The organism is Caulobacter sp. CCNWLW153, from assembly GCF_036889365.1.
Taxonomy (GTDB): Bacteria; Pseudomonadota; Alphaproteobacteria; order Caulobacterales; family Caulobacteraceae; genus Caulobacter; species Caulobacter radicis.
Genome location: NZ_JBAKFV010000002.1, coordinates 1 through 56,819, shown reverse-complemented (window position 1 = coordinate 56,819; position 56,819 = coordinate 1). Strand labels below are relative to the sequence as shown.

Below are 56,819 nucleotides of genomic sequence, written 5' to 3'. Positions count from 1 at the left end.
GTCTTGACGGTCTTGGCGTCGGCCATCGCCGTCAGCTTCTCGGGCAGGTCCTGGCTGATGCCGCGCAGGATGCATTTGAGGTCGTCGACCGCGCCGCGCTCCTTCAGGGTGACGTGGCCCTTCATGTCCAGCGCCGACAGCGCCTCGATCTCGGCCTTGAAGGCGGCAAAGCCCGGCAGGGCCGCCGCCGGGGCGGCGGGATCCTTGGGCAGGGCCTCGCGATAGCCCTCGACGCGGGTCTTCAGGGCGCCGGCGCGCTTGACGATGTCGGCGAAGAGGGGCTCGCCCGCCACCGAAGGCGGGGCCTGGCCGGGCTGGACCACGGCCGGAGCCTGGTTCACCGGCGCCGCCGAACCGGTCGAAGCCAACCACAGCATGGCGGAAAAAGCGATCGCGTCGCAGGACATCGGCTACTCCGGTCGAAAAACGTCATTGGTCTTCATGACGCCGAGACTGACCTTTGGTAAGCCCGCCCTCGTAAACGCCGTTTTACCACACATAGGAGTTGCCAGTGTCCGATCTCGACGCCGCCTGGACCCGCCTGGAAACCGCCGCCAAGGCCGCCGGGGAGAAGCGCATCGTCGAGTTCTTCGACACCGAGCCCCAGCGTCTCGAAACCCTGACCCTCGACGTCGCCGGCCTGCATCTGGACCTCTCCAAGCAGGCCTGGGACGAGGCCGGCCTGGAAGCCGCGCTCGACCTCGCCCACGCCGCCGGCGTCGAGGCCGCTCGCGCCCGCATGCTGGGCGGCGAGGCGATCAACAGCTCCGAAGGCCGCGCCGTGCTGCACGTCGCCCTGCGCGCCAAAAGCAACGCCGACATCAAGGCCCAGGGCGTTCCGGTGATGGCCGAGGTCGAGGCCGTCCGTGAGCGGATGAAGGCCTTTTCCGAGGCCGTCCGGTCGGGCGCGATCAAGGGCGCCACCGGCAAGCCGTTCAAGGCCATCCTGCACATCGGCATCGGCGGCAGCGACCTTGGCCCGCGCCTGCTGTGGGACGCCCTGCGCCCGGCGGCGCCTGCGATCGACCTGCGCTTCGTGGCCAATGTGGACGGCGCGGAATTCCTGCTGACCACGGCCGATCTCGATCCGGAAGAAACCCTGGTCGTGGTGGTGTCCAAGACCTTCACAACCCAGGAGACCATGTCCAACGCCGCCGCCGCCCGCGCCTGGCTGGTCGCGGCCCTCGGCGAAGAGGGCGCCAACGTCCATCTGGCCGCCGTGTCGACCGCGCTGGACAAGACCTCGGCCTTCGGGGTGGCGGACGAGCGGGTGTTCGGCTTCTGGGACTGGGTCGGCGGCCGCTATTCGCTGTGGTCGGCGGTCAGCCTGTCGGTGGCCGTGGCCGCCGGCTGGGACGTGTTCCAGGGCTTCCTCGACGGCGCCGCCGAGATGGACGCCCACTTCGCCAGCGCGCCGCTCGAGAAGAACGCCCCGGTGCTGGTCGCCCTGGCCCAGATCTTCAACCGCAACGGCCTTGATCGCCGGGCCCGCTCGGTTGTTCCGTACTCGCACCGTCTGCGCCGCCTGGCCTCCTTCCTCCAGCAACTGGAAATGGAGAGCAACGGCAAGTCGGTCGGCCCGGACGGCAAGCCCGCCCAGCGCGGCACGGCCACCGTCGTGTTCGGCGACGAGGGCACCAACGTCCAGCACGCCTATTTCCAGTGTATGCACCAGGGGACCGACATCACCCCGATGGAGCTGATCGGCCTGGCCAAGTCGGATGAAGGTCCGGCCGGCATGCACGAGAAGCTGCTGTCGAACCTGCTGGCCCAGGCCGAAGCCTTCATGGTGGGTCGCACCACCGAAGACGTGGTCGCCGAGCTTCAGGCCAAGGGCGTCTCGGACGCCGAGATCGCGACCCTGGCCCCGCAGCGCACCTTCGCCGGCAACCGGCCGTCGACCCTGGTGCTGCTCGACCGCCTGACGCCGCAGACCTTCGGCGCCCTGATCGCCCTCTACGAGCACAAGACCTTCGTCGAGGGCGTGATCTGGGGGATCAACAGCTTCGACCAATGGGGCGTCGAGCTGGGCAAGGTGATGGCGGGTCGCATCCTGCCGGAACTGGAAGCCGGCGCCGTGGGCAGCCACGATCCGTCGACGACCGCGCTGATCGAGCGGTTGAAGAAGTAAGCTCCACGCCCTTCTCCCTTGCGGGAGAAGGTGTCGGCGAAAGCCGACGGATGAGGGGTCTCTCAAACTTTGGGCGCCGCGAAAGCTGATCGGCTTTCGCGGCGTTCTCGTACGTGCGACCCCTCACCCGACCTCCTTCGGAGGCCACCCTCTCCCACAAGGGGAGAGGGATCTCGATCATCAGAACGTCTTGCGCACCCGCAGGCTGACGAAGGTCCGCGGGTCGATGTCGCGGACTTCCTGGTAGCGCACCGGGCGCGTCACGCGGTCGGCATAGACCGTGCGGGTGACGACGAAGTCGTCCCAGACGTTCAGCTGGGCGCGGATGGCCAGGGTGTTGGTCGGCTTGTATTCGGCGAAGGCCTCGTAGTAGTTCGCGCCGCGCCAGCCGTTGGTCTGGTCCGGATCGTAGGTGCGCTGGCCCAGCAGCGGCAGCCAGTTGATCCCCCACTGCACCTGGCCGCGCATCAGGTCCTGCTGGAAGCCGATGTTGGCCTGGGTCGGGCGGATCTGGGTGATCGGACGGTCCTCGCCCGAGGTCGGGTCGGTGACGTGGGTCTCGTTCCAGTCGTTCTTGAAAGTCAGGCGGCCGCCCTTCACGCCCAGCTTGTCGGTGGGCACGACGATGTTCAGCGACAGCTTGTCCAGCGTGCCGTCGCCGATGTTGCCGGTCGCCGACAGGCCGCCGGGCAGGGGCAGGCGGTCGATGACGCCGATGATCTCGTCGTGGCGCCAGCCGATCGACACCACGCCCTCGCCCCAGAAGCGGCGCTCGTAGGTCAGCTCCGAGATCCAGCGCTGCTCGGGCTCCAGGTCGACATTGCCGCCATAGACCGTGCCGTCGCCGAACTCGGCCGAGGCGGCGAAGTCGCCGAAGTCCAGCTGGCCCAGTTCGCGCTCGAAACGGAAGCGCAGCTGGTGGTCGGCCTTGGGCGTCCAGGTCGCCTGGAAGCGGGGCTTGGCGTAGAAGAAGCTCTTCTCCTGGTCGGCGTCGCCCGACTGGCTGATCGTCGAGGTCTCCAGGCGCACGCCGCCCTCGAGGGTCAGCTTGGGGTTCACCCGCCAGGTGGTCTTCAGGAAGGCCTCGCCGCGCGTCTCCTCGACCTTGACCGAGGCCGAGGGCAGGGGAACCGCCGTCCCGCCGACCGAATAGGCCTGCTTCACGTCGAGCATGTTGTAGGCGACCTCGCCGCCGAACTCGAAGGTCAGGCCGGGCTTGCGCTCGTGGCGGATGGTGGCGCGCAGGATGGATTCCGAGGAGTCGCCTTCGGCCCCGAACAGCTCCTGCGGGCTGACGACGCCGCTGAGCGTGGCGTCGCTGGTGGCCTCGCTGTCGAATTTCTCGAACTCGTGCATCACCCGGGTCTCGAGGTTCCAGCGCGGGGCCAGGGGGCGGGTGTAGGTCAGGCCCAGCTCGCCCGAGCGGCTGTCTTCCTCATAGGCGGTGCGGCGCTTGGAGGTCGGCGAGGTCAGCTCCTGCCAGTCCTGCCAGTCGTTGACGCCGTAACGGGCGGTGGCGTCGATCTTGCCGCCCGCCAGCGGGCCGGCATAGTTGCCACGGATCGAGCGGCCGCCGCCGTAGCCGTCGTTCACGAAGGCTTCGTCGCGCAGGATGTTGCCAGCGCCGTCGCGACGCACCGAGCGACCCGCGCCGTTGGAGTCGCTGCTGCTGGTGCCGTCCGACAGGGTGACGCCCCAGCTCTTGTCGCCGTCGCGGGCGGTGAACTGGTAGGAGCCGCCCCAGACGTCGTGGCCGCCGTCGAAGATCTGGCTGTTCACGGTCAGGATCGACTGGCGGACCGCGCCCTTCTTCAGGATCACGTTGGCGACCACGCCATAGCCCTGCATGTCGATGCCGGGCGCGCCGCCGCGGATCAGCTCGATGCGCTCGACCTGGCTGGCGGGGGTGCGCTGCAGGACGTTGGAGCCGGTCTCGGCCTTGGAGGCGGGGCGGTTGTTGTTGACCAGCACGTTGCCGACCGCGCCCTCGAAGCCGCGCGTGCCCGCGCCGTCGTTGAGCACGAAGCCGGGCAGGCGATTGACCATGTCCAACGCGGTGTTGGGGCGCAGGCTGGTGAAGAAGTCCGGCACGAAGATCAGCACGCCCTTCTGGGTCGCGTCGTCCAGCGGCGCCTCGCTGACCGGGCCGGTCGGAACCGGCGCCTGGGCGGCCTGGGCGCTGTCTGCGGCATGGGCCGCGCCGGCGGCGAGCAGGGCTGCGGCCGCGGTGGCGAACAAGACGGTCTTCGACATGAACTTTCCCCTCAATCCCGGGGAAGGTCTTGCCGCGCGCGACCGGCGTTCTCAAATTAAACGCAGGAAATGTGGATTAAATATCCGAAATCATTACAGGAAGTTCAGGGAGGTATTGCCTTCTCAGCTCCCGTCATTCCCGCCCTTGTGGCGGGAACCCCTCTGTCAGCCGCAAGCGCGGATGGGGCGGCGTGCTCGGCACGCCGCTTGCGCCTCACCTGCGGGCGGAACCAGAGGTTCCCGCCACGAGGGCGGGAATGACGGGAAGAGAAGGGGCTACCGCTTCTTGTAGAACTCCGCCTCGATGATGCTCAGCGCGCCGCCGGTCTTGACCTTCTCGGCGCCGGTGTCGAAGCCGCCCTTGGCGCCGGTGACCTCGACGATCTTGCCGAAGGCGTCGCGGTCGGCCGTGGCGCCGGCCAGGGCGATGCGCAGGCGCGAGCCTTTGGCGGCCTTCAGCGGCAGGGTCACGTAGCCCAGGCTCTTGGGCGCCTCGCCCTCGTAGACGACCTTGCCGTCCATGGTGATCCGCAGCGGGTAGGAGCGGATGCGCCAGCCGATCAGCTTCAGCGAGATCTCGTCCACCTGTTGGGGCTTGGCCAGGCGGTACTCGATCCAGGCGTTCTCCAGCTTGCCGTCGCTGGCCCAGTGGGTGGCCTCGTCGTCGTCGACCGTGGCCGAGACCGCGCCTGCGTTCGAGCCGGCGGTGATGTCCACGGCCTTGATCGTGTCGCGTCGGATCTTGAAGGCCGGCGTCGAGGGCGTGGGACCGCGCGCCAGGCTGACGGGCGGCAGGGGCGGCTCGGCAGGAGCGGCCACGGCGTCCAGGGTCAGGGTCGCGGGCTTGAGGCCCTCGGCCTTGGCGATCACTGTCACCTGGCCGGCCGCCAGGGTCGAGCGCAGGGCCACGCGGTTGATCCCGCCCTCGACCGGCAGGGCCTTGGCCAGGATGTAGTTGTCGTCCTTGCGGTTGCTGCCGGCGTACTGCGTCACCGCGTCGACGCCGGCTGGGCCCTTGGTCACCGGCTCGCCCGAAGCCGAGACCGGGGTGTCGGTCGGCTTGACCGCGCCCTTGGAGTCGCCCTGGGCGATGCCGCCGCGCCATTCGGCCGGGCCTCTCACATCGAAGCTGACCAGATCGAGAGCGGTCGGCACGCGGCGGCCCTGCGCGTCCACCGCCTCGACGTCCACGAGGGCGATGTCGGCCGCGTCGGCCTTCCAGCCGCCGGGGCCGGTGCGCGGGGTCAGCTTGAGAGCGACCGCCGGACCCGTCGTGACCCGCTCGTCGCGCGCTGTTTCCTTGCCCTTGGCGTCGCGGGCGATCGCCGTCAGTGTTCCGGGCGCATAGGCCACGCCCTTGAAGGTGAAGAGGAAGCCGTCCGACTTCTCGCCCTTGCCCAACGACTTGCCGTTCAGGACCAGCTCGACGCTGTCGGCGCTGGAGACGACCAGCACGTCCTTCACCGTGCCGGTCGCGTAGTTCCAATGGCCGACCAGGTGGGCGCGGGGCTTTTCGACGTCGACCCAGCCGTCCCACATCACCTGGTGGGCGAAGAAGCCCTCCTTCGGGATGCGCATGGCGTCCACCTCGCCGCTGCGGCGATAGTTGTTGTCGCCGCGGAAGTGGGTGTTGCTGTCGGAGAAGATGATGTTGACGCCGCCGGCGCTGACCCGCTCGCCGCCGCCCGGGCGCTCGACCCAGTAGTCGTTCCAGCGCTGCACGGTCTCGACGACCATGCTGTCCTGGTTGCGGTTGTAGCTGGGGCTGTCGGCGTGGAACGGGGCTGTGAAGGCGTCCTGGAACTTCCGCGCGGCCTCGTCGCGGGAATACTCCATGGCCCACATCGGCTTTTTGGCGCTCTTGTTGATGTAGAGCATCTCGCCGCCGTACTCGGCGACCTTGCTGTCGAGCATCTCGCGCGAGCCGATGGCGCGGCCGCCGTGCGGGTCCAGCCGGTCGCGCACGGCCTTCAGCTCGGCCATGTGCGCCTCGCTGATGTTCTCGTTGCCGCCCTCGTAGAAGATGATCGACGGGTTGTTGCGGAAGGCGACGATGGCGTCGGCCATGGCCTCGACCCGCTGGTCCCAGCGGCGGCCGGAGACGTCGCTCTCGGCGTCGCCGGCCGGCATGGCCTGCATCAGGCCCACGCGGTCGGAACTTTCAACATCCTGGCGGGCCGGGGCGATGTGCATCCAGCGCACCAGGTTGCCGCCGCTTTCCACCATCAGGCCGTTGGAGAAGTCGCTGATCCACGGCGGGATGTTGGTCCCCAGGGCCGGCCACTCGTTGCTGGTGCGCTGGGCGTAGCCATGCACCTGGATGGCGCGGTCGTTGAGGAAGATGGTACCGTTGCGAAACTCGGTCTTGCGGAAGCCGGTGCGGGTCAGGGCGCTGTCGACGACCTCGCCGTCCTCCACCAGCTCGGTGGTCACCGCATAGAGATAGCCGTAGCCCCAGCTCCAGAAATGCAGGTCGGAAAGCCGCTGGCTGGCGGACACCGTCTTGGTCTCGCCCGGGGCGATGGTCACGGCCGGGGCGGTGAACTGGCCGGCCGGCTTGCCGTCGACGTCCTTCAGCGTGACGCGGTAGGCGAAGGTGCGCGGGCGGGCGCTGTCGTTGCGCACCTGGCTCTCGGCGTGGACCGTGGCCTTGCGGCCCCTGATGTCGAAGCCGTCGGCCCAGACATAGACCCCGGTGGAGCCCAGGCTGGTGTAGAGCGGCAGGGTCTGGTGCAGGTCGCCGGTCAGGTGCAGCCGCACCGCCCGGTGGATGCCGCCATAGTTCACATTGAAGTTGTTGTTGTTCCACTGGAAGCCGCTGCCGGTGGCGCGTTCCTTGTACTTCCAGTCGTTGTCGACCCGCACGGCGATGACGTTCACGAAGGGGGCGGGCTTGAGCAGCTTGGTCGCGTCGACCCCGAAGGCCGTGGCGCCGTTCTCGTGGCCGCCGGCCCGCACGCCGTTGACATAGACCTCGCCGGCCTGGCGCACGCCCTCGAAGTCGAGGATGGCGCGGCCGCCGACCGCCGGGCCCTGGTCCGCCGGCAGCACGAAACGCTTGCGGTACCAGGTGATCCCGGTCGAGTGCTCGTGGATGTCGCGCGAGAAGGCCTCGTCCTCGTTGAAGGCGCGGGGCAGGGTGACCGGCTTCCAGGCGGCGTCGTCGAACGTCGGGGCTTCCGCGCCCGAAAGCTCGCCGGTCGCCATGCGCCAGTCGTCGTTGAACGGCGTCTCGATCGCCAGGGCGGGTGCGGCGGCCAGGACCAGCAGGCTGGCGGCGCCCAGAAGCGTCAACGAACGTCGCATGGACCTCTCCCTCATATTGGTCAGGCCAATTTGTTGTTGGGCGGAGATGTGGCTTGACCGGTGCGTGCTGTCAAGCCGGTGCGCGCGGGGAAGCGGCGGCGCGATCACGACTCCGTGCTGAGGGTGGGCTTGATAAAATCATAGGTTGAGTATCTTGTGTCGCTGTCGGGTCCGGGAAGGTCCCGAGGGCGCGCCGAAGTTTCGGCAACAACCCGCTTTCGTCATCGGAAAATCAGCTTCATCAAAGGGAGGACGCCATGCGCGTGATCACTCGGCGTGAGCAATCCAAGAAGGCCGGCGTGGGTTATGGAGTCGCGGCCCTGGCCGCCACCGAGGGCCTGTCGGACGCCATTTTCGACGGCCGTCCGACGCCGCGGGAAATTCTCGCCCGCAACTGGTTGCCGGAAGGCGCGGTGCACCAGCAGCGCACCCTCTCTACCCAGATCGACAGCGACCGCTATCTCCTCGGGCCGCAGGTGGTCATCACGCGCGACGACATGCGGCGGGTGACCTGGGCGGCGGGGGTGGAGGCCGGCGCGCTGATCCTCAGCCAGTACGCGGGCCCGAACGTCGAGCGCAACACGGGTCAGCGCATCGAGCGGCGCGTCCTGACCCGCGCGCCCGTCTGGCGCTACGCCCTGGCGCTCGACAAGTTCAGCGGCCAGCCCGGCGTGGCCTGGATCGCCGGCGCGCCCGGCCGCCGCACGCTGTGGCTCGATGGCGAGGCGGTGAAGACCAAGGCCGCCGACGTCGACTTCCCGTTCCTGGCCTTCAGCCAGGTTCCGGTCGGCCGCGTGCAGACCAAGGCCCCGCCGTTCGGCGTGCTCGGCTACAAGGACCGTGCGAGCGGCAAGCTCTATCTGCGCCGGATCGAGGGCGGCAAGCTGGGCGAGGAGCAGGTGGTGGCCGAGGAGGCCCTCGGCGGGGTGTCGTTCGCCATCTACGGCGACGAGGTGCTGGCCCGCGTCGACCTTCTTAAGAACGATCAGCCCGTGCCGGCGCTGATCCGCTCCAGCGATGGCGGCCGCCGCTATTCCAAGCCCGAGCCGATCGACCTGTCGGGACTGAAGGGCTTCACGCCGGCGCCCGGCTACGCCAAGCCGATCGTCGACAAGGGCGGCAGCTTCCATGTGCCCCTGGCCCTCAACGATCGCGACGAAGCCCTGGCGGTGAACTACGTGGTCGCTGAGAAGGCCCTGGTCGAGGCGATCCGGGTTAAGGGCCTGACCCGCAAGGTCGCGGTCGAGGTGTTTCCCAGCACGGTCGGCGGCCGCAACAGCTTCGGCAACGGCGTGAGCGACGGCCATGGCCTGATCATGGTGCTGAGCACCGAGGAGGGACAGCTGTTCTCCAGCAACTCGTCGGCGGGCGGCATCTACTTCCCGCCCTCGGCCCTGCTGAACTACGAGATGCCGCTGGTCGCGGGCTTCTCGGCCTCGGAGTGCTACAGCGCCGGGCAGAAGGCCAACATGGTCAGCATGGACTACCTGTTCGTCGAGTCCAACGACCTGGGCGAGCCGATTTCCTCGCGCCTGCACTTCGAGACCTGGGACATGCCCCTGCCGCTGCCCCAGGCCACGGCCACCGCCAGCGGCTCGAAGGTGGAGCTGAAGATCCAGGCCGACTGCGACCTCGAGCCCGGCAAGGTGCGGATCGCCTTCGACGATCCGGCCGTGACCGTCACCGATGTGACGATCAAGGATCTGAGGTCGGCGGTGATCGAGACGGACGCCCGCGACGTGAAGGGCAAGGTGATGTCCTTCGACGTGCTGACCCTGTTCCATCGACACCATGGCGAGGTCGTGATCCACTGAGCCTGGCCGGGGGGCGGCGCACGCGCGCCGCTCCCGCGCCCTGGAGACCCCATGCCGCTCGCGCGGTTCAGCCACCTGGCCCTCAACGTCTCCGATCTGGCGCGATCGGAGGCGTTCTATCTTCGTGTCCTCGAACCGCTGGGCGTCGTCGGGGCGGACGGCGAGGCCGGACGCTACCGTCGCCTTACCAACCAGGCCGACCTGGTGATCGTCCTGGCCCAGGCCGAGGTCCGCTTCCTCGATCGCGGTCACCATCGCAAGGCGCCCGGCCTGCACCACCTGGCCCTGGTCGTGCCCGAGGCCGAGGACTTGGACATGATGCAGCGCCATCTGCACGCCCTGGCCGTGCCGCTGCTCGGCCAGGGCCGCTACGCCTCCGACTATCGCGGCGGCTATCACGGCCTGATGTTCGAGGATCCTGACCGGATCACGATCGAGATCGCCAACCACGACGCGCACGCTTATTTCAGCGAGGGTTGTCCCGTGGGATGACAAGCCCCGGCGGCTGGGCTATAGGCCGCCGCGATGACCCGCACGCCGCACCACCACGGCCACCACCACCATCCGACCTCGCCTCGCGGGATCGGCCGGGTCCGCACGCTCTAAAGCCGAGCGACCCAGCCAGAGCCCCGCCTAGCGGATGGGGCTTAAGTGCAAGCGCCATCCGTCGAAGCCTAGAGATCTCTAAGGACCGACGATGACCGACGCTTCCGACGACACCAAGAACCCCAAGACCGAAGACTTCCGCCCCGAGGCCCGCGCCCCGCGCGGCTTTGCCGACAAGCGCGCCCGCGACCTGCGCGCCGAGAAGTCGATCCTCGAGGCCGTCTCGGCCGTCTACGAACGCTACGGCTTCGAGGCGCTCGACACCGGGGCCTTCGAATATGCCGACGCCCTGGGCAAGTTCCTGCCCGACAGCGACCGTCCCAACGAAGGCGTCTTCGCCCTGCAGGACGACGACGATCAGTGGATGGCCCTGCGCTATGACCTGACCGCGCCGCTGGCCCGCTTCGCCGCCCAGAACTGGGAAACCCTGCCCAAGCCGTTCCGCCGCTACGCCTTCGGTCCGGTGTGGCGCAACGAGAAGCCCGGCCCCGGCCGCTTCCGCCAGTTCATCCAATGCGACGCCGACACCGTCGGCTCGGCCCGTCCCGAGGCCGACGCCGAGATCATCGCCATGGCCGTCGAGGGCCTGGAGGCCGCCGGCCTGCCGCGCGGCGCGTCGGTGCTGAAGATCAACAACCGCAAGCTCCTCAACGGCCTGCTCACCGGTGCCGGCGCGACCAGCGAGGGCCAGAAGCTGGCCGTGCTGCGCGCGGTCGACAAGCTGGATCGCCTGGGCGTCGACGGCGTGCGCCTGCTGCTGGGCGAGGGGCGCCTGGACGACAGCGGCGACTTCACCAAGGGCGCGGGCCTGGCCGGCAAGGCCATCGATTCCGTGCTCGACTTCGTCCAGGCCGGTGTCGGCGGTCGTTCGGCCACGCTGAACAACATCGCCAAGGTCGTCGCCGGTTCGGCCGAGGGCGACGAGGGCCTGGAAGAGCTGGCCAAGATCGACGCGGCCCTGACCAGCCTGGGCGTTGCCGACGACCAGGCGATCATCGACCCGTCGATCGTGCGCGGCCTGGAATACTACACCGGCGCCGTCTTCGAGGCCGAGCTGCTGCTCAGCACCACCGACGAGAAGGGTAACAAGGTCACCTTCGGCTCGATCGGCGGCGGTGGTCGCTATGACGACCTGGTGGCTCGATTCACTGGCCAGCCTGTGCCGGCCACGGGCTTCTCGTTCGGCGTCTCGCGCCTGGCGGCGGCCCTGCGGGCGGCCGGTCGCGAGCCGGCATCCGCGGCGCGCGGTCCGGTCGTGATCATCAATTTCGACCAGGCGCACATGGGCGAATATTTCGCCGTCGCCGGCCAGCTGCGCGCGGCGGGCATTCCGGCCGAGGTCTATCTCGGCACCTCGGGCATGCGCCCGCAGATGAAGTACGCCGACCGCCGCCTGTCGCCGGCCGCCATCATGCTGGGCGGCGACGAGATCGCCGCCGGCACGGTGACGATCAAGGACCTGGACCTGGGCCGCGAGCTGGCCTCGGGCGTCGCCGATAACGCCGCCTGGAAGGCCGAGCGTCCCGGCCAGCAGACCATCCCGCGCGGCGATCTGGTCGCCGCCGTCAAGAAGATCATCGGGGGCTGATCCGTTGAGGCTAGAGCGTTCCATCCCGGCGGAGGCGCTCGACGCCATCCGCGCCCCGTTCCTCTCGGCCGGCGCCACGCCGGTCGACGCCCCGGTGTTGCAGCCGCTGGGCCTGCTGCTGGACCTGGCCGGCGAGGCCATGCGCTCGCGGCTGTTCGTCGTCTCCGGCGACGGCGGCGACGAGGCCTGCCTGCGTCCGGATTTCACCGTCGCCGTCGCCCGCCAGCATCTGGCCTCGGGCGTCGGCGCCGGCCGCTATCTCTATGAAGGCAAGGCCTTCCGCGTCGCCCCGCGCGGCAGCGACCGGGCCGAGGAATTCCTGCAGATCGGCGTCGAGGCCTTCGAGGCCGCCGATCCGGTGGCCGCCGACGCCGAGATCGCGGCTCTCGCCTGGGCCGGCGCCGCGGCCGGCGGTCGCGACGACCTGACCCTGCTGCTGGGCGATGTCGGCCTGTTCGCCGCCTTCGTCGACAGCCTGGACCTGACCCCGCCGCTGGGCGCGCGGCTGAAGCGCACCTTCTCGCGCCCGCGCCAGCTGAAGGCGGAACTCAAGGGTGAGGCCGACCCCATCGTTTCCAGCGAGCGCAGCCGCATCGCCGCCCTGCTGGCCGGCCTGCCGGAGGCCGATGCCGCCGCCGTGCTGCAGGAGCTGTGGTCACTGGCCGGCATCGAGCCGGTCGGCGGCCGCCGTCCCGCCGAGATCGCCCATCGCCTGGTCGAGAAGGCCGAGGTGGTGAAGGCCGGCCGTCTTTCTGAAGCCCAGGCCGACAAGGTCCGCGCCTTCCTGGCGGTCAGCGATGCGCCGGACGCCGTGCTCGACGCCATCGCGGCCCTGGCCGGCCCGAACCGCGGTCCGCTGGACGCCGCCATCGAAGGCTGGCGCAAGCGCCTGGCCGGCATGGTCGCGCGCGGCGTGCCCGCCGAGCGCATCCAGCTGAACGCCGCCTTCGGGCGGGCCTTCGGCTATTACGACGGCTACCTGTTCGAGGTGCGCAGCGCCGCTCTCGGCGAGGAACGCCCGGTCGCCGCCGGCGGCCGCTACGACGGCCTGCCCGCGCGGCTCGGGGCCGAGACGAAAACCGGGGCTGTCGGCTGCATGGTGCGCCCGGCCCGCGCCTATGCCGGAGGCGGCGAATGACTGCGGACACCCCGATGATCTTCGCCATCCCCTCCAAGGGGCGCCTGAAGGAACAGGTCGAGGCCTGGCTGGCCGAATGCGGCTTCCGCGTCGAGATGACCGGCGGCGCGCGCGGTTATTCGGCCGAGCTGTCGGGCCTGCCCGGCGTGTCGGTGCGGCTGCTGTCGGCGGGCGACATCGCCGCCGGTCTCGACAGCGGCGACCTGCACCTGGGGGTCACCGGCGAGGACCTGCTGCGCGAGCGCGGCGACGACATGGACAGCCGGGTGATGCTGCTGCGCGCCCTGGGTTTTGGCCGCGCCGACCTGGTGGTGACCGCGCCCAAGAGCTGGCTCGATGTCGACACCATGGCCGACATCGACGAGGTCGGGCACCTGCATCTGGCCAAGACCGGTCGCCGCCTGCGGGTGGCCACCAAGTACGTTACCCAGACCCGCGCCTTCTTCGCCCGTCACGGCGTCGCCGACTACCGCATCGTCGAGAGCAGCGGCGCGACCGAGGGCGCGCCCGCCGCGGGCGCGGCCGAACTGGTGGTCGACATCACCACCACCGGCGCCACCCTGGCCGCCAACGGCCTGAAGGTGCTGTCCGACGGCGTCATCCTCAAGAGCCAGGCCCAGCTGACCGCCTCCCTGGTCACGCCGTGGACGGAAGGGCAGCTCGACAGCCTGGCTCGCCTGCTGTCGGTGGTCGAGGCCAAGGGCCGCGCCCGCACCCTGGCCACCCTGGTCTGGCCCGCTGAACAGGACGTCGCCGGCCAGGCGGCCGTCGCTCCGTTCGTCGAGGCCGGCGGCTCGCGCCGGGCCAACGGCGCCCTGCTGGCGACTGGCGACCTGTTCGCCGCCGCCGCCGCCCTCGCCCAGGCCGGCGTCGAGCCGGTAACCGTGTCGCGTCCCGACTACGTGTTCGAATCCCGCTCGGCGGTGCTGGAGGCGCTCAAGGGGCGGTTGAACGGCTGATATTTGACAAGTATGTCAAAAATTACCGAACCGAACGGTGATTAGTTTGACTAAAGCGTCCAAACTACGGGTCTGATGTCAAAAAAACGTCGAACCCCTTGTGGAATCTAGATCGTTGCCGTTGACACGATCTCGGTTTTGCCGTTTTCTGACTGGGCAAGAGAGAAACGGGTCCACAGAGAACCCCCTCTCTTCGGCGTTTCGGGGAGGAAACGCCCGCCTAGATCGAATGATCGAGAAATAGCCAGACCCGCTGCGTTTATCCCCCGCAGCGGGTCTTGGTGTATCTGGGCCTTGGTTTCAATTTTCGACAGAAACGTCAAAAATGACGAACACGCGTTTAAGCGTGGCCGTTAATAGTCTCCGCGCCTGCACATCAGTTCGTCATCCCGGGCGAAGGGCCGCGTAGCGGGCCGCAGGCCCGGGACCCGGGGGACTGGCCGCAACGCCGAGGTTTACCGCCCAAGCGGTCGCGAACGCGGTGCGGCGGCCCCTGGGGCCCGGCTCTCCGCGCTACGCGCTCCGGCCGGGATGACGCGGAGGGGAGGCCGCTACGCCGTCAGATCCAGCGACCAGACCTGGTCGACCAGGTCCTGGCCGAACCGCTGGCAGGGCGTCTCCTCGATCACCTGGAAGCCCGCCCGCTGATAGAGTTTCCGCGCGGCGCTCAGGACCGTGACGGTCCACAGGTCCAGCCGCTGGTAGCCCAGGGCCCGGGCCCGGGCGACGCAGGCCTCGACCAGCATCTGGCCCACGCCCATGCCGCGCGCGTCGGGCTCCACATAGAGCAGGCGCAGCTTGGCGACGCCGGGCGCATCGCCCTGGACGAGGAAGATCGAGCCGACCATCCGGCCGTCGGCCTGGGCGATCCAGGCGTCGTCCCTGGCCGGATCGAAGTTGCGATGGAAGCCCGCCACGATCTCGGCCACCAGGGCTTCGTGGTCGGCGCCCCAGCCGTATTCCCGGGCATAGATCACGCCCTGGCGCGCGGTGACCATCCCGAGGTCGCCCGGCTCCAGGCCGCGCAGCGTCGCGGCGGGTGGGGCGTCGTTCTCGAAGACCGCGTTGATGTCGCGCGCCGCCGCCAGCAGCCGGGCCTGGCGCAGCGGATGCAGGCTCTCGATCAGGGTTCCGACGCTGGCTTTCGTGTTCGCCTCCAGGGTGGCGAACGCCGCTCGGCCCTCGTCGGTCAGCGACAGCAGCTGGTGGCGGCCATGGGCCGGGTTCTCGCGCGCGGTGACCAGGCCGCGCTCGGTGAAGCGCTTGAGGGTGCGACTGACCTGGGCCGGATCCAGGCCCAGGGCGCGAACGATCTCGGCGGCCACGGGGTCGGTCCGCGTCGCCACCTCGTACAGCACGCGGGCTTCGCTGAGCGTGAAGGGGCTGCCGTCATAGCTGGAATCCAGCAGGCCCAGCCGCCGCGTATAGGTTCGATTGAACGCCCGCAGGTCGGCGACGTCCTGGTCGTGCTGAAAGGTCATGGCGACTCCGATGTTGATGGAGTCAATATTTCGTCATGTTGACTGAGTCAATAATCAGGGCGGACTAGAGGCCCAGGCCCGCCACCGACCTTTCTTCCAGCTTCGCGGTCGCCGCCGGGCTGATGGCCACGGCCTTGCGGGCGTCGAGGTCGAAGGTGATGGCGCTGACGGTCGAGGTCGCCCACGCCTGGCCGGTGTCGGGGTTCAGCAGCCAGTGGGCGCAGCGCATGACGCGGCCCTCGCCGCCGATCAGGCCCGAGCGCACCTCCAGCCGGTCGCCCAGGCGCGGCCAGGCCAGGTAGACGATCCGGTATTCCAGCACGGCCCCGCCCACCCGACCAGGCGGCGTCTCGGCCGCTTCGGCCACGATGTCGCGCAGGGGCGCGATGAAGGCGCCGATGCCGTCGGAGACCCGGCCGATGAACTGCTCGGCGCGCATCCGTCCGAAGACGTCGCTCTCGCCCGCGCCCAGCGCGCCCAGGCTGATCCGGGCAAGGCCCAGCGCGTCGGCACGGGCCAGCGAGGCCTGCGGGACGGCCGGCGACAGGTCGACGCTGCGGGCCTGGGCCCGTTCGGGGATCTCGACCATCAGGGCCTTGGCGCGTTCACGGACGATGGTCGGCCACGGGAAGGCCTCGCCCTCGCGTGGGGTGACATGGGCCACCGTGGTCTGGAAGGTCGCCGCCAGTTCGCCGGTGGCCGAATGGACCAGCAGCTGCAGCAGCCTGGCCTCGCTTTCGCCGATCTCGATCACCCCGCCCAGCATGTGCAGCGGCGCGCCGGCGTGGGCTTCCTTGAGGAACCGGATGTGGTGCTCGCGGACCACCAGGGTGGCGTTGGCGTGCGGGGCGAAGGCGTGCGGCAGGCCCATCTCGGCCGCGAGGCCCACGAGGCCTTCCATCGCCCGGACGACGTAGAAGCGCACGTTCATGTGCCCCATCTCGTCGCAGTCCCAGGTGTTGACCCCGCCGCGCCAGATCTCGACGCCGGAAAGGTCTGGGGCGGTGGTCATGCGGGCTTCCTCGTTGCGAGGGTCAGCCTAGACGGCTTCTCCGCGCCGCCGCAATCGCGCAGGCGCTCGCGGCTATTCCTTGCAGTCGGCGCACTTGCCGTGCGCCTCGATGGTCACGCCGGTCAGGGCGTAGCCGGCCGCCTGACCCGCGGCGATGATGTCGGCGGTGGCTTCGGGCTCGAACTCGCGGGTGGCGCCGCAGCAGTCGCAGATCAGGAAGGCGGCGGCGTGGCCGTCGGCCTCGCGCCGGCAGGCGACATAGGCGTTGAGGCTCTCGATGCGGTGGGCGAAGCCCTGCTTCTCGAGAAACTCCAGCGCGCGATAGACGGTCGGCGGCTTGGCCGGCGGGCCGTCGACCGCGAAGGTCGAGATCAGGTCGTAGGCCTTCACCGGCTGGCCGGCCTGCAGCAGCAGTTCCAGCACCCGGCGGCGCGGGGCGGTCAGGCGCTGGTCAGCCGCCGCGCAGCGGGTCTCGGCCGCCGCCAGTTCGGCGGCGAGCGCGTCCCCGGCGACGCCGTGGTGGTGGTGGTCGTGATCGCACGCGGTGTGGGCCATGGGCCACAGGTAGAGGGCCGAAGGGTCCCGCGCAAGCTACAGCAGCGGCCGGGCCACCAGGGCGCTCTCGGCTTCGCAGCGCAGCTTGTCCGGCGCCGGGGCGGTGCGGCGCACGGCGGTCATCTCGGCGCGCACCGCCGCCAGGTCGGCCTTGAAGGCGCGCGACGACTTCAGCGCCTTGTGCAGGTTGCGGGCGTTGCGCCGCCCGGCCTCGACCGAGCTCATGTTGTGCACCCCGCAGACCACCCGGCTCTCGCCGAAGCCCTGCGCCCTGGCCAGCAGCGCCGGGGCGCGGTCGGGGGCGGCCTCGGCCAGCAGCAGGCCGACGGTCCAGCCCCAGGTCGAGTGGCCGGAGGGATAGTCGGGCGAGACGGCCAGGCCCACCGTCTTGGGCAGGCAGATCGGCGCGTCCTCGAAGAGGTAGGGCCGGGGACGCAGGTGCTTCCACTTGGGGCCGGCCACGGCGGCGCGCACGTCGCCGCGCATCTTCTCCATCATCGCCGCCAGCTTCGGGTTGGTCTGCGGCGTGATGCTGGCCCCCAGGGCGCAGGCGTAGCCGTCGAGGATGCGGCTCTTGTCGGCGTCGGCCTGGGCCAGCGACCAGCGGGGACCGTCCTTCAGCGGACGGGTGGCCCGGAAGATCTCGCGGTCGCGTCGTTCGGCCGGCGTCCCCTCCTTCGGCGGCGGGGGCAGGTGGTCGCGGGCGTCGAAGGCGCGCGGATGCAGGTAGCGGTCGTCATCGTCGCCGGGCAGGGCGGCGCAGCTGGCCAGGGCGAGCGCGGCGGCGACGACGGTGGGCAGGCGCATAGAAAAAGGGTCCCGGAAATCTCTTCCCGGGACCCTGCAATCTCGGCCTTCGCCGATCAAGCCTACTTGCCGAACAGCTTGTTCCAGCGCGGCTTTTCGCGGCCCTTCCAGGCTTCGCGGTGGTAGGCGTCGCTGGCGATCAGCGGCACCACGGTGGTGGCTTCGGCGAAGACCATCTGTTCGTAGGTGGTCGAGACCTTGCCCCACGAGGCGGCTTCCTTGAGGGTCGACGACGAGCAGGCGCCGTCGCGCACGTCGGCCACCGTGATCTGGATGGCGTACTTGTGCATGTCGGCTTCGACGCCGAGGATCTCGGCGCAGACGACGGTGTCCTGGGCGAAGTTCTTCGGCACGCCGCCGCCGACCATGAACAGGCCGGTGGTGCCGGCGGCGATCTTGACGTCCGTCAGTTCACGGAAGTCGGCCACGGCGTCGATCATCAGGTAGGGCGCCTTCTCGGCGATCTTTTCCTTCTGGTGCTTGACCAGGCCGAAACCAGCCGAGCTGTCGACGAAGGCCGGGCAGAAGATCGGCACGCCTTCTTCGTAGGCGGTCTGGATCAGGCTGCCTTCCTTCTTGGCGTTGCCTTCCGACAGCCACTTGCCCATCTCCCAGATGAACTCGCGCGAGGAATAGCCGCGCGGCTCCAGGCGATTGCAGATCTCGAGGATCGTGTGGTCGCAGGCCTGCAGTTCTTCTTCGTCGATGTAGGTGTCGTAGATGCGGTCGATGTAGTTGTCGCGCAGGACGTTGTCGTCGACCGGGCCGGCGGCTTGGTAGTGCTTGAAGCCGAGGGCTTCGAAGAAGTCCATGTCGACGATGCTGGCGCCGGTGGCGACCACGGCGTCGATCATGCCGTTCTTCACCATGTCGCGGTAGACGTGCATGCAGCCGCCAGCCGAGGTCGAACCGGCCAGGATCAGCCAGGTCGAGCAGCCCTTGTCGGCCAGGGCCATGTTGAAGATGTCGGCGGCGCGGGCGGTGTCGCGCGAGCTGAACGACATCTTGCGCATCGAGTCGATGATCGGACGGGCGTCGTAGCTCGTGATGTCGACGTGCTCGACCACGTTCTGGAGCAGCTCGGCCTTCTGGTTGTTCGGAACGGGAGCGTTCATCGCTTCGGTTTCCCTGACTTTGGACGCCCGTCGTTGGAACGAAGCCTTCGCCGGGACGGAGCGACCGACGGAGGCTGCAAATGCGAACCGCACCCGACGTTGTCTAACATCGGGCGCGGCGCGCGGTTTAACTCAGAAACGGTCTACTGACGAAACACGTCCGTTTAGCGACGGCGCTTGCGCTTGCCGGCCGCGCCCTTCGGACGCGAGAAGCGCACGACCTTGCGTTCCTCGGCCTCGGTGCGGACCACCGGGATCGAGCGCTTGGCCAGGCCGTACATCGAGGCCATCGGCGCGTCCGAAACCTCGACGGTGTCGGTCTCGCCAAAGCCGTTGAAGCGGGTCGACATGGCCACGCCGTAGGCGCCCAGCATGCCGATCTCGATGTAGTCGCCCTCGTCGACGCTTTCCGGCAGCCAGAAGGGCCCCGGCATGTGGTCGACGCTGTCGCAGGTCGGGCCGTAGAAGCGGAAGGGCTTGAGGCCCTCTTCCACCACTTCGCCGTTCTTGCGGTACAGCTTCACCGGGAAGGGCCACTTCATGTGCGCGGCGTCGAACAGCGAGCCGTACGACCCGTCGTTCAGATAGAGCGCGTCGCCCTTCTTCAGCTCGACCTTGACCAGCAGAGACGAGGCCTCGGCGCACAGGGCGCGGCCCGGCTCGCACCACAGCTCGGTGGTCTCGTGGACCATCATCTCGGCGAAGCCGCGGTCGATGGCCGCCAGGTATTCCGACAGATCCGGCGGGACCATGCCCGGATAGATCGACGGGAAGCCGCCGCCGACGTCGACGACGTCGGCCAGCACGCCGGCGCGCACCAGCGCCCGCGAGGCCTGGGCCATCGCCGCCTGGTAGGCGGTCGGGCGCATGCACTGGCTGCCGACGTGGAAGCTGACGCCCATCAGGTCCTGCGTCGAGCGGCGGGCCGCCAGCAGCAGGGACGGGGCGTTGTGCAGGTCGACGCCGAACTTGCCCGACAGCGAATAGGCCGCGCCTTCGGCCTGCACGCCCATGCGGACGATCAGGTTCAGGTCCTTGGCCTGGCCGGTGCTGTCGATGATCTTGGCCAGCTCCTCGTGCGTGTCGAACGAGAAGGTGCGCACCCCGTGGTCGAAATAGGCGGCCGAGATGGCGCGCCGGCTCTTGACCGGGTGCATGAAGGCCATGCGCGAACCGGGAGCGTGCTCGGCCACGAGCTCGATCTCGGCCACGGACGCGACGTCGAACGACCGCACGCCGGCGCTGGCCAGCTCGCGGATCACCCACGGTGAAGGATTGGCCTTCACCGCGTAGAAAACGTCGCCTTTGAATTCAGACTGGAACCAGCGCGCCGCTACCGACACCGCGTCCGGTCGCACGAGTGCGACGGGACGTTCCGGTGACCGCTCACGGACCAGGTCCAGGGGCGTGTGGTACGTGGACAATTCACGTAACCCCCTGTTGGAAGTTAAACCCAGGCCGGCGTTAGCAGCGTTTTAGAGGACTTCGGGTCCGCCGGAGCCGTGCGAAATAGGGGCATAGGCCGGGGATGTAAAGTCCCTTTTGATCGTGGCGGGCGAGGCGAATTGATCCACCGGCCGTCACAAATCCGTTGCGCGCGCGCCGCAAAGCAGGGAACGGATTTGCCCGCGCCGGAAACCACGTTAAGGATTCGTCCCGACCATGACGTCGGACCCTGTTCTCTCGATCCGCGCCGTATCCAAGACCTTCGGGTCTCGGAAGGCCCTGAACGCCGTTTCGCTCGAGGTGGCGCGGGGCGAGATGATCGCGCTTATCGGTCCTTCGGGCTCGGGCAAGTCGACCCTGCTGCGCTCGATCGACGGCCTGCAGACCATCGACGCGGGCGAGGGGGCGATCAGCGCCTTCGGCGGTCCCGTCCAGGCCAGGGGCCGGGTGTCGGACCAGGTTCGCAAGGCTCGCATCCGCATCGGCTTCATCGCCCAGCAGTTCAATCTGGTCGGCCGGCTGTCGCTGTTCAGCAACGTGGCGCTGGGGTCGCTGGGCCGCATCCCGCTGGTGCGCGGCCTGCTGGGCGCCTGGCCGAAAGAGACCCGCGAGGCGGCCATGGCCGCCCTGCACCGCGTGGGCATCTCCGACTATGCCGGCCAGCGCGCCAACACGCTTTCGGGCGGCCAGCAGCAGCGCGGCGCCATCGCGCGCGCCCTGGTCCAGAAGGCCAAGATCATCCTCGCCGACGAACCGGTCGCCTCGCTCGACCCCGTTTCGGCCCGCAAGGTCATGGAGATCCTCCGCGACCTGAACGCCAGCGACGGCCTGACCGTCATCGTCACCCTGCACCAGGTGGACTACGCCCTGCGCTACTGCGACCGGGTCGTGGCCCTGAAGGCGGGGCAGAAGGTCTATGACGGTCCGGCCGACGCGCTGGACCGCGAAAAGCTCATCGAAATCTACGGCCCGGAATTCGAGGACGTGTTCTGGGAAGGAGCCCCGCAATGATCCGCCGCAGCCTGATCGCCGGCCTCGCGCTTTCGGCCCTTGCCCTGGCCGCCTGCTCGGGCCCGTCCGAAGCCCCCGCGTCGAAGGACACGGTGACCTTCTCGATCCTGTCGACCGAGTCCGCCCAGAACATGGAGGGCTACTGGAAGCCCATCCTGCAGGACATGGAAAAGCAGACCGGCCTCAAGGTGAAGCCGTTCTTCTCGTCCAACTACTCGTCGCTGATCGTGGCCATGGGCGCTAAGCAGACCGACCTGGGCTGGTTCTCCAACCAGTCGGGCCTGGAGGCCGTGCGCCGCTCGAACGGTGAGGTCTTCGCCCGCACCTTCGACCCCTCGGGCGTCGACGGCTACAAGTCGGTGGTCATCGTCCCCAAGGACAGCAAGCTGACCCTCGAAAGCTTGCTGAAGTGCGACAAGTCGCTGAACTTCGGCATCGGCGACAAGAAGTCGACCTCCGGCACCCTGGCCCCGATGACCTATCTGTTCATCCCGGCCGGCAAGAAGCCCGAGACCTGCTTCAAGCAGGTGCTGACCGGCAACCACCAGACCAACCTGTTCGCCGTGGCCAACGGCAAGCTGGACGCGGCCACCAACAACTCGACCAGCCTTCGTCTCAACGCCGAGCGCAAGGACGGCCAGTCCGACAGGGTCAAGGTGATCTGGGAGTCGCCGACCCTGCCGGAAGACCCGATCATCTGGCGCAAGGACCTCGACCCGGTCGTGAAGGAAAAGCTGCGCCAGTTCTTCCTGACCTACGCCCAGGGCGACAGCCCCGAGGCCGCCAGGCAGCGCGAGAACCTGCGGCGCCTGTCGATCGGCGGCTTCAAGCCGGCCGATGACAGTCATCTGCTGACCGTGCGCGAGATGGAGGCCCTGGAGAACTTCGGCCTGGCCAAGGAAGGCGGCGACGCCGCCAAGATCGTCGACGCCCAGAAGAAGCTGGACGGCGTCCGCGCCGAACGCCTGGCCGCCGAGGCCAAGGCCGGCCTGCCCGCCAACTGACGATGAGCGAGACCCCGATCCCGGCCCCGCCGAAGCGCTCGGCTTCGGCCATCGGCTTCGACCTGCTGCTGTGGGGCGGCGTCGCCGTCCTGCTGCTGATCAGCTTCAAGCCTGCCGAGATCGACAAGTTCCCCGAACTGTTCGGCGGTTCGGAGCGGATGCGCGACTTCGCGCGCGGCTTCTTCTCGGCCTTCACCGACCTCGACGCCTTCCTGGCGATGGACTGGTCGCTGTTCATCGCCAAGATGTGGGAGACGATCCAGATGGCGCTGTGGGGCACGGCGCTGGCCGTGCTCGTCGCCGTGCCGCTGGGCATACTGGGCGCGCGCAACATCACGCCGTGGTGGATCCAGCAGCCGGTGCGCCGCCTGCTCGACCTGATCCGCTCGATCCCCGATCTCGTGGTCGCCCTGATCTTCATCACCGCCGTGGGCCTTGGCCCCTTCGCCGGCGTGATGGCCATCATGTTCAACACCGGCGGCGTGCTGGCGAAACTGTTCGCCGAGGCCGTGGAGTCGATCGACAAGGGCCCCGTCGAGGGCGTGCGCGCCACCGGCGCGGTCAAGCTGCAGGAGATCATCTGGGGCGTGATCCCGCAGGTGGCCCCGCTGTGGACCAGCTATGCCCTCTATCGTTTCGAAAGCAGCGCCCGCGCCGCCACGGTGCTGGGGCTGATCGGCGCCGGCGGCATCGGCCAGATCCTCATCGACTCGATCAACGCCTTCCAGTTCGACCAGACCGGCTGCATCGTGCTGGTCATCGTGGTGGCGGTGTCGATGATCGACCTGCTGTCCCAGGCGATCCGCTCGCGGCTGCTTTAGGCGGTTCCGGGCGCCCGACCGGGGCGGCCCGTTGAAAATTCCCGGCGACGGTTTTGTGTCATGCGGGCGGTGCGGGCGCCCGGCGGCGGTTCTGCCGTCCAGGTGCGGCCGAGGTCCCGTGCCGCGGGAAAGCATTCGAGAGCATATCGGTCGCGATCGATCTGTATATCGCCGCTCGTTCCAAAATTTCTAAGTTTGGCGAGCCGCCTTGTGGCGGGCCCTGAAATCTCACAGCCAGACCAATAGTTTCAGGCGTGACTTTCGATGCCAAAAACGAACGTTGTTATCTGTGATTTATGCATGAGCGCGCTGCTGAGTGTCAGCTGTGGCGCAAATTTATCACGTCTTGAAACATACATATTGGTGTCGCCGAAGCGTCATCGCTGGCGTTTTATCCCCCGCCCCACCGAAAAGGGGTACACATTCATGCGTAAGTATTTCGAAGGCGCGGCCGCCGCCGCCCTCCTGCTCGCCTCGGCGCAAGTTGCGTACGCCGCCGATGTCGCGCCCGCCACGCCCGCCGATGACGCCACCGCTCTGGACAACGTCGTCGTCACCGCCACCAAGCGCGAAACCAATCTGCAATCGACGCCGATCGCCATCTCGGTGCTGAGCGCGACGGCTATGGCCGACCGCCACGCCGAAAGCCTGATCAGCCTGCAGGACGGCGCCATCCCGTCGCTGCGCGTCGCCACCTTCGAAGCCCGCCAGTCGGCGCTGACCATCGGCATCCGCGGCATCGTGCCGTTCGACGCCAACCAGACCGCCCGCGACCAGGGCGTCGGCGTCTATATCGACGGCGTCTATCTGGGCCGCCAGCAGGGCCTGAACGCCGCCCTGCTCGACCTGGAGCGCATCGAGGTCCTGCGCGGCCCGCAAGGCACGCTGTTTGGCCGTAACACCGAAGGCGGCGCGCTCAGCATCGTCACCAAGGCCCCGACGGGCGAGTTCGGCGGCCGCGTCGTCGCCGGCGTCGGCAACTACGGTTCCTACACCGCCGAACTGCACCAGGACTTCCAGGAGTTCGCCAACCTGTCGGTGAAGGTCGACGCCCTGGTCCAGCACCAGGATCCGACCACCAAGAACCCGCTGGAAGGCCAGGCCGGCTGGAACCAGTACGACCGCAAGGGCGGCCGCATCAGCGGTCTGTACCAGCCGAACGACAAGTTCAGCGCCCTGGTCGCCTTCGACTACGCCAAGGACGAGAACACCCCGTTCTTCAGCCAGCTGGTCAGCTACAACCCCTACGGCAAGCGCGTGCGCACCCAGGCCGAACTGCTGGCCGCCGCCAGCGCCCCGGCCGGCACGATCAACCCGCTCTCGCCGCTGGTTAAGGTCCACACCGACCGCCAGTCGGTCTCCGACATCGGCACCATCCAGCAGCCCAGCGTCGACGAGACCGGCGGCCTGATGGCGAACCTGAAGTACCGCTTCGCGCCGAACCTCGAGCTGCGCTCGATCACCGCCGCCCGCGCCGTCGCCACCAACCAGTGGGACAACTCGGGCATCGAGTCGCGCAACGTCTTCGCGCCGAACGCCAACTTCGGCCGCTACAGCCTGTCGGACCTCTACCAGCGCCAGTTCAGCCAGGAGTTCCAGCTGGTCGGCGACTTCGGTGACAACTTCACCTATGTCGGCGGTCTCTACTACTTCAAGGAACACGTGAAGGAATCGGCCGCCACGCCGTTCACCAACCAGTGGAACGCCGACGGCACCGCCTACACCATCCGTTCGGCCTACGGCACCTCGAAGAACGCGGCCGGCACGGCCGGCTGGCAGCGCGGCACCCGCTTCATCACCCGCGCCTCGGAAGCCGACGCCGAGAGCTACGCCGTCTACGGCCAGGGCACCTACACCCCGCCGTCGATGGACGCCCTGCACCTGACGCTCGGCGGCCGCTACACCAAGGACACCCGCGAGGGCACGCTCTACGTCGTCAACGGCAAGGCCACGAACTTCAAGTTCGACTACGACAAGGGTCGCTTCGACCCGATGATCAACGTCGCCTACGACGCCGCCGAGAACATCAACCTCTACGCCAAGTTCTCGACCGGCTACCGCGCCGGCGGCGCCAACGCCCGCTCGTCGAACTTCCAGGCCTTCGATCCGGAAACGGTGAAGTCCTATGAAGTCGGGGCCAAGATGGACCTGCTGGACAACCGCCTGCGCGTGAACCTGGCCGCCTACGCCATGGACCGCAAGGACACCCAGATCGACTTCGACAACGTCGACACCACCCCCGGCAGCCCGACCCAGGGCGCGCACACCGAGGAGACCCGCAACGCGCCGGGCACCTCCAAGATCCGCGGTTTCGAGGCCGACATCACGGCCAAGCTGACCGACGACATCCTGGTCGGCTTCTCGTACGCCTACACCGACGTGAAGGTGCCGGACGCGCCGTTCCCGTTCACCGGCAACTCGGTGGTTCCGCAGGGCACGCCGTTCCCGGTCAACGTGGTCTACACGCCGCCGAACGCCGCCTCGGCCTATATCGACTACAAGAAGCCGGTCGGTTCGATGACCTTCCGCGCCCACCTGGACGCCAACTACGCCGACGCCCAGTACTCGTTCCAGACCGAATTCGCCGACACCTCGGCGACCGGTTCGCGGACCGAATACGTGGCGGCGAAGACCGACAGCAGCTTCATCGTCAACGGCAACCTGACCCTGGCCGACATCAGCATGGCTGACGGCGCCGCCTCGGCCAGCCTGTCGCTGTGGTCGCGCAACCTGCTCAACGAAGAGCACATCTACCGTATCTCGGCCGCCAACCGCGGCACGATCGGCGACTACGCCAACTTCAACCCGCCCCGCACCTACGGGCTGGAACTGCGCGTGAAGTACTAGGCCCGGATCTTCCGGTTCCGGGTCGTCCGGAACCGGATCAAGGGGTCGAAACGGCGAAGGGCGGTCCAGCGATGGGCCGCCCTTCTGCTTTTGGCGGCGCCGGGGGCCCTGGACCCGGGGCGGGCTGTTTGTCTGTGAGCGGAATTTTCCAGGCGCTGTCCGAAGTCCGTCCGTGGCCGTCAGAACACTGTTCAGCGAACCGGAAAACAGTTGTCGCCGACTTGTCGTAAATCGGTATCCGAACCGTCACGCGCTCCCGTTAATCCCCAGAACGTCGTTATCCCGCCCGTCATGGGCCACGGAGAACAGGCGCAAACCTAAAGGGGGGTGTCTCGTGATGAGTATCAGTGCCTCTTTGCTTTCCCGTTCGGCGCTGGGCTTGACGCTCGCCCTGGGCCTCGCCGCCGCCGCCCAAGCCCAGGACCTGGGCGTGAGATGGAGCGGCTCTCCGCAATTCTCCAATGACGACGTGGCCTTCAAGGTCCGTGGTCGGATCCTGCTGGACGCCGTGTTCCAGGACGTCGAGCGCGATGGTCCGGGTGGCGATTTCGACACCCGCAACGTGCGCGGCCGCCAGGTCTTCCTCGGCGTCGAGGGCAAGCTGAACAACTACTTCGCCTACAAGGCCGAGGGCGGCGCCGTGAACGGCGGCGCGTGGGCCTGGGACGACGTCGTCATCGAGTACAAGCCGAACGAGCCGGTCTCGCTGCTGTTCGGCAACATCAAGGCCGCCGGCCTCGAGAACCTGACCTCGACCCGCTTCATCACCTTCATGGACCGCGGTCCGTACGGCGACTTCGGCGTCGATTCCTACCTGCTGGGCGTGGTGGCCAAGTACCAGGGCCTGAACTACAGCCTGACCGGCGCGGTGCAGGGCGCGCCGATCAACACCGCCGACCTGGCCAACGCCAACGCCGATTCCAAGGAGCGCCTGACCCTGACCACCCGCGCCCACTGGGCGCCGGTCAACGGCGACCTCGACAAGCTGCACCTGGCGCTGTCCTACCGCTATCGCAACCGCGGCGACGAAGGGGCCTTCGTCTACAGCGGCCGCACCAACACCGCCTACAGCAACGCCACCTTCTACACCTCGGGCGGCATCGGCAACCGCGACAACACCCTGGCCTTCGAGGGCGCCTATGTGCACGGGCCGTTCTCGGTGCAGGGCGAGTACGCCTCGATCGACGTCACCCGCCTGGGCGGCGCGGCGGTCGGCGGCGACCCGAAGATCAAGGTCGGCTACGCCTACGTGACCTTCTGGCCGACCGGCGAGATGCGCAACTACGACGCCATGGCCGGCGAGTTCAAGCGGCCCAAGATCCTCAACCCGGTGACCGCCGGCGGCTGGGGCGGCGTCGAACTGGCGCTGCGCTACGACATCGCCGACACCACCGAGGCCTACGAGACCCTGAAGACCAAGCCGGCGACCTCGCAGGCCGGCGAATACAAGGGCGTCACCCTGGGGGTGAACTACTACCCGACCTCGTACGTGCGCTTCCAGGCCAACTACACCGACGGCGACGTCGACAACTTCGGCGCCAACCAGGACTACAGCATCAAGCAGTTCCAGCTGCGCGCTCAGCTGGACTTCTAAGGCCGCGTTTCGCCGGGCGGGCGGAACGCGTCCGTCCGGCTCCTTCCTTTCCCCTTCAGGAAATCAAAGATGAAGAAGCTCCTGTCCTGCGCGGCCGCCGCCGTCGCCCTGTCGGGCCTGGCCGCCGTCCCCGCCCACGCCGCCCGCGACTATGTCTGGGCCGCCGGTTCGTCGACCGTGTTCCCGTTCGCCACCCGCACCGCCGAGAACTTCGCCAAGAAGTCCGGCAAGAAGGCCCCCAAGGTCGAGAGCCTGGGCACCGGCGGCGGCATCAAGCTGTTCTGCGGCGGCGCGGGCGAGGGTTTCCCCGACATCGCCAACGCCTCGCGCCCGATGAAGAAGAGCGAGTTCGACGCCTGCGCCGCCAAGGGCGTCAAGGACATCATCCAGATCAAGATCGGCTTCGACGGCATCGTGGTCGCCACCGACAAGGACGGCGCCGACTACAACTTCAAGACCGAGCAGCTGTTCCTGGGCCTGGCCGCCAATGTCTACAAGGGCGGCCAGTGGGTGAAGAACACCACCAACAGCTGGGACGACGTCGGCGGCGGCCTGCCGGGCAACAAGATCCTGGTCTACGGTCCGCCCCCGACCTCGGGCACCCGCGACGCCTTCGTCGAGCTGGCCATCGAGGCCGGCGCCCGCAAGTTCCCGTCGATCGACGCGATCCGCTCGGACAACGAGAAGCTGTTCAAGGCCAAGGTCGACCCGCTGCGCAACGACGGCTGGATCGACGCCGGCGAGAACGACAACGCCCTGGTCGGCACCCTGACCAAGACCCCCGGCGCGCTGGGCGTCTTCGGCTGGTCCTACCTCGAAGAGAACATGGACAAGATCAAGGGCGCCTCGATCAACGGCGTGCGTCCCTCGGCCCAGACCATCGCCGACGGCTCCTATCCACTGTCGCGCTCGCTGTTCATCTACGTCAAGAAGTCCAATATCGGCGTGACGCCGGGCCTGGAGGACTTCCTGAAGGAGTTCACCTCCGACGCGGCCACCGGTCGCGGCGGCTACCTGCAGGGTCGCGGCCTGATCCCGCTGCCCCCGGGCCAGCATCAGGCGCAGAAGGACGTGGTGGCCAAGAAGACCGCCATGGCCCGTCCGGCTTCGTAAAAAAGGGCTCTTTTGTGCGGCGGTTCGCGCCGCGCGACCGAAGATTGCGTCGCGGTCCTATGGGCCGCGGCGTTTTCTTTTGTATAGTGTCCCCCGGTCCGCCCGCGCCGCGTAATGAAAGTCTGGGCCGTGGCAGCCGTCCGGCGCCGCGTCACTTGCCCCTAGGGACAATGATACTCCTCGCGCTCGCCGTCGTTCTGTTCCTCGTTCTGCTGAACGGGGTCTTCGCCATGTCCGAACTCGCGGTGGTCTCCGCGCGGCGGGCCAGACTACAGAGCCAGGCCGACCGGGGAGACCGCGGGGCCAAGATCGCCCTCTCCCTGGCCGAGCACCCGACCCGCTTCCTGTCGGCCGTGCAGGTGGGCATCACCCTGATCGGCATCCTGGCCGGCGCCTACGGCCAGGCCACCATCGCCGGCGCGCTGGACAAGTGGCTCGAGCCGCAGCCGGTGATCGGCCCGCATTCGGAAATCATCGCCACCACCATCGTCGTCGTCGGCCTGACCTACGTCTCGGTGATCCTCGGCGAGCTGGTGCCCAAGCGCCTGGCCTTGATCTTCCCCGACACCATCGCCCGCGCCATGGCCCCGTTCCTGGCCCTGGTGGCCACGGTGCTGCGTCCGTTCGTGACCCTGCTGACCGTGTCGACCGCCGCCATCCTTAAGCTGATGGGCGTGCGCGACGAACGCAACAGCGGTATCACCTCCGAAGAGGTCGAGACCGTCCTGGCCGAAGGCGCCGACGCCGGCCTGATCGAGCCGGAAGAGCGCTCGATGATCCAGGAGGTGCTGCGCCTGGGCGATCGTCCCGTGCGCGTGGCCATGACCCCGCGTCGCGACCTCTACTGGATCTCGCTTTCGGACGAGCCCGAGGCCGTCCTGGCCGAGGTGCGCGAGTGCCCCTATTCGCGCATCGTCGTGGCCATGGAAGGCGACCTCGACGGCGAGATCGGCGTGGTGCTGAAGAAGGACCTGCTGGACGCCTGCCTGGGCGGCGAGCCGCTGGACCTGCGCGCCCACATCCAGCAGCCGATCGCCATTCCCGAGACCATGTCGCTGCTGCGCGCCATGGCCGTCTTCAAGCAGACCTCGCTGCACGTGGCCCTGGTGGTCGACGAGTTCGGCTCGGTGCAGGGCGTGATCACCCCGATCGACCTGCTGGAAATGATCGCCGGCGACTTCCCGGAAGACCACGACGAGGGCGAGCGCCGGATCCTGCGCCGCGAAGACGGCAGCTGGCTGGTCGACGCCCGCCTCGACATCCAGGAGCTCAACGACGCCCTGGGCGAGAACTTCGAGGCCGAGGGCGGCTACCACACCGTCGCCGGCCTGATCCTCGACCGCCTGGGCCGCATCCCGGCCGAGGGCGAGATCCTGCACCTGGGCGCCTTCGACGTCGAGATCGTCGACATGGACGGCTCGCGCATCGACAAGGTCATCCTCAAGGCCGGCAAGGGCCGCGAGGGCGACGAGGGCTGACGGCGGGGCGCGAGGCATGAGCCATCCGGGCCCCTGGGGCGGCGAGCCGCCGCCCGAGCCGGTCGAGGCGCGCCCCGAGCGCGCCTCGTGGCGGCGCTGGCTGGTCTGGTTCGTCGTGGTCTCGGCGGGCCTGGCCGTCCTGGGCCTGCTGTTTCGCGCCTCGCCCTGGGCGATGCGGCAGACCAACGACTGGTTCTATCTCGCCTGGGGCGGCCTGCTGGCCGCGGCCCTGTCCACCGGCCTGCTGCGGGCGACCCGCCGCCAGGCGCTGCACGGCCTGGGCTATGCGGCGATCTGGGCGGGGATCGTCCTGGCCCTGGCTGTCGGCTATCTCTATCGCGCCGAACTGGCCGAGGCGCCCCAGCGCCTGCGCATGGCCCTGAACATCGGCGAGCCGGTGGCCACAGGCGAGCGCGAACTGCGCGTGGCCCAGGACGCCAGCGGCGCCTTCGTCATCGTCGGTCAGGTCAACGGCCAGCGGGTGCTGTTCCTGGTCGACACCGGCGCCACCAACACCGTGCTCAGCCCCGCCGACGCCCAGCGGATCGGCGTCGACATGGCCTCGCTGCGCTTCGACCAGACCAGCGAGACCGCCAACGGCCTGGGCTACGGCGCCCAGTGGACCGCCGAGCGCCTGGAGATCGGCCCGATCCGCCGCGACCGCTTCCCGATGGACGTCAACCAGGCCCCGATGAGCGCCTCGCTGCTGGGCATGACCTTCCTGAACACCCTGGACTCCTACGAGGTCCGCGGCGGGCAGCTGATCCTGCGGTGGCGGGAATAGGTCGCGCCACTAGCCGCGGTAGAGCGTGACGTCCATCACCTGGCCGAGGATGTAGGCGCGGCCCTGGAACGCGATCCCGCCAGGCGCCGGCAGGTGGCCCATCAGGATCTTCACCTTGGTCGCGGGCTTGGAGGCGTAGATGTCGAAGGAGCCGCGCGTGGCGTTGTCGCCTGGCTTGACCTGAAGGGCGACGATCCGGCCGGTCAGGTCTTCGACTTGGTCGATCCATAGCGCCAGTTGCTCGACGGTGAAGCCCCTATCGCCCAAATAGTCGCGGCTCATGCCTTGAACTCCTTGCCGGTGATCGCCTTCAGGGGGGCGGTGAGGGCGTTGACGACTTCTGTCCCGGTCGCTTGTTCGACGTACTTGTCGATGATGTTCTGCTTCAGTTCGCGAGGTTGCGCGTCGTTGGCGGCGCCCAAGGCCGCGCGCAGTTGCTGCAACTGTGGCGAGGCGTCGTCCAGGCCCAGGACGTAGGCCTTGAACTGCACCCGGACGGCTTGAAGCTCCGGCGACAACAGAGCCACCCGCGTGGCGGGCACGGTCTTGGCTTCGGCGTCGGCGGCGGTCTTGGCCTCGGCGGCCGTGGCCGCGATCTGGTCGGCCGCGGCGAACAGCGAGGCCGAGTCGTTCAGCTCCGAGACGGCGGTCAGGGCGTCGCCAAGCGGGAAGTCCGCCGCGGTTTCCTGCAGCAGCCGTCGCCGCAGCGCGGTCAGCTTGCGCGTGCGGGCCGCATCCATGGTCGAAATCACGCCCGATATGGTGCGGTCCTGGAAGACGTCCTTGTTGAGAGCACCACTGGCGCCTACGACGGTCGCCGAGCCCACGGCGAGCGCCCGCGCGCCCTCGGCGCCAGATACGGCGGCCGCGCCGTTGAGCACCAGCACCGTCAGGGCGGAACCGAAGGCCGAGCCTTTCATCTCCCGCGACAGGCTGGCCTTGAACGCGTTGTACTGCGCGTCGGATGCGCCGATCCAGATGTAGGCCACCTCGTTGCGGTAGGCGGCCTTCTTGTCTGAGAGCAGCTTCTCATAGGCCGGCAGGACCTTGACCCGGGCGTATTCGCCCTTGATCGCGGCCAGGGCGTCGGTCTTGGCCTCCAGTGGTTCGGGCTGGCCCCGGAACGAGGCGCATCCCCCGGCGCCGAGGCTCAGGAGAACGACGCCGCCGATGGCGAGGCCGCGCAGGCTTGGCAAAAGTCGCATCATTACCCCCCGGTCGATACGGTCACGCTTGTAGCGTAACGGCGCTATCAACTTCAAGGGGTGGTGCGGTGAGACTCGCGCTTTCGGCGTGCTAGGCCGCCGTCTTCCTGCGGATCCGCGCCAGGCGGCGCAGGCGGCGCCAGAAGCGGGTCTTTTCCGGTTCGGGGTAGGGCTGCAGGTTCTTGAAGAACTCCTCGGCGCAGGCGCGCCACGAGAAGCCCTCGGCGAACTTGCGCACCGTGGCGTGATCGATGTCGAGGCACGCCAGGCAGGCCTCGCGCAGGCCGTCGGTCTGGCCGGGGGCCAGCACGCCGGCGCCTGAGCCGGGGATGATGTCGATGGGGCCGGGGGCCGAGAACGCCGCCACCGGCACGCCGGCGGCCATGGCTTCCAGGATCACCAGGCCGAAGGTGTCGGTCAGCGACGGGAAGCAGAAGACGTCGGCGCAGGCGAAGTGGCGGGCCAGCTCGTCGCCGAACTTGGCGCCCAGGAACTTCACCTCGGGATATTTCTCGGCCAGTTCCTCGCGCTGGGGACCATCGCCGATGACGACCTTGGTGCCCGGCAGGTCGAGGCTGGCGAAGGCCTCGATGTTCTTCTCGACGGCCACGCGGCCGACATTGAGGAAGATCGGGCGGGCCAGGCCCTCGAACAGGTCGGGCTCGTCCGGCTGGCGCGGCTTGAAGACGTCGGTGTCGACGCCGCGCGACCAGGGCGAGATGTTGCGGAAGCCGTGGCGCACCAGCTCGTCGCGCATGGTGGGCGTGGCCACCATCAGGCGGCCCGACGGCTTGTGGAACCAGCGCATGTAGGTGTAGCCGGCCGCCAGCGGCAGCGGCAGGCGGGCCGAGACGTACTCGGGGAAGCGCGTGTGATAGCTGGTCGTGAACGGCAGCTTCCACTCCAGGCAGATGCGGCGCGCGGCCAGGCCGATCGGACCCTCGGTAGCGATGTGGATCGCCTCGGGCTCGAACGACTTGAAGCGCTCCTGCACCGGCTCGTAGGCGCCGATCGCGAGCTTGATCTCGGGATAGGTGGGCAGCGGGAAGGTCGGGAACTGGTCAGGGCTGACCACGTCCACCTCATGGCCCATGGCGCGAAGCTCGGCCATCACCTTGGTGAGGGTCCGAACCACGCCGTTGACCTGCGGTTCCCATGCGTCGGTGGCGAGAAGTATCCGCATCAGGCGGCGGCAGGCTCCGGCAACGGGGGCTCGACGGCGAGCGCCCGGGCCCGGTCGATCACCGACCAGGACCTCATCTTGGACCATTCGAGGATTTCGAGCTGGCCGTCCATATGCTCCACCAGAGCGGTGCAGCTTTCAACCCAGTCACCGTCGTTGACGTAAAGAATACCGTCGATCTCCCGCATCTCGGCCTTGTGGATATGGCCGCAGATGACGCCGTCGACGCCGCGCCGACGGGCTTCGTCGGCGACGGCGGCTTCGAAGTTCTCGATGAACTGCAACGCGTTCTTCACCTTGACCTTCAGATAGGCCGAGAGACTCCAGTAGCCGAACCCCATCCTCCGCCGCGCGCGGTTGAGCAAGGTGTTCAGCATGAGGATGGTTCTATAGGACCAATCCCCGAGGAAGGCGAGCCACTTGGCGTGCTGCACGACGCCGTCGAACTCGTCGCCGTGGACCACCAGGTAGCGCTTGCCGTCGGCAGCCTCGTGGATCACGTCGCGGGCCACGACCACGCCGCCGAAGTGGGTGCCGCAGAAGTCGCGCACGCGGTCGTCGTGGTTGCCGGGGACGTAGATCACCTCGACCCCCTTGCGGGCCAGGCGCAGGATCTTCTGCACCACGTCGTTGTGGCTCTGGGGCCAGTACCAGCCGCTGCGCAGCTTCCAGCCGTCGACGATGTCGCCGACGAGGTAAAGCTTGTCGCATTCCACGTGGCGGATGAAATCCAGCAGCAGCTCGGCCTGACAGCCGCGCGTGCCCAGATGGATGTCGCTGATGAAGATGCTGCGATAGCGGCGGATCTCGGTGTCGGCGGCCATGACGGCTCCCCAGCGCTGCGCGGCTCCCGCCCCCGCGGCGGCCGCTCCCCAAGCGAGAACTTGAGGCAGGCGGATAAGCTGATTGCATGTCGCTTTGATGAAACCGTCCGGGTTCGGCGTCGGGCGCGGCGCCCTGTCGCGGGCGGGGAGGGCGGTGTTTCGAAAGGCGCCGTTACGGAAGCCCTTCTTTCGATCAGAGGGCGCCGTTGTGGCAGGCGCTCAGCCGACGACTTGAAACCGCCGCGATCCCTTGCATTGATAGGGAAAACGACTGTTGCAGCGCAGCATCGTCCGCACTAGATGACCCCGATGGACGCCGCCCGCCTCGCCAAGGACACACCGAAGTCGCTGAAGACGCGCGCGCGCATCCTCGACTGCGCCATGCGCCTGTTCGCCGAGATCGGCTACCACGCCGCCACCAACCCGGTGATCGCCGACGCCGCGGGCCTGACGCGCGGGGCGATGCTCTATCATTTCCCGACCCGCGAGGCCCTGGTCGAGGCCGGGGTGGCGCATGTCCAGGCCGCCCGCTCGGCCCTGTTCCGCGCCGCCGCCGACAGCATTCCGGCCGGGGCCGACGTCACCGAGCACGCCATCGACAGCTACTGGGACCTCTTGCAGAGCGAGCCGTTCCTGGCCTTCGCCGAGCTGGAGGCCGCCGGCCGCACCGACCCGGCCATCCAGGCCCTGCTGGCGCCCGCCCAGGCCGAGTTCGACCGCGCCCAGGCCGGCGACCATTTCCTGAAGATCCTGCACGCCGGCGCCGGTCCGCGCTTCCAGGCCAGCCGCGACCTGGCGCGCTTCATGCTCGAAGGCCTGGCCCGTACGACCCTGACCTACGACGGCGAAGGCCGCCGCGAGCGCCTGCTGATGCTGATCAAGCGCGCCACCCACATGCTCAACCGCAAGGGCGACATCCAGGACCTCTGGCCGGACTGAGGGGCGGGAGGCCCCCGATGACCCTCTCCCATAGCGAGAGAGAGGGGCCCAATGCGAAGCATTGGGAGGGTGAGGGGTTACGCCGTCGACCGTCCCTAACCCCTCATCCGATCTGCTTCGCAGGCCACCTTCTCCCTTCAGGGAGAAGGATCAGGAGCGCGGCGGCGAACCAAAAAGGGCGCCGGCTTTCGCCGACGCCCTTTCCGCCGCCTCCCCCCGAAGGCGGGGCGCTTCTTAAGTCCTGATCAGAACTTGTAGCGCAGGCCCAGCAGGATCTCGCGACCCGTGTGGTGGTAGACCACCGGCATGTTCTGGGCGCCGGTGAACTGGTCCTGGTACTCGTCGGTCAGGTTCACGCCTTCCAGCGTGATCTTGAACTGGTCGTTCAAGGTGTACTGCACCGAGGCGTCGACGTTGAAGGTTTCGTTGGTGCCGTCATAGAGCACCGGCGCGGCCGCGGTGTTCTCCTGGCCCAGCACGCGGGTCAGGTACTTGTCGCGGTACGAGGCCGAGACGCGGGCGCTCCACTTGGCGTCCTCGTAGTAGAGGGTGGCGTTGTAGCCGTTGCGCGACAGGCCGGTGAGGTCGGTCGAGGCCACGACGGCGCCGGTCGAGTTCACGTAGCTGACGTCCGACTTCACGTAGGTGTAGTTCAGCAGCACGCCGGTGTTGGCCAGGAAGCCCGGCAGGAATTTGAACGGCTGCTGGTAATTGACCTCGAAGCCCTTGACCTTGCCGCCGTCGGTGTTGACCGGCGTCGAGAAGTTCCATTGCGCCGAGGGGCTGCAGCCGACCGTCGTGCCGCAGGCGGCGACGGCGACGCTGTCGGGGATGCCGAACGGGTTGCCGGTGAAGGTGGTCGAAGTGGTGACCGTCTGCACCAGGCTGTCGATGTTCTTCTGGAACAGGGCCAGCGACAGCAGGGCCTGGCTCTGGAAGTACCATTCGAACGCCAGGTCGAAGGTCTTGGCGCGGAACGGGTCCAGGTTCGGGTTGCCGGCGGTGACGCTGCGGGCGGTGCCCGAGACGCTGACCGTCGAGCCCGGGGTCAGGCTGCCCAGGTCCGGACGCGACATCACCTTGGCCGCGCCGAAGCGGATTAGGAAGTTGTCGGCCGGCTCCAGCACCAGGTTCAGCGAGGGCAGGGTGTCGTCGTACTCGCGGCCCGACGAGATGGCGACGGGCGCGCCGCCGACATAGGTATAGCCGGTGGCGTACTGCTTGGTCTTCACGTAGCGGACGCCGAAGTTGCCGCGCAGGCCCCAGTCGCCCACCTCGGTGCGGAAGTCGGCCTGGGCGTAGCCGCCGCGGTTTTCTTCGGCGACGCTGCGGTTGTTGCCCAGCGACGGTTCCGAGCCCAGGCGGAAGGCGCCGCCATAGGCGGTCTGGTCGTAGAGGCTGAGCGCCGAGATCGCCTTGGCGATGCTCGGGATGACGGTCTGCGTGCCGCCCAGCGTGGCCAGGGTGCTGAAATTGGCCAGCGACATGGCCGCGATGGCCGCCGGGATCACCGTTTCCTGGTTGGTCGTGGTGCCCACCGTGCGGCGCATCTCGGTGGTTTCGAAGTCGTACTGCTTGAAGTTCAGGCCGGCGTTGATCGTCCAGGTGTCGTTCAGCTTGTAGACGCCCCAGGCCTGGGCGGCGTCATAGGTGTTGAGCGCTGTCTGCGGGCGCAGGCGGATCTGGGTCAGGCGCCACTTGGTCGGGTCGGTCAGCGCGGCGTTGCCGTAGTTGAACTTCGGATTGCGGCTGTCGGTGTAGTCGTAGCCGTAGCCGTCGACGTTGAAGTAGTCGAAGCGCAGCGTCGTCTGGACCGGGTTGGTGTGGTCCGACTCCGAGTGGCCGACGAAGCCGTGGATCGTGAAGTTGTCGTTGATCTGGTGGTCGCCGGTCAGCGAGAACTGGGTGAACTTGGTGCGCAGCTTGTCGAAGCGGTTCTCGACGGCCAGGTCGACGTCGTCGAACACGCCCTTGACCATCACGCCGTCCTGGATGGTCGAGGAGACCACGTTGGTGTCGGCGATGCCGCAGCTGGTGGCGACGTTGGCGGCGGTGCAGGCGCCGCCGGTGCTGAAGGACGGAGCCTCCAGGTACGACTCCTCGCGGGTGCCCTTCAGGTCGGCATAGAGGGCGTCGAACGAGATCGTCGTGCCCTCGAACGGCTGGAACTGCACGGCCAGGGTCGCGCCCAGGCGCTCCTGGTCGTTCTGGAAGCGGTCGACGCGCGGGAAGCGCGGGTGGAAGGCGGCGTTGTTGGCCACGGCCGAGGCCGAGGTGTTGGCCGTCGTCGGCAGGCCCGCGCCGTTCGGCACGGCGTCGAAGCCCGGCGAGAAGGCGTTGCCGGTGGCCCAGCGCACGGTGCTGTGGCCTTCCTCGACGGTCTTGCGCTTGGTGTAGGCGATCGAGAACAGCGCCCCGAGCTTACCGTCGGCCCAGGTGTTGGAGATCATGAAGGCGCCGCGCGGCGTCGTCTTTTCCGACAGGTCGTTGAAGCCGGCCTGGGCCGAGGCCGACATCGCAAAGCCGTTGTAGTCGAACGGACGGGCCGTGCGCAGGTCGACCGTGGCGCCCAGCGAGCCTTCTTCCGTCGTCGCTTCGGCGGTCTTGCGCACCGTGATCGAGTTGAACAGGTCCGAGGCGAAGATGTTGAAGTCGAACGAGCGGCCGCGGTTGGTGCCGCCCGAGGAGTCGGCGCTGCCGGCGGTGGTCAGGGCTTCCATGCCGTTGATGCGCACGCGGGTGAACTGGGGGCCAAGGCCGCGCACCGAGATCTGGCGGCCCTCGCCGCCGTCGCGGGCCAGGGCGACGCCCGGGATGCGCTGGATGGATTCCGACAGGTTGAGGTCGGGGAACTTGCCGATGTCCTCGGCCAGGATCGAGTCGACCGCCGCGGCTTCCTCGCGCTTGACGTTGAGGGCCTTGGCCAGGCTGTTGCGGAAGCCGGTGACGACGACGGCCTCGACGGCGGTGTCCTCGGTGGTGGCTTGGGCTTCCTGGGCCATGGCCGAGCCGGCGGCCGCCAGGGCCACGGCGACGGCGCCGGCCGAGACGCTGATCTTAAGAGCGCGCAGGCGCGCGTCATGTCCGTAAGACATTTGTCCTCCTCCCGTTCGTTTCGTTGCGGCGCGGCCTTGGAGAGACCCCGCCGTGGCTTTCGAAACAGTCCCGCGTCCTTCCCACGCGACCGTTCTCGGCCGTCATTCTGGAAACCGGTGTCACTCCTTGTTGGAGTTCTCTGACACCGGTAGCAACGAACGCGTAACAAACACCGGAGGACGCATCAAGTGATGGGACCGGTAACAGTTGTAACGACCGACGCGAACGTGGCGCCGGCGCTACGTTCGCGCGGTTTTCAGCGCTGGACGACCTTGTGCAGGCCCTCGAGCATGCCCCGGCGATGCTCCGCCGGCAGACTGGCGCCGACGTTGCGCAGCAGGCGCAGGGCCGACAGGTGGACGTCGACGGCGTCCCAGCGCCAGGCTCCGGCTTCCGCGCAGGCGTCGACCAGGGCGCACAGCGACACCGCCGCCTCGTCGACCCCGGCGTCGGCCGCGAAGCCGGACACGTCCACGACCTTCAGGGTCATGGTGTAGAGGGTCTCGAAATCCTCGCTCGCGCGGTCGGGCGCGCCGGGGCCGAAGCGGGCCTCGATGGCTTCCAGCGCCGCGTCCAGGGCGGCCAGCGAGCTTTCGCGCAGGGTCTCGATATTGGCTTCGGCGGCGGCGAGCGCGTCCTTGGCCAGGATGCCGCCGCGATCCTTGATCATCGAGGCCAGGCGGTTGGGGGGGCGGAACTTGCGAACGGTCATATCTGCACCTTCGCGACCTTCATCAGATTGTTGATTTCCTCTTGGGACATGTTGGGCTCCTGGGCATTCCCAACCTCCCCCTGAAGGTCGTCTTTGCGTCGGCCGTCCGTCCCCGGCGGCGGCCCCTCGTGTTTGAACCTCCGGTCGGGTCCGATGTACGTATCGCACTCGATGAAGGCTCGCTCCTCGCGCGCCACCCAGAAGATCCGCTCCAGCAAAATCTTGGGCGTGATCGGCTTGGCGACGGTGAAGTTTGATCCCGCGTCCCGGTTCTTGAACACCTGCGAGATGCGGGTGTGGCCGGTGACCAGGATCACCGGGACGTAGCGGTTCTGCTCGGGCGCCTCGCGCCGCAGCCACTGGATGAACTCGTAGCCGTCGACCTCGGGCATCTGCACGTCGCTGATGATCAGGTCGAAGGTGTGGATCTTCACCAGGGCCTGGGCGTCCTTGACCGACTCCGCGCGGTGCAGGCTGCGCACGCCGAAGCCGGAGACGACGCCCGACAGGATGTCGAGGGACGCGCCGTTGTCGTCGAGCACCAGCACGGTGGCGCGCTCGAGGTTTATCCGCGTCGATGGATTGAGCGGCTCGGGCATCGGAGCCTCAGAAGAAATCGAGTTCGCCGGCCTCGGCGCCCCAGCCGGAATGCTCCTGGTCAGAACGCAGACGCACGACGAGGTCGGCCAGGCCCAGGCCTTCGAGCAGCGGGTCGACCGACAGGCTCCATTCGCCCGAGGCATGCTGGCTGATACGGGCCAGCACGTCCGACAGGCCGTGCAGGCGCTGGCTCAGTTCGTCCAGGGCCTGGAGCCGGGTGATGTTCTCGAGCGCCGCGCCGCCGGTGGCCAGCTCGCCCGCCACGTGCTCGCACTCGCGGCAGATCGTCGCCGCGGCCGCCAGTTCGGCCGCCAGCCGGCGCGACAGTTCGCCCACCGGAAGCTGGTGGTCCGGCGAGACGACGATATCGGCGGCGGCGGTCGACGGGGCGGTCATGAGGACTAGAACAGCTCCAGGTCGCCGGCGTTGGACGCGGGCTGGGGAATGGGGGCGGGGCGACGCACTTCCTGCGGCGCGTTGTCGACGGCCACGAGGCGCTGGCGCACCCGGCCGGTGACCGGCCAGAACTCGACCCGACGGGCCGAGACGCCGCCGACGCTGGACGAGACGATCGGGATGCCTTCGTCGCGCAGGAAGCGCTCGGCGAAGGCCGCGTTGCTGGCGCCGACGTCCGACAGGCTGTCGAACAGCTTGCCGCCGCCGAAGATCTTGGCTTCCAGCCGCTCGCGGCGGGCGCCCTTCTTCAGCAGGCCGTTGATCAGGAGTTCCATGGCGTAGGCGCCGTAGCGCACCGCGTCGCCTCCGCTGCCGCCCCGGCCGTCGCCGGCGTCGGGCAGCAGGAAGTGGTTCATCCCGCCGACCCCGGCCTGGGGATCGCGGATGCAGGCGGCGATGCACGAGCCCAGCACCGTGGTCATCACCACGTTGGGATCGGTCGAGACATGGCTCTCGCCCTGGGTCACGTGGACCTTGGTCGCGCGCAGCTCGTCGTCGTGAGAATAGTCCCTGCCGATCATGTCAGCTGTCCGAACACTTGCTCGATCTTGTCGCGCAGGCCCTGCACGGTGAACGGCTTGACGCAGTAGTTGTTGACCCCGAACTGCACGGCGCGCTGCACCAGCTCGCGGTCGGCGCGGCCGGTCAGCATGACGAAGGCGGTCTGGCGGATCGGCGGGTGCGAGCGCACGGCGCGCAGCAGGGCCAGGCCGTCCATCTTCGGCATGTTGAAGTCCGAGATCACCAGGTTGGCCGGCTTGGCCAGCAGGTTCTTCAGGGCTTCCTCGCCGTCGGGCGCCTCGCGGATGTCCTTGAAGCCGATCTGCTGCAGGGCGTTACGGATCAGCGCCCGCATGGTCAGCTGGTCGTCGACGACGAGAACGGAAATGGAGCTTGCTTGGGGCATGGGACTATCGCCTCGCGGAGGCCAGATCGAGGATGGATTGGCCGATGGAGGACAGGGAAACCTGCTTCTCCACGGCCCCGATTTCTTGGGCGGCGCGCGGCATGCCGTAGACGACGCAGCTGGCTTCGTCCTGGCCCACCGTGCGGGCGCCGGCCTGGCGCATCTGCAGCAGCCCTTGCGCGCCGTCGCGGCCCATGCCGGTCAGGATCGCGCCGACGGCCTTGTCGCCGACGGCCTGGGCCACCGAGCGGAACAGCACGTCGACCGAGGGGCGGTGGCCGCTGACCGGGTCGCCGGCGACCAGGCGGCAGCGCAGGCCGGCCGAGCGGACGACTTCCAGGTGCGTGGCGCCGCCGGGGGCGACATAGACCTTGCCGACTTCCAGCAGGGCGCCGTCGGTGGCTTCCTGCACCTTGGCCCCGCTGGCGCGGTCGAGGCGCGCGGCGAAGCTGGCGGTGAAGGTCGCCGGCATGTGCTGGGTGATGACGGTCGGCGGGCAGGTCTCGGGGAACTGCGACAGGATCGTCAGCAGGGCTTCCACCCCGCCGGTCGACGAGCCGATGGCCACCACGTCGCCCGAGGGCAGGTAGGCGCCGCGGCGGGCCGGAGCGGCGGGCGCGTCGGCCTTGGTGCGGACCGAGGCGCGAGCGGCGGTCTTCACCTTCTCGGCGACTTCGGCCAGGGCCTCGGCGGTGCCGGTGGCGGTGGTGGGCTTGCCCACGCAGTCGACCGCGCCCAGTTCCAGCGCGCGCAGGGTCATCTCGGCCCCGGCCTGGGTCAGGCTGGAGACCATGACCACCGGCATCGGCCGCAGGCGCATGATCTTCTCGAGGAACTCGATGCCGTTCATGTTCGGCATCTCGATGTCGAGGGTCACGACGTCGGGGTTCAGGGCCTTGATCATGCCGCGAGCCTCGAACGGGTCGCCGGCGGCGCCGACCACCTCGATCTCGGGGTCACGGTTGAGGGCGGCCGTGATCAGGCCGCGCATGGTCGCCGAGTCGTCGACGACGAGGGTGCGGATCTTGGCCATGCTCAGACCCCCGCCTTGCGATAGGCGGTCAGGCCGCAGCTCTCGAAGCCGCGCACGTTGGCGCCGACGCGTTCGGAGTGGCCGACATAGAGCTTGCCGCCCGGCGCCAGCAGCGGCGCGAAACGGCTCCAGACCCGCTCCTGGGTCGGTTCATCGAAATAGATCACGACATTCCGGCAGAAAATGGCGTCGAACGGACCCTTCATCGGCCACGACGGGCCGTTGAGGTTCAGCTCGCGGAAGGCGACGAGGCTGCGCGCGGCCTCGCAGACCCGCCAGGCGCGGCGGTCGCTCGGATCACGCTCGAAGAACTGGCCGCGCATCGATTGCGACACGCCTTCCAGCAGGTGCTCGTCATAGACGGCGGCCCGGCCGGTGGCCAGAACGTTGGTGTCGATGTCGGTGCCCAGGATGCGGATGTCCAGTTCGGCCGCGTTGGGCCAGACCGACAGCACCGTGAAGGCCATCGAATAGGGTTCCTGGCCCGACGAGCTGGCGGCGGACCACAGACGCAGGCGGCGGCCGGCGCGCACCTGGTCGGCGATCGGCTCCAGGATGTTGGCGCGCAGGTCGTCGAAGTGGTGCGGCTCGCGGAAGAAGCGGGTGACGTTGGTCGTCAGGGCCCGCAGCATCTCCTGGCTCTCGTCGTGGCCCTGCTCGCTGGTCACGAAGGCGCAGTATTCCTTGAACGAGCGCAGGCCCAGGGCGCGCAGGCGCTTGGCCAGGCGCGAATAGACCAGCGTGGCCTTGGTGTCCGGCAGGCTGATGCCGGCCATGCCGTACAGGATCTCGGCGATACGCTTGAAGTCCTGGGTGGTGAAGGCGAATTCGCCGTCGACCAGAGCCTCGCGCCGATCGGTGGAGGAGGGAGCGAAGGTCATCAGGCGGCCAGGGCCTCGCGCTCGGGCAGCAGGCGATCGAGCGAGATCTCGCTGATCATCCGGCCGTCGATGGAAATGATGCCGCGGATGAAGCTGCGAACGGCGTCGCAGGCCAGGTCCGGGGTCGGCTGAACGAGGTCGTCGGTGATCGACAGGATGTCCGACACCGCGTCGACCAGCATGCCGATCATGCGGTCGCCCGCCTTGACCACGATGAACACGCTGCGGACGGTCGGCTCGATCACCGGCATGCCCAGACGGCAGGCCAGGTCCATGATCGGCAGCACCGCGCCGCGCAGGTTGATGACGCCGCGCATGTAGCCGGGCGACTGCGGAAGCGTCGTGGCCGGGCTCCAGCCGCGGATCTCGCGGACGGCCATGATGTCCACGCAGTATTCCTGCTCGCCCACGCGGAAGGAGATCAGTTCGCGGCGTTCGCCCGTGACGGTGATTTCTTCGGTCATCGGCTTATTCCGCGGCGATCAGGGTGGGTTCGGCGGGGCGGGGCGGTTCGCGGCGACGCAGGCTGATCACCGCGTCGACGTCGAGGATGAGGGCCACGCGGCCGTCGCCCAGGATCGTCGCGGCGGCGACGCCGTCGACCTGCTGGTAGTTCTGCTCCAGCGACTTGATGACCACCTGGCGCTGGCCGTGGATGGCGTCGGCCACCAGGGCGGCGCGCGAGCCGTCCTCGCCCTCGACCAGCAGCACCACGCCTTCGGTCGGCGGCGGCGAGCTGTCGCGGTAACCGAGCGTCAGGCCGACGTCGATCAGCGGCACGAAGCTGTCGCGGACGGCCAGCACCGAGCCGACCGGGCCCAGCGGGCGAACTTCTTCGGGCTTGGGACGCAGGCTCTCGACGATGGCCGCCAGCGGCACCACCAGGGTCTCGCCGGCGACGTCGACCACCATGCCGTCGAGGACGGCCAGGGTCAGCGGCAGGCTGAGGGTGAAGGTCGAGCCCTGGCCGGGACGCGAGGTGATCGAGATGCGGCCGCCGAGCGCCTGCACCGAGCGCTTGACCACGTCCATGCCGACGCCGCGGCCCGAGACGTCCGAGATCTTGTCGGCGGTCGAGAAGCCCGGCAGGAAGATCAGGTTGTCGATCTCCTCGTCGGTCAGCTGCAGTTCCGGCGAGATCAGGCCCTTCTTGATCGCGATCGAGTGGACGCGCTCGCGGTTGATGCCCTTGCCGTCGTCGGAGACCTCGATGACGATCCGGCCGCTGCGGTGCAGGGCGGCCAGGCGCACGACGCCTTCCGGGTTCTTGCCGGCCGCCTTGCGCTCCTCGGGGCTTTCCAGCCCGTGGTCGATGGCGTTGCGCAGCATGTGGGTGATCGGGTCGGACAGACGCTCGATGACCGTCTTGTCGACCTCGGTGTTCTCGCCATCCATCACCAGGCGGGCCTGCTTGCCCGTCATGCTGGCGACTTCGCGGACCAGGCGCGGCATGCGCTGGAACACCGACTTCACCGGCTGGGCGCGGATGGCCATGACGCTGTCCTGGATCTCGCGCGTCAGCTGTTCCAGCTCGTCGAGGCCCATGGCCAGGTTGGAGGAGGGGGCGATGCCGTACTCGCCGACGCGTTGCGCCAGCATGGCCTGGTTGATGACGAGCTCGCCGACCAGGTCGATCAGGCGGTCGATGCGCTCGGGATCGACGCGGATCACCGACTGGCCCGGACCCGGGACGTCGATCTGCTGGGTCTTGGCCGCGGCCGGAGCAGCGGCCGGAGCGGCGGCGACGGGAGCGGCCGGGGCGATCGGCGCGGCGACCGGAGCCGGAGCGGCCTCGACGACCGGCGCGACGGCGACGGGCTCGGGGGCGGCCTCGACCACGACCGGGGCCGGGATCTCGGCGACGACCACGGGCGCGGCCGCAGCGGCGGCGGGCGCATCGCCGGCCAGCAGCGCGGCCAGGGCGGCGTCGGGGTTCAGTCCCTCGCCGCGGGTGATTTCCAGGTCGCAGTCGCCGTCGACGAACTCGAAGACCTCGCGGATGGCGGTCTCGTCTTCCTCGGTCTCCAGGCGCACCGTCCAGGTGGCGTAGGCGGCTTCGGCGTCCAGCAGGTCCAGCGGCGGTATGGCGCTGGCGTCCAGGGTGGCCTCGATCGGGCCCAGGCGCGCCAGTTCACGCAGCAGCAGGGCGGTCTCGTTGGCCTTGCGGTAGAGGTCCGACTTCGGACGGATCGACACCGTCCAGACGTTGCCGACGGCGGCGGCGACGTCGGCCGCCTGCTCGTCGATGGTGATCGTCATCGGCTGGAAGTCGAAGCCGAGGTCGTCGTCGTCCAGGGCGTCGTCGGCCCCGATCAACGCTTCGGCCGGCGCGGCGGCGACGGGCGCGGCTTCGAAGACCGGCGTCTCGACCACGGGCGCCGGAGCCGCGTTCGGGTCGGTGCAGGCCTTCAGCTCGGCGGCCATGGCGGCCGAGACGGCCTCGTCCACGACGCCCAGCCCGCGGGCCGAGCTGACGTGGTCGGCCAGGACGTCCGAGGCGCGCAGCAGGGTCGCGACCAGGTCCGGGGTCGAGGGCACTTCGTTGGAACGAACAGCGTCGAGCAGGGTCTCGAACACGTGGGCGAAGCGCACCAGCGGCTCGAGGCCGAAGGCGCCGGCGCCGCCCTTGATCGAGTGGACGGCGCGGAACACGGCGTTGACGGTGTCGCCGTCGTCGTTGCCGTCCTGCATGGCCAGGAGCCCGCCTTCGAGGTCGGCGAGCAGTTCCTCGCACTCCTGGAAGAAGGTGACCTTGATGGCCTCTAACTCGTCCATTCCAACGTTCCTAAAACGAGAGAGTCTTCAGTGCCCCCGGGCAGGGGGAAACGACGTCAGGCCGCGACGCGGCGGATGGCGTCGACCAGCTTTTCCGGGTTGAACGGCTTGACGATCCAGCCCGTGGCGCCGGCGCGGCGCGCGCGGTCCTTCTTGGCCGGGTCGCTTTCCGTAGTCAGCACCAGGATCGGGATGGCGCGATAGTCGTCGTCGACCCGCACCGCCTCGATGAAGCCGAAGCCGTCCAGCTTGGGCATGTTGATGTCGGTGATGATCACGTCGGGGCGATGGGCCGAAAGAACTTCCAGCCCGTGCTCGCCGTCGACCGCTTCGACGACGTTGAACCCGGCGCCGGCGAGGGCCATGCGCAGCATGTCCCGCATCGTTCGGGAATCATCGACCGTGAGGACCGTCCGCGTCACGATTGAACTCCATGGATATCCGCTGAAAGAAGCGCCCCTTCGGCGCCGAACAGACGGGTGGTTTCGACAAAGGCCTCCGAAGGGGCCCGGATAGAGAAGGACTTGCCGTCCGCCGCCCAGGCGGTCTTGGCCGCCAGGAGCACTTGCAGGCACAGGCCGCCGAGGCGACGGACGTTGCCGGCGTCGACCTCGACCGCATCGCCGCGGCGTTCCAGGAACGCCGCCTTGAGGGGACCCGACGCCTTCAGATCAAGCGTCTCGGGCAGCGAAAGCACAGTCATCAAAACTCCTCCCAGCCGTCGCTGACCGGGGCGGCCGCTGCGGCGGCTCCGCCGCGGCCAGGCCGGGCGAAGGCGCCGAGCCGGGCGCGTTGCTCGGCGACGGGGTTGCGGGCCGGCGAGTCGACGGCGAGGTCGGCTTCGCGCGGGCGTTCAAAGCGTTGGGCCGAACCCTCGCCCACACGGAAGCGACCGATCAGGCGCACCAGCTCCGCGGTCTCGCCCTTCAGCGAGTGCGTCGCGGCGGTCGACTGCTCGACCATGGCGGCGTTCTGTTGGGTCACCTGATCCATCTGGTTGACGGCGGTGTTGACTTCGTTGAGGCCGGTCGCCTGCTCGGCCGCCGAGGCGGCGATCTCGGTGACCAGGGCGTCGATCTCGCCGACCTTCGCCACGATCCGCTGCAGGGCCTCGCCGGTCTGGCCGACCAAGCTCACCCCCGCAGAGACCTGCTGGGTCGACGACGAGATCAGGGTCTTGATCTCCTTGGCGGCCTCGGCCGAGCGCTGGGCGAGCGCGCGGACTTCCTGGGCGACGACCGCGAAACCACGTCCCGCTTCGCCCGCCCGGGCGGCCTCCACCCCGGCGTTGAGCGCCAGGAGGTTGGTCTGGAAGGCGATCTCGTCGATCACGCCGATGATCTGGCTGATCTGCTTGGAGGAATTTTCGATTTCGCCCATCGCGGACACTGCCTGATGGACGACCTGGCCGGAATGCGTCGCTTCGCCACGGGTGGTGGAGACGACGTCCGAGGCCTGGCGGGCGCCCGAGGCCGTGCGGCGCACGGTGGCGGTCAGCTCGTCGAGGGCGGCGGCGGTCTCTTCCAGGCTGGCGGCCTGCTGCTCGGTGCGGCGCGACAGATCGTCGGAGGCGTGGGCGATCTCGTCGGCGCCGGTGCGCAGGCCGTCGGTCGAGGCCGTGATGACCTTCACCGTGTCCTGCAACTGGGCGATAGCGCCGTTGAAGTCGTCCTTCAGCTTGGCGTACTCGCCCGGGAAGGTGGCGGTGACGCGGAAGGTCAGGTCGCCCTGGGCCAGGCGCTCGAGGCCCTCGGCCAGCGAGCTGACCACCAGGGCGCTTTCGCGGGCGGCGGCGGCGGCGGCCTGTTCCTTGGCGCGACGCTCGTCGGCGGTCAGGGCGGCCGACTTCTCCTGCTCGGCGCGCAGCTGCTCCAGGTGCAGCTGGTTGTCGCGGAAGACCTTCAGCGAACGCACGATGGCGCCCAGCTCGTCCCCACGAGTCAGGCGTTCCAGATCGATGCCGTTGTCGCCCTTGGAGAGCTTCTCGGTGGCGCCGGCGATGTCGGCGATCGACTTGCGGGTCGTCATCACGGTCATGAAGGCCAGGACGCCGACGGCGGCCAGGGTGATGAGCGAGAGGACGATGGTGATGCTGATCGAGGCGGCGGCCTCGGCCTGGCGCTTGGCGGCCTGCGTCTTGGCGCGGTTGGCGGCGTCGTCGACCACCTTCTGCAGCTGCGCGGCCATCTTGACGTACTGGTCTTCGAAGCTGCCGGCGAAGCTCATCGCCATGCCCGCGTCGACGTCGACCATGCCGCTGACGGTGTCGACGGCGCTGCGGCACTCGGCCAGCGCCTTTACCAGGGCTTCGATCTTCGGACGCTCCGAGACCGGAAGACGGCCGGAGAGGGCCTTCATTTCCTTGCCCAAGGTGTCGAATTCGGCGAGCAGCTCGGTGATGCGCGGACCGGCCGGAGCGGCCATCGGGTCGGCCTTGGAGGCCAGGATCTGGTAGAGCTTGCCGTGAGCGTCGGTGATGCGGCGCGACAGCGACTGGATCTCGCTGTTGGTGCGCATGTCGGTCTCGACGACCTGTTGCAGCGCCGCCGACTGGCTCTTCTGCACGACGATGGACCCCACGGCCATGGCCGCCAGCATCAGTAGTGCGAAGGCCGGCGCGAAGCCGATTTTTATGATCAACGGCAGATCGACGAGTCGAAAGCGCTTCATGACAAATCCCCTCCAAGAGACGGCCGTGCCCACGGACCGTCCGCAATGTGGGGCGATCATCACGATAGATTCCTAATTCTTCCTGACTTTGGTTAAGGATGATGGCCGCACCCTGTCGCACCCCCATGCCGCATGCGTATCGATGTGCGCATACGCACGCGTATTTGAGTCTAGAGAGGGGCGATTGTGGCGGCATGGCGCCATTCACAAGTCATTATGGTTATCGATAAGTAAATATCGATTATTCTTCGGTGACTCAGACTATCTTAACTTGCGGCTGCGAAAAGGTGCAGGCGTCCGGTTGGCGCAACGTCCAACGGACGAAGAAAAAATACTAGGAGCAGCGGGATGAAATATCCGATCGCTATTGCCGCGGGAATCGCCGGCAGCTTTTTCGTCGCTCAGGCCGCTTCGGCCGCCGGCGGTTTCGAAGACCAAATGGGCCGCTGCCTCCAGCAGTTCGCCAACACCAAGGACGCCGCCCAGGTGATGCTTGAGTGCACCGCCGACGCCGGCAAGCTCTCGGCCTGCAAGGTCGTGGACAACAGCGCGGCCGGCAAGGGCTTCGACAAGGCGGCCATGTGCATCGCCGAGAAGCTGCCGATGGGCTCCAAGACCGGCACCGTGAAGGTTCCGTTCCGCTTCCCGGGCGGCGCGTAAGTCTTACGCGCCTTCCCAGAGGGGGTTTCAAGCGCCTCCGCTGGTCCAGGCCGGCGCATCCCGCAGGGGACGCGCCACGGCCGGACCGGCGGGGGCGTTTTGCTGTCTGGATACCGGCGTATCCAAGTAACGTCCGGTCCTCTCCAAGAATACGCGCTCCAAGAAAAAGACCCGCCTCGCGGCGGGTCAGTTGAGGAGACGCGCGAAGAAACTGGCCGGAGCGCGCTACGCTAAGCCGCGCCCCGACCTCACGAAATTCAGTACTCTTCCCAGTCCTGGTCGATGGCGACGGCGGTCGAGCCGCGGTGCGCGCCGGGACGGGAGGCCACGCGGGGCGCGGCCGGGCGAGGCGCCGGACGGGCGGCCTGGGCCGGCGCCGCCTGGCGGGAGGTCTTGAAGCCGCCGACGAGGCGGGTCAGTTCGCTGGACTGGCCCTTCAGCGAATGGGTCGCGGCGGTGGTCTGCTCGACCATGGCGGCGTTCTGCTGGGTGACCTGATCCATCTGGTTGACGGCGATGTTGACCTGGGCGAGGCCGCTCGACTGTTCCTGGGCCGAGGACGAGATCTCGCCGACCAGGGCGTCGATCTCGGCGACCTTGACGACGATGCCGCGCAGGGCCTCGCCGGTCTGGCCGACCAGGGCCACGCCGGCCTCGACCTGCTTGGACGAGGCGCCGATCAGGGCCTTGATCTCCTTGGCCGCTTCCGCCGAACGCTGGGCCAGGGCCCGCACCTCGGAGGCCACGACCGCGAAGCCCTTGCCCGCATCGCCCGCCCGGGCCGCCTCGACGCCGGCGTTGAGGGCCAGGAGGTTGGTCTGGAAGGCGATCTCGTCGATCACCCCGATGATGTTGCTGATCTCGCGAGAGCTGGTCTCGATCTCGCCCATGGCGGCGACGGCGTCGGTGACGACCACGCCCGAGCGCTCGGCGTCGGTCTTGGCGCCGGCCACCACGTCGGAGGCCTGGCGGGCGCCGGCGGCGGCGCGCTTGACCGTGGCGGTGATCTCGTCGAGGGCGGCGGCGGTTTCTTCCAGGCTGGCGGCCTGCTGTTCGGTGCGGCGCGACAGGTCGTCGGCGGCGACGCCGATCTCGTCGGTCCCCGAGCGGATGCCGTCGGTGGCGGCGGACACGGCGGCCATCGCTTCCTCCAGCGTCGCCACGGCGGCGTTGAAGTCGCCCTTCAGCTTGTGGAAGTCGGGAGTGACCTCGATGTCGAGGCGCGAGGCGAGGTCGCCTTCGGCCAGGCGCGCCAGGGCCTCGCCCAGGGCCTGGACCACGGCGGTCTGGCTGCGTTCATTGGCCAGGCGCACCTCTTCCAGGCGCTTGCGCTCGGCCTCGATGGTTTCGAGATAGATCGAGATGGCGAAGTCCATGTCGAGCATGACCGCCTTCATCAGGGCAGACACCGCGTCGCCGGCCTTCTCGGCTCCGTCGGCCTTGGCCATGAAGCCCTTGGGCCAGACCTCGCGGATGGCCGCGCGCATCAGGTGCTCGCTGACCAGGGCATAGCCGCCGATGTACCAGCGCGGCTCCAGGCCGATGCGGGCGTGGGTCTCGCCGATGGTGCGCACGGCCTTGACGTAGGTGTCGCTGAAGTCGGCCTCGGCGATCACCGACCAGTGCGACTTCTGGCGATTGCCGGCCGCGTCCATGTGGCGCTCGTCGCCGAAGAACTTGCGGGTTTCGGGCGTGGCCTTGACGCGATCGTAGAAGCCCTTCAGCGCCGGGCCGATTTCCTTCTCGATGAGCGGACGCAGAGCCCGCAAGGCCGCACGGGCTCGATTGTCGAGGCCCATGAATGCAACGCGGTCACTCAGTGCATAGTCCTGGCTCATCTGGCCGCTTCCCCGATTGAGATATCGAGGTTCACTCTCGCGGCTGATGGTTAATCCGCCAACAACTTTTCCCGTTTTGAGCGCGTCAGGTCGTCGCACTCTACCGAGTTGTGCTTGCGGCTATCCGCCGCGACGAAGTGTTTCTCGAGCAATGACCAGTTGTTGGATCTGGCTGGTGCCCTCGTAAATCCGGAAAATACGGACATCTCGATACAGCCGCTCGATGCCGTAGTCGGCGACATAGCCGGCCCCGCCGAAGATCTGCACGGCCCGGTCGGCGACGCGGCCGACCATTTCCGAGGCGAACAGCTTGGCGGCCGCCGCCTCCAGGGTCACGCTCTCGCCGGCGTCGCGCTTGCGGGCGGTCTCCAGCACCAGGGCGCGGGCGGCCAGGGCCTCGGTCTTGCTGTCGGCGAGCATCGCCTGGATCAGCTGGAAGCTGGCGATCGGCTGGCCGAACTGCTTGCGCTCGGACGCATAGGCCACGCAGTCGGCGATCAGCCGCTCGGCCACGCCCACGCAGACGGCGGCGATGTGCAGGCGGCCGCGGTCGAGCACCTGCATGGCCACCTTGAAGCCCTCGCCCTCGGCGCCCAGGCGGTTCTCGGCCGGCACGCGCACGCCGTCGAAGGTGACGTCGTGGATGTGGGCGCCCTGCTGGCCCATCTTCTTCTCGGCCTTGCCCACGTGCAGGCCCGGCAGGCCGGCGGGCACGAGGAAGGCCGAGACGCCCGAGCCGCCCTTCGCATCCGGGTCGGTGCGGGCCATCACCGTGAACAGCGAGGCCTTGCCGGCGTTGGTGATGAAGCGCTTGGAGCCGGTCAGGACGTAGTCATCGCCGTCGCGCACGGCCCGCGTCTGCACCGAGGCGCTGTCGGAGCCGGCCTCCGGCTCGGTCAGGGCGAAGCTCGTGACGATCTCGCCCGAGGCGATGCCGGGCAGCCACTTGGCCTTCTGGGCTTCCGTGCCGAACATCACCAGGCCCTGGCTGCCGATGCCGACATTGGTGCCGAACACCGAGCGGAAGGCCGGCGAGGCGCGGCCCAGCTCGATGGCCGTCAGCGCCTCGTCCTCCATCGAAAGGCCAAGGCCGCCGTGCTCCTCGGGGATCGACAGGCCAAAGAGACCCAGCTCGCGCATCTCGGCGATCACGGCCTCGGGCACGGCGTCGTTCTCGGCCACCTGGGCCTCGATCGGCCGCAGGCGTTCGGCCACGAAGCGGGCGACCATGTCGAGCAACTGGTCGCGGGTCTCGCGGTCGAGGGCCATGGCGGTTCCTTCCTGTTTTCCGTCGCGTCAAACGATCGTTTTATTCGCCGACTTTAGCCGGCGCGCGGCGGAATGGAAGAGCCGTCAGAAGCGGGCGCGGTAGGTGGCCGAGAGGTTGAGCTCCGGATCGGCCGAGGTGTCGTGGCCGGGTTGCAGCGCCACCCCGCCGCGCACCGTCAGGCGCCGCTCGCCGCCCAGGGCCTTTTCCAGGCCCAGCCGCAGGTCGATCTCGCGGCCGTCCGGCGAGGCGCTGAACCGCCGCGTCGAATAGGTCAGCGGGTCCTTGTAGGACAGCGGGGCGTCGGCCAGGGTGGTGGTGAAGCGGCCGGCCTCGATGCGCAGGGGCTGGGCGATCTCGAAGGTCAGCTGGGCGCAGGACCAGCCGATCAGGCCGCAGTCGGCGGCGGCCGCCAGGCGCCAGGCGCCGCTGACCGCGCCGTCGAGGGCCAGGAGGCCGCCCTGGGCGTCCATCCGGCCCATCGAGGCCTCGGCCCGCAGGCTGACCCCCGGGCGCGGCGAGATGTCGAAGGCCGCGGCCGTGAAGCGGGTGGTCGAGGGCAGGGCGAAGGTCGAGTCCGGGGCCAGGAACGAGCCCAGCGGGCCCAGCGGCTCATCCAGCGTGCCGGCGGTCAGGCTGAGCACCCCGCCGCCGACGGCGGTCTGGCCGGTGGCCGATACATAGCGCGAGGCCTTGATCTGCGTGGTGCGCAGCGGCAGGCGACGCTCGGCTTCGCCCTGCTCGGCGCTGAAGGCGAAGCGGCCCAGGCGAACGGCGGCCTGCACGGTCTGGTCGGGGCGGGCGACCATGCGGAAGGCGTCGCGGCCCTCGGGGCCGGACGGGGCGGGCGCGCCGCCCTCGCCCTTCCAGGTCGAGAAGCTGAAGCGCCCGAACGCCGCCTGCATCCGCGCCGAGCGCATCGGCTGGGGCGCCAGCAGGAGGTCGGGCGTGCTGGCGCTGGGCATGTCCTCGAAGAGCGGCGCCTCGGCGCTGAAGGCCAGCTGGGCGCCGGCCAGGGCGGGACCGCCCAGCACGACCGAACTGGAGGCCGCGGCCGGCGGCAGGTCGCCGACGCCCCGGCGCGAGGCCGACGGCACGCTTCCAGCCAGGTCGACGACGAAGCGGCGGTGGTAGTCGTCGGTCAGCACGGTGGTCAGGGCGGTGGTGCGCGACAGGGCGTTGCCGAACGAGCCGGCCAGGTTGGCGCCCGGGGCCGAGCCGTCGTCGAGGATCACGGCGGCGCCGTCGCCGGTCGCCAGGCTGCTCGTCCCGAGCGGCTGGAAGGCGCGGGTCAGGTCCAGCGAGCCGCGGCCGTAGGTGGAATCCGTGCCGGTGGTCCCGAGGTCGGCGGCGGTGCGCAGCAGGATCGACACCGCGTCGCGGCCGGAGATGTTGGGGAAGGCCTGCAGCAGCAGGGCCAGGGCGCCCGAGACGTGCGGGGCGGCGAACGAGGTGCCGCTGATCCGCCAGCAGCTCGCGCCGTCGCAGTCGGTAATGACCTCCTCGCCGGGGGCCACGATGTAGCCCTCGGCGGCGACGCCGGCGCGGTTGGAGAAGCTGGACATCGTCCCGGCGCGGGACACCGAGCCGACCGCCAGCACCGAGCCGGCGTAGCGGGGGTCGACGGCGTAGCGCGCCGGCCAGCCGGGATCGGCCAGGCCCTCGTTGCCGGAGGCCGCGGCGATGACCACGCCGGCCGCCGTGGCGCGGGCCAGCGCCGCCTCGAAGTTCGGGCCCAGCGGGTTCTCGCCGCCCAGCGACAGGTTGATCACCTTGGCCCCGTTGGCGACGGCGTAGTCGATCGCGCGCGCCAGGTTGGTCGAGCCGAAGATGCAGTCTTCGCAGTTGGGATTGGTCGAGGCGGTGTCGGCGCGGATCGACAGGATGGTCGAGCCGTAGGCCACGCCGATCGTGCCCGCGCCGTTGAAGTTGGAGGCGATGATCCCGGCCGAGCGGGTGCCGTGGCGGCTGGTGTCGAACGGGGTGTCGCGCCCGGCGACGATGTCGGTGGAGGCCGCCGACAGGCGCCCCGCCAGGTCCGGCTGGGACGGGTCGACGCCGGTGTCGACGACCGCGACCGTCACGCCGGACCCGGTATAGCCGGCGTCATAGGCGACATTGGCGTGGATGGCCGCCAGGCCCCAGCTGCGCTGGTACTCCGTGCTCGAGACGCTCGGCGGCGGAGGAGGCGGCGGCGGAGGAGGTGGAGGAGGTGGAGGAGGTGGAGGAGGTGGTGGGGGCGGCGGGGGCGGCGGGGGCGTGGTAACGCCCGTCGAGGGGCCGCCGCCTCCGCCGCCGCCGCCGCACGCGGTGGCCAGCAGGGCCGCGCCCAGGACGAGCGCGGTGGGCCAGATGCGCAGGACGCGGTCGAGATTGGTCATCGAAACCCCTCCGGCCCGCCCCGCGCCCACGCTACTTCGTGGGGGCCGAACCTTGCGCCAGAACACTGCGTCTCACGCCGTAAAGGAAGTATATCGCGAGGCCGATCAGCTGGGCGTAGAGGAAATAGTGTTGCGTCTTGGCCGGGAGGCTGGCGAACAGATAGAGGCAGCCCAGGATCGCGCCGGCGGCCACCACCGGCCAGGCCGGGGTCGAGAACACGCGCTGGCGGGCGGGCTCGCGCAGGCGCAGCACGATCACCGAGGCGCCGACGGCGATGAAGGCGGCCAGGGTGCCGGCGTTGGCCAGCTCGGCGATCTCCTTCAGGGGCAGCAGGCCCGACAGCACTGCCGCCAGCACGCCGGTCAGCAGGGTCATCAGCACGGGCGTGCCGGTCTTGGCGTTCACCCGCGACAGGGCGCGGGGCAGCAGGCCGTCGCGGGCCATGACGAAGAAGATGCGGCTCTGGCCATACATGAAGGCCAGGATCACGGTCGGCAGGGCGATCACGGCGGCCAGGGCGACGCCGGCGGCGACCTTCGGGTGCTTGAGGGTTTCCAGGATGAAGACCAGCGGCGCTTCGCTGGCCGAGAACACCTCGGTGCGCGAGGCGCCGATCGAGACGGCGGCGACGATCATGTAGATCGCCGTGCAGGCGGCCATCGAGCCGACGATGCCGATGGTCAGGTCGCGCTTGGGGTTCTTGGTCTCCTCGGCGGCGGTCGACACCGCGTCGAAGCCGTAGAAGGCGAAGAAGATCAGGCTGGCGGCGGCCATGACGCCGACCTTGACGCCGTCGGGACCGGGGTTGGCCGCGAAGCCCTTGGGCATGAACGGGGTGAAGTGGCTGGCGTCGAAGGCCGGCAGGCAGAGGGCGACGAACACGGCCAGCGCCGCGATCTTGATCACCACCAGCACCATGTTGACCGTGGCGCTCTCGCGGGTGCCCAGCGCCAGCAGGCCGGCCACGGCCATCGAGATGATCACGGCCGGCAGGTTGATGAGGCCGCCGGCGTGCGGGCCGGCCAGCAGGAAGTCGGGCGTGCCGATCATCTTGAACAGCCCCTGGGCGTGGGCCGACCAGCCCACCGCCACGGCGGCGCAGACCAGGGTGTATTCGAGGATCAGGCTCCAGCCGATCACCCAGGCCACCGGCTCGCCCATGGCGACGTAGCTGTAGGTGTAGGCGCTGCCCGAGGCCGGGATCATGGTCGACAGTTCGGCGTAGCACAGGGCCGCGCAGGCGCAGACCGCGCCGGCGATCAGGAAGGACAGGATCACGCCGGGGCCGGCCAGGCCCGCGCCGACGCCGGTCAGGGTGTAGATGCCGGTGCCGACGATGGCGCCGACGCCCAGGGCCACCAGATGATACCAGCTCAGCGTCTTCTTCAGCGCGGGGCCGTCATGGCCGGCGTGCGCCGTGTCGATCGCCTTGCGGCGCGTCCAGAAACTCATGCTTGTCCTCCCGACTGCCGGGGGACCATGGCCGGGGATCGTGGGTCCGCCAAGGGGGCAGGGCGCAAAGACGACGGATATTCGGCGCGAGGCCGAAAATGCGCCCTCCACGGACGAAACGCCGGTTTGGGCGGCTCCGAACCGAAGGATCGTCGGTTCAGATGGCGGCGTCGAAGGCTTGGAAGCTGATCGGCGTCGACGCCGGAGCGCCGCGACCCTTCATGCGGGCGTGCAGCGTCTTCACGCAGTTGCTGCCCGTGCGCTCGAACAGGAAGGGCAGGATGCCGTGGACCAGGCAGGCCAGGCCCGCGGCCAGCATCGGCAGGCCGAAGCTCCACGCCATGGCGAAATGCTCGCCATAGGTTTCGCCGACCTGCCTGGGGTGACGGGTGAAGAGCTCGAGCATCGCGGGTCCCTCCTCGATCGAGGCCCGCAAGGGTGCGCTGTCTCGGCGAGAAAGACATTGTCGATCTTGGCGGCGCGGCGCAGGCTGGGAGAATTCCCATCTCCGATATGCGAAGAAGCGAGATGATCGATCTCGATTCCATCGACCGCCGCCTGCTCGCCATCCTCCAGGAGGACGCCACTGTCTCGATCGCCGAGCTGGCCGAGCGGGTGGGCCTGTCGCAGACCCCGTGCTGGAAGCGGCTCAAGCGCCTGCAGGACACCGGCGTCATCACCGCTCGCGTCGCGCTGCTCGACCGCGAGGCCCTGGACCTGCCGCTGACGGTGTTCGTGGCCGTCAAGACCGGCCGCCACGACGAGGACTGGCTCGAAACCTTCGCCAAGGGCGCGGCGGGCCTGCCCGAGGTGGTCGAGTTCTACCGGATGGCCGGCGAGGTCGACTACCTGCTGAAGGTGGTGGTCAAGGACATCGCCGCCTACGACCGCTTCTACAAGCGCCTGATCGCCACCGCGCCGCTGACCGACGTGTCGTCCAGCTTCGCGATGGAGCAGATCAAGTTCACGACGGCGCTGCCGATCCCGACCTAGCCTCGTCCGTCGATCCAGGTCCTGACGACGTTGCGCTGGTCATCGAGGAGGACGAGGTCTGCGGCCATGCCGGGGGCGATGGT

48 protein-coding genes (1 of these 48 running past the window's edge) are annotated in these 56,819 nt (G+C 68.7%); 17 read left to right on the top strand and 31 right to left on the bottom strand.

The genetic code is table 11. The annotated features are described in order from the left end of the window. Window positions 1–407, bottom strand: the 5' portion of a protein-coding gene (locus tag V6S85_RS03955) for a hypothetical protein (protein ID WP_116569499.1). It extends 85 nt beyond the left edge of the window; the window shows 407 of its 492 coding nt (coding positions 1–407); the start codon lies at window positions 405–407; its stop codon lies off the left edge, out of view. Window positions 408–511: 104 nt separating this feature from the next. Here V6S85_RS03955 and pgi point away from each other — a divergent pair, with 104 nt between their 5' ends. Continuing rightward, complete coding sequence (gene pgi, locus V6S85_RS03950; protein WP_334348125.1) at window positions 512–2,131, top strand: glucose-6-phosphate isomerase; 1,620 nt, start codon at window positions 512–514, stop codon at window positions 2,129–2,131. Between the two features lie 180 nt (window positions 2,132–2,311). Here pgi and V6S85_RS03945 read toward each other — a convergent pair whose 3' ends face one another. Further along, complete coding sequence (locus V6S85_RS03945) at window positions 2,312–4,384, bottom strand: TonB-dependent receptor plug domain-containing protein (RefSeq protein ID WP_116569513.1); 2,073 nt, start codon at window positions 4,382–4,384, stop codon at window positions 2,312–2,314. Between the two features lie 276 nt (window positions 4,385–4,660). Next, on the bottom strand, window positions 4,661–7,690 hold the full coding sequence (locus V6S85_RS03940; protein WP_334348124.1) for a DUF4982 domain-containing protein: 3,030 nt from the start codon (window positions 7,688–7,690) through the stop codon (window positions 4,661–4,663). 257 nt (window positions 7,691–7,947) lie between these two features. Between V6S85_RS03940 and V6S85_RS03935 the strand changes: the two genes are divergently transcribed. The 5 genes from V6S85_RS03935 to hisG all read left to right on the top strand — a co-directional run bounded on the left by V6S85_RS03935 (window position 7,948) and on the right by hisG (window position 13,795). Next, window positions 7,948–9,504, top strand: coding sequence for a hypothetical protein (locus V6S85_RS03935; protein WP_116569515.1), 1,557 nt, complete (start codon window positions 7,948–7,950; stop codon window positions 9,502–9,504). Between the two features lie 51 nt (window positions 9,505–9,555). After that, window positions 9,556–9,996, top strand: a complete 441-nt coding sequence (locus V6S85_RS03930; RefSeq protein ID WP_334348123.1) for a VOC family protein — start codon at window positions 9,556–9,558, stop codon at window positions 9,994–9,996. 205 nt (window positions 9,997–10,201) lie between these two features. After that, entirely contained in the window at window positions 10,202–11,698 is a 1,497-nt protein-coding gene (gene hisS / locus V6S85_RS03925) for a histidine--tRNA ligase (RefSeq protein ID WP_334348122.1), read from the top strand. Next, window positions 11,661–12,836 (top strand): ATP phosphoribosyltransferase regulatory subunit, encoded by a 1,176-nt coding sequence (locus V6S85_RS03920; RefSeq protein WP_334348313.1) that lies wholly within the window; start codon window positions 11,661–11,663, stop codon window positions 12,834–12,836. Before hisS ends, V6S85_RS03920 begins: the two co-directional genes overlap by 38 nt. Further along, window positions 12,833–13,795, top strand: a complete 963-nt coding sequence (gene hisG, locus V6S85_RS03915) for an ATP phosphoribosyltransferase (protein ID WP_116569519.1) — start codon at window positions 12,833–12,835, stop codon at window positions 13,793–13,795. The genes V6S85_RS03920 and hisG overlap by 4 nt, the downstream gene beginning before the upstream one ends. A 551-nt stretch (window positions 13,796–14,346) precedes the next feature. Here hisG and V6S85_RS03910 read toward each other — a convergent pair. The 6 genes from V6S85_RS03910 to V6S85_RS03885 all read right to left on the bottom strand — a co-directional run bounded on the left by V6S85_RS03910 (window position 14,347) and on the right by V6S85_RS03885 (window position 20,189). Continuing rightward, window positions 14,347–15,276, bottom strand: a complete 930-nt coding sequence (locus V6S85_RS03910) for a bifunctional helix-turn-helix transcriptional regulator/GNAT family N-acetyltransferase (protein WP_116569520.1) — start codon at window positions 15,274–15,276, stop codon at window positions 14,347–14,349. A gap of 64 nt (window positions 15,277–15,340) precedes the next feature. Next, window positions 15,341–16,288 carry a thioesterase family protein gene (locus tag V6S85_RS03905; RefSeq protein WP_334348121.1) on the bottom strand — a complete coding sequence of 316 codons (948 nt, stop codon included), beginning with the start codon at window positions 16,286–16,288 and terminating at the stop codon, window positions 15,341–15,343. Between the two features lie 72 nt (window positions 16,289–16,360). Then, entirely contained in the window at window positions 16,361–16,843 is a 483-nt protein-coding gene (locus tag V6S85_RS03900; RefSeq protein WP_116489250.1) for a Fur family transcriptional regulator, read from the bottom strand. Between the two features lie 36 nt (window positions 16,844–16,879). Then, window positions 16,880–17,650 carry an acid phosphatase gene (locus V6S85_RS03895; RefSeq protein ID WP_334348120.1) on the bottom strand — a complete coding sequence of 257 codons (771 nt, stop codon included), beginning with the start codon at window positions 17,648–17,650 and terminating at the stop codon, window positions 16,880–16,882. Between the two features lie 62 nt (window positions 17,651–17,712). Next, a complete protein-coding gene (locus V6S85_RS03890; RefSeq protein WP_116489252.1) occupies window positions 17,713–18,765 on the bottom strand; it encodes a 1,9-bis(guanidino)-5-aza-nonane synthase in 1,053 nt (350 codons plus the stop codon). A 164-nt stretch (window positions 18,766–18,929) separates the two neighbouring features. Further along, window positions 18,930–20,189, bottom strand: a complete 1,260-nt coding sequence (locus V6S85_RS03885; protein WP_116489253.1) for a type III PLP-dependent enzyme — start codon at window positions 20,187–20,189, stop codon at window positions 18,930–18,932. 238 nt (window positions 20,190–20,427) lie between these two features. Here V6S85_RS03885 and phnC point away from each other — a divergent pair, with 238 nt between their 5' ends. From phnC to V6S85_RS03845, 8 genes are all read left to right on the top strand, one after another. Next, window positions 20,428–21,222 (top strand): phosphonate ABC transporter ATP-binding protein, encoded by a 795-nt coding sequence (gene phnC / locus V6S85_RS03880; protein ID WP_116569524.1) that lies wholly within the window; start codon window positions 20,428–20,430, stop codon window positions 21,220–21,222. Continuing rightward, entirely contained in the window at window positions 21,219–22,226 is a 1,008-nt protein-coding gene (phnD, locus tag V6S85_RS03875; RefSeq protein WP_334348119.1) for a phosphate/phosphite/phosphonate ABC transporter substrate-binding protein, read from the top strand. The genes phnC and phnD overlap by 4 nt, the downstream gene beginning before the upstream one ends. Window positions 22,227–22,228: 2 nt before the next feature. Further along, a complete protein-coding gene (gene phnE / locus V6S85_RS03870) occupies window positions 22,229–23,047 on the top strand; it encodes a phosphonate ABC transporter, permease protein PhnE (RefSeq protein WP_116569526.1) in 819 nt (272 codons plus the stop codon). Between the two features lie 426 nt (window positions 23,048–23,473). Continuing rightward, complete coding sequence (locus tag V6S85_RS03865; RefSeq protein WP_116569527.1) at window positions 23,474–25,894, top strand: TonB-dependent receptor; 2,421 nt, start codon at window positions 23,474–23,476, stop codon at window positions 25,892–25,894. Between the two features lie 337 nt (window positions 25,895–26,231). Then, window positions 26,232–27,488: an OprO/OprP family phosphate-selective porin gene (locus V6S85_RS03860; RefSeq protein WP_334348118.1), complete on the top strand. Its 1,257-nt coding sequence runs from the start codon at window positions 26,232–26,234 to the stop codon at window positions 27,486–27,488. 69 nt (window positions 27,489–27,557) lie between these two features. Continuing rightward, entirely contained in the window at window positions 27,558–28,601 is a 1,044-nt protein-coding gene (locus V6S85_RS03855) for a substrate-binding domain-containing protein (RefSeq protein ID WP_116569529.1), read from the top strand. Window positions 28,602–28,771: 170 nt separating this feature from the next. Further along, the gene (locus tag V6S85_RS03850; RefSeq protein WP_101720621.1) at window positions 28,772–30,079 is read left to right on the top strand and encodes a hemolysin family protein; all 1,308 of its coding nucleotides are present in this window, start codon (window positions 28,772–28,774) and stop codon (window positions 30,077–30,079) included. Between the two features lie 16 nt (window positions 30,080–30,095). Beyond that, on the top strand, window positions 30,096–30,863 hold the full coding sequence (locus V6S85_RS03845) for a retropepsin-like aspartic protease family protein (RefSeq protein ID WP_334348117.1): 768 nt from the start codon (window positions 30,096–30,098) through the stop codon (window positions 30,861–30,863). A 9-nt stretch (window positions 30,864–30,872) separates the two neighbouring features. Here V6S85_RS03845 and V6S85_RS03840 read toward each other — a convergent pair whose 3' ends face one another. The 4 genes from V6S85_RS03840 to V6S85_RS03825 all read right to left on the bottom strand — a co-directional run bounded on the left by V6S85_RS03840 (window position 30,873) and on the right by V6S85_RS03825 (window position 34,075). Further along, a complete protein-coding gene (locus V6S85_RS03840; protein ID WP_116569531.1) occupies window positions 30,873–31,145 on the bottom strand; it encodes a hypothetical protein in 273 nt (90 codons plus the stop codon). Next, window positions 31,142–32,068, bottom strand: a complete 927-nt coding sequence (locus V6S85_RS03835) for a hypothetical protein (RefSeq protein WP_334348116.1) — start codon at window positions 32,066–32,068, stop codon at window positions 31,142–31,144. The genes V6S85_RS03840 and V6S85_RS03835 overlap by 4 nt, the downstream gene beginning before the upstream one ends. 91 nt (window positions 32,069–32,159) lie before the next feature. Continuing rightward, entirely contained in the window at window positions 32,160–33,251 is a 1,092-nt protein-coding gene (locus tag V6S85_RS03830; RefSeq protein ID WP_058347343.1) for a glycosyltransferase family 4 protein, read from the bottom strand. After that, on the bottom strand, window positions 33,251–34,075 hold the full coding sequence (locus tag V6S85_RS03825) for a UDP-2,3-diacylglucosamine diphosphatase (protein WP_101720624.1): 825 nt from the start codon (window positions 34,073–34,075) through the stop codon (window positions 33,251–33,253). Before V6S85_RS03825 ends, V6S85_RS03830 begins: the two co-directional genes overlap by 1 nt. Before the next feature lie 309 nt (window positions 34,076–34,384). Here V6S85_RS03825 and V6S85_RS03820 point away from each other — a divergent pair, with 309 nt between their 5' ends. After that, window positions 34,385–35,014 carry a TetR/AcrR family transcriptional regulator gene (locus tag V6S85_RS03820; RefSeq protein WP_101720668.1) on the top strand — a complete coding sequence of 210 codons (630 nt, stop codon included), beginning with the start codon at window positions 34,385–34,387 and terminating at the stop codon, window positions 35,012–35,014. Window positions 35,015–35,259: 245 nt separating this feature from the next. Here V6S85_RS03820 and V6S85_RS03815 read toward each other — a convergent pair whose 3' ends face one another. The 13 genes from V6S85_RS03815 to V6S85_RS03755 all read right to left on the bottom strand — a co-directional run bounded on the left by V6S85_RS03815 (window position 35,260) and on the right by V6S85_RS03755 (window position 48,144). Further along, complete coding sequence (locus V6S85_RS03815) at window positions 35,260–38,109, bottom strand: TonB-dependent receptor (protein ID WP_116569532.1); 2,850 nt, start codon at window positions 38,107–38,109, stop codon at window positions 35,260–35,262. Between the two features lie 257 nt (window positions 38,110–38,366). Then, a complete protein-coding gene (locus V6S85_RS03810; RefSeq protein ID WP_116569533.1) occupies window positions 38,367–38,822 on the bottom strand; it encodes a chemotaxis protein CheE in 456 nt (151 codons plus the stop codon). Next, a complete protein-coding gene (locus V6S85_RS03805; RefSeq protein ID WP_116569534.1) occupies window positions 38,819–39,421 on the bottom strand; it encodes a response regulator in 603 nt (200 codons plus the stop codon). Before V6S85_RS03805 ends, V6S85_RS03810 begins: the two co-directional genes overlap by 4 nt. A 7-nt stretch (window positions 39,422–39,428) precedes the next feature. Beyond that, window positions 39,429–39,818 (bottom strand): chemotaxis protein CheU, encoded by a 390-nt coding sequence (locus V6S85_RS03800; protein ID WP_101720628.1) that lies wholly within the window; start codon window positions 39,816–39,818, stop codon window positions 39,429–39,431. Between the two features lie 5 nt (window positions 39,819–39,823). Continuing rightward, window positions 39,824–40,399, bottom strand: coding sequence for a chemotaxis protein CheD (locus tag V6S85_RS03795; RefSeq protein ID WP_058347349.1), 576 nt, complete (start codon window positions 40,397–40,399; stop codon window positions 39,824–39,826). Beyond that, on the bottom strand, window positions 40,396–40,785 hold the full coding sequence (locus V6S85_RS03790) for a response regulator (RefSeq protein ID WP_058347350.1): 390 nt from the start codon (window positions 40,783–40,785) through the stop codon (window positions 40,396–40,398). Before V6S85_RS03790 ends, V6S85_RS03795 begins: the two co-directional genes overlap by 4 nt. 4 nt (window positions 40,786–40,789) lie before the next feature. Beyond that, entirely contained in the window at window positions 40,790–41,818 is a 1,029-nt protein-coding gene (locus V6S85_RS03785) for a protein-glutamate methylesterase/protein-glutamine glutaminase (protein WP_116569535.1), read from the bottom strand. A gap of 2 nt (window positions 41,819–41,820) precedes the next feature. Next, window positions 41,821–42,699: a CheR family methyltransferase gene (locus V6S85_RS03780; RefSeq protein WP_116569536.1), complete on the bottom strand. Its 879-nt coding sequence runs from the start codon at window positions 42,697–42,699 to the stop codon at window positions 41,821–41,823. Continuing rightward, window positions 42,699–43,163, bottom strand: coding sequence for a chemotaxis protein CheW (locus V6S85_RS03775; protein ID WP_101720632.1), 465 nt, complete (start codon window positions 43,161–43,163; stop codon window positions 42,699–42,701). The genes V6S85_RS03780 and V6S85_RS03775 overlap by 1 nt, the downstream gene beginning before the upstream one ends. Window positions 43,164–43,167: 4 nt before the next feature. After that, a complete protein-coding gene (locus V6S85_RS03770) occupies window positions 43,168–45,474 on the bottom strand; it encodes a chemotaxis protein CheA (protein WP_334348115.1) in 2,307 nt (768 codons plus the stop codon). 56 nt (window positions 45,475–45,530) lie between these two features. Then, window positions 45,531–45,896 carry a response regulator gene (locus tag V6S85_RS03765; protein WP_058347355.1) on the bottom strand — a complete coding sequence of 122 codons (366 nt, stop codon included), beginning with the start codon at window positions 45,894–45,896 and terminating at the stop codon, window positions 45,531–45,533. Next, the gene (locus V6S85_RS03760) at window positions 45,893–46,177 is read right to left on the bottom strand and encodes an STAS domain-containing protein (protein WP_420808196.1); all 285 of its coding nucleotides are present in this window, start codon (window positions 46,175–46,177) and stop codon (window positions 45,893–45,895) included. The genes V6S85_RS03765 and V6S85_RS03760 overlap by 4 nt, the downstream gene beginning before the upstream one ends. Continuing rightward, the gene (locus V6S85_RS03755) at window positions 46,177–48,144 is read right to left on the bottom strand and encodes a methyl-accepting chemotaxis protein (protein ID WP_116569538.1); all 1,968 of its coding nucleotides are present in this window, start codon (window positions 48,142–48,144) and stop codon (window positions 46,177–46,179) included. The genes V6S85_RS03760 and V6S85_RS03755 overlap by 1 nt, the downstream gene beginning before the upstream one ends. A gap of 348 nt (window positions 48,145–48,492) precedes the next feature. On the opposite strand from V6S85_RS03755, the gene V6S85_RS03750 reads away from it, so the two are divergent. Further along, complete coding sequence (locus V6S85_RS03750) at window positions 48,493–48,804, top strand: hypothetical protein (RefSeq protein WP_058347358.1); 312 nt, start codon at window positions 48,493–48,495, stop codon at window positions 48,802–48,804. A gap of 257 nt (window positions 48,805–49,061) precedes the next feature. Here the strand turns inward: V6S85_RS03750 and V6S85_RS03745 are convergent, their stop codons facing one another. From V6S85_RS03745 to V6S85_RS03725, 5 genes are all read right to left on the bottom strand, one after another. After that, window positions 49,062–50,642 (bottom strand): globin-coupled sensor protein, encoded by a 1,581-nt coding sequence (locus V6S85_RS03745; RefSeq protein ID WP_116569539.1) that lies wholly within the window; start codon window positions 50,640–50,642, stop codon window positions 49,062–49,064. 120 nt (window positions 50,643–50,762) lie between these two features. Further along, window positions 50,763–51,911, bottom strand: a complete 1,149-nt coding sequence (locus V6S85_RS03740) for an acyl-CoA dehydrogenase family protein (RefSeq protein WP_116569540.1) — start codon at window positions 51,909–51,911, stop codon at window positions 50,763–50,765. A gap of 84 nt (window positions 51,912–51,995) precedes the next feature. Next, the gene (locus V6S85_RS03735; protein ID WP_334348114.1) at window positions 51,996–54,290 is read right to left on the bottom strand and encodes a S8 family peptidase; all 2,295 of its coding nucleotides are present in this window, start codon (window positions 54,288–54,290) and stop codon (window positions 51,996–51,998) included. 31 nt (window positions 54,291–54,321) lie between these two features. Continuing rightward, window positions 54,322–55,743: an amino acid permease gene (locus V6S85_RS03730; RefSeq protein ID WP_116569542.1), complete on the bottom strand. Its 1,422-nt coding sequence runs from the start codon at window positions 55,741–55,743 to the stop codon at window positions 54,322–54,324. Between the two features lie 157 nt (window positions 55,744–55,900). Then, window positions 55,901–56,149, bottom strand: a complete 249-nt coding sequence (locus V6S85_RS03725; protein ID WP_334348113.1) for a DUF6356 family protein — start codon at window positions 56,147–56,149, stop codon at window positions 55,901–55,903. A gap of 107 nt (window positions 56,150–56,256) precedes the next feature. On the opposite strand from V6S85_RS03725, the gene V6S85_RS03720 reads away from it, so the two are divergent. Continuing rightward, window positions 56,257–56,736: an Lrp/AsnC family transcriptional regulator gene (locus V6S85_RS03720; protein WP_334348112.1), complete on the top strand. Its 480-nt coding sequence runs from the start codon at window positions 56,257–56,259 to the stop codon at window positions 56,734–56,736. Window positions 56,737–56,819: the final 83 nt, after the last annotated feature.

Bases quoted from the DNA above. Each gene is read 5' to 3' on its own strand.
- V6S85_RS03945 (WP_116569513.1), bottom strand. From the start codon at position 4,384: ATGTCGAAGACCGTCTTGTTCGCCACCGCGGCCGCAGCCCTGCTCGCC.
- V6S85_RS03940 (WP_334348124.1), bottom strand. From the start codon at position 7,690: ATGCGACGTTCGTTGACGCTTCTGGGCGCCGCCAGCCTGCTGGTCCTG.
- V6S85_RS03935 (WP_116569515.1), top strand. From the start codon at position 7,948: ATGCGCGTGATCACTCGGCGTGAGCAATCCAAGAAGGCCGGCGTGGGT.
- V6S85_RS03930 (WP_334348123.1), top strand. From the start codon at position 9,556: ATGCCGCTCGCGCGGTTCAGCCACCTGGCCCTCAACGTCTCCGATCTG.
- hisS (WP_334348122.1), top strand. From the start codon at position 10,202: ATGACCGACGCTTCCGACGACACCAAGAACCCCAAGACCGAAGACTTC.
- hisG (WP_116569519.1), top strand. From the start codon at position 12,833: ATGACTGCGGACACCCCGATGATCTTCGCCATCCCCTCCAAGGGGCGC.
- V6S85_RS03910 (WP_116569520.1), bottom strand. From the start codon at position 15,276: ATGACCTTTCAGCACGACCAGGACGTCGCCGACCTGCGGGCGTTCAAT.
- V6S85_RS03905 (WP_334348121.1), bottom strand. From the start codon at position 16,288: ATGACCACCGCCCCAGACCTTTCCGGCGTCGAGATCTGGCGCGGCGGG.
- V6S85_RS03900 (WP_116489250.1), bottom strand. From the start codon at position 16,843: ATGGCCCACACCGCGTGCGATCACGACCACCACCACCACGGCGTCGCC.
- V6S85_RS03895 (WP_334348120.1), bottom strand. From the start codon at position 17,650: ATGCGCCTGCCCACCGTCGTCGCCGCCGCGCTCGCCCTGGCCAGCTGC.
- V6S85_RS03890 (WP_116489252.1), bottom strand. From the start codon at position 18,765: ATGAACGCTCCCGTTCCGAACAACCAGAAGGCCGAGCTGCTCCAGAAC.
- phnC (WP_116569524.1), top strand. From the start codon at position 20,428: ATGACGTCGGACCCTGTTCTCTCGATCCGCGCCGTATCCAAGACCTTC.
- phnD (WP_334348119.1), top strand. From the start codon at position 21,219: ATGATCCGCCGCAGCCTGATCGCCGGCCTCGCGCTTTCGGCCCTTGCC.
- phnE (WP_116569526.1), top strand. From the start codon at position 22,229: ATGAGCGAGACCCCGATCCCGGCCCCGCCGAAGCGCTCGGCTTCGGCC.
- V6S85_RS03865 (WP_116569527.1), top strand. From the start codon at position 23,474: ATGCGTAAGTATTTCGAAGGCGCGGCCGCCGCCGCCCTCCTGCTCGCC.
- V6S85_RS03860 (WP_334348118.1), top strand. From the start codon at position 26,232: ATGAGTATCAGTGCCTCTTTGCTTTCCCGTTCGGCGCTGGGCTTGACG.
- V6S85_RS03855 (WP_116569529.1), top strand. From the start codon at position 27,558: ATGAAGAAGCTCCTGTCCTGCGCGGCCGCCGCCGTCGCCCTGTCGGGC.
- V6S85_RS03850 (WP_101720621.1), top strand. From the start codon at position 28,772: ATGATACTCCTCGCGCTCGCCGTCGTTCTGTTCCTCGTTCTGCTGAAC.
- V6S85_RS03845 (WP_334348117.1), top strand. From the start codon at position 30,096: ATGAGCCATCCGGGCCCCTGGGGCGGCGAGCCGCCGCCCGAGCCGGTC.
- V6S85_RS03840 (WP_116569531.1), bottom strand. From the start codon at position 31,145: ATGAGCCGCGACTATTTGGGCGATAGGGGCTTCACCGTCGAGCAACTG.
- V6S85_RS03835 (WP_334348116.1), bottom strand. From the start codon at position 32,068: ATGCGACTTTTGCCAAGCCTGCGCGGCCTCGCCATCGGCGGCGTCGTT.
- V6S85_RS03830 (WP_058347343.1), bottom strand. From the start codon at position 33,251: ATGCGGATACTTCTCGCCACCGACGCATGGGAACCGCAGGTCAACGGC.
- V6S85_RS03825 (WP_101720624.1), bottom strand. From the start codon at position 34,075: ATGGCCGCCGACACCGAGATCCGCCGCTATCGCAGCATCTTCATCAGC.
- V6S85_RS03820 (WP_101720668.1), top strand. From the start codon at position 34,385: ATGGACGCCGCCCGCCTCGCCAAGGACACACCGAAGTCGCTGAAGACG.
- V6S85_RS03815 (WP_116569532.1), bottom strand. From the start codon at position 38,109: ATGTCTTACGGACATGACGCGCGCCTGCGCGCTCTTAAGATCAGCGTC.
- V6S85_RS03810 (WP_116569533.1), bottom strand. From the start codon at position 38,822: ATGACCGTTCGCAAGTTCCGCCCCCCCAACCGCCTGGCCTCGATGATC.
- V6S85_RS03805 (WP_116569534.1), bottom strand. From the start codon at position 39,421: ATGCCCGAGCCGCTCAATCCATCGACGCGGATAAACCTCGAGCGCGCC.
- V6S85_RS03800 (WP_101720628.1), bottom strand. From the start codon at position 39,818: ATGACCGCCCCGTCGACCGCCGCCGCCGATATCGTCGTCTCGCCGGAC.
- V6S85_RS03795 (WP_058347349.1), bottom strand. From the start codon at position 40,399: ATGATCGGCAGGGACTATTCTCACGACGACGAGCTGCGCGCGACCAAG.
- V6S85_RS03790 (WP_058347350.1), bottom strand. From the start codon at position 40,785: ATGCCCCAAGCAAGCTCCATTTCCGTTCTCGTCGTCGACGACCAGCTG.
- V6S85_RS03785 (WP_116569535.1), bottom strand. From the start codon at position 41,818: ATGGCCAAGATCCGCACCCTCGTCGTCGACGACTCGGCGACCATGCGC.
- V6S85_RS03780 (WP_116569536.1), bottom strand. From the start codon at position 42,699: ATGACCTTCGCTCCCTCCTCCACCGATCGGCGCGAGGCTCTGGTCGAC.
- V6S85_RS03775 (WP_101720632.1), bottom strand. From the start codon at position 43,163: ATGACCGAAGAAATCACCGTCACGGGCGAACGCCGCGAACTGATCTCC.
- V6S85_RS03770 (WP_334348115.1), bottom strand. From the start codon at position 45,474: ATGGACGAGTTAGAGGCCATCAAGGTCACCTTCTTCCAGGAGTGCGAG.
- V6S85_RS03760 (WP_420808196.1), bottom strand. From the start codon at position 46,177: ATGACTGTGCTTTCGCTGCCCGAGACGCTTGATCTGAAGGCGTCGGGT.
- V6S85_RS03755 (WP_116569538.1), bottom strand. From the start codon at position 48,144: ATGAAGCGCTTTCGACTCGTCGATCTGCCGTTGATCATAAAAATCGGC.
- V6S85_RS03750 (WP_058347358.1), top strand. From the start codon at position 48,493: ATGAAATATCCGATCGCTATTGCCGCGGGAATCGCCGGCAGCTTTTTC.
- V6S85_RS03745 (WP_116569539.1), bottom strand. From the start codon at position 50,642: ATGAGCCAGGACTATGCACTGAGTGACCGCGTTGCATTCATGGGCCTC.
- V6S85_RS03740 (WP_116569540.1), bottom strand. From the start codon at position 51,911: ATGGCCCTCGACCGCGAGACCCGCGACCAGTTGCTCGACATGGTCGCC.
- V6S85_RS03735 (WP_334348114.1), bottom strand. From the start codon at position 54,290: ATGACCAATCTCGACCGCGTCCTGCGCATCTGGCCCACCGCGCTCGTC.
- V6S85_RS03730 (WP_116569542.1), bottom strand. From the start codon at position 55,743: ATGAGTTTCTGGACGCGCCGCAAGGCGATCGACACGGCGCACGCCGGC.
- V6S85_RS03725 (WP_334348113.1), bottom strand. From the start codon at position 56,149: ATGCTCGAGCTCTTCACCCGTCACCCCAGGCAGGTCGGCGAAACCTAT.
- V6S85_RS03720 (WP_334348112.1), top strand. From the start codon at position 56,257: ATGCGAAGAAGCGAGATGATCGATCTCGATTCCATCGACCGCCGCCTG.